The following is a 57,671-nucleotide window of genomic DNA, read 5'->3' as shown; positions in this document are numbered from 1 at the left end:
CGCGCTGGTGGCCGACGAGCGCCGACGTCTGCGCCTGGACGAGTACCGGCCGCGCGTCATGTCCTCGTTCGTGCGGGGCCGGCTCGTCGACGAGGTGTACCTGCCGCTGATCGGGGACAACCTCGCCAAGCAGATCGGTGCCGTGGGCGAGGGCAAGCGGGCCGACACCAACGGGCTGCTGCTGCTCCTCTCACCGCCCGGGTACGGCAAGACGACCCTCGTGGAGTACGTCGCCGACCGCCTCGGCCTGCTGCTCGTGAAGGTGGACGGCCCCGCCCTCGGCCACGACGTGACCTCCCTCGACCCGGCAGAGGCGCCGAACGCCGCCGCCCACCGTGAGCTCGAGAAGATCCACTTCGCACTGGCGGCCGGCAACAACGTCCTGCTGTACCTGGACGACATCCAGCACACCTCGCCCGAGCTGCTCCAGAAGTTCGTCCCGCTGTGCGACGCCACCCGCACCCTCGACGGCCACGTCCTGCGAGGCAAGCGCTTCGCCGTCTGCATGGCCGGCAACCCCTACACCGAGACCGGACAGCGCTTCCGCGTGCCCGACATGCTCGCCAACCGCGCCGACGTCTGGAACCTCGGCGATGTACTGACCGGCAAGGAGAACGCCTTCGCCCTGAGCTTCATCGAGAACGCGCTGACCTCCCACCCGCTCCTCGCCCCGCTCGCCGGCCGCGAGCGCGCCGACCTGGAACTGCTGCTGGACATGGCCGCCGGGGACCCCACCGCCCGCCGCGACCGGCTCACTTACCCGTACGCGCCCGCAGAGCTGGAGCCGATCCTGGCCGTGCTGCGCCACCTGCTCACGGCCCGGGAAACGGTCCTCGCGGTCAACGCCGCCTACATCGCCTCCGCGAGCCAGGACGACACCGGCCGTTCGGAACCGCCCTTCCAGCTCCAGGGCTCGTACCGCAACATGAACAAGATCGCCGCACGTGTCTCCCCGGCCCTGAACGACGCCGAGCTGGCCGCGGTGGTCGACGACCACTACGCGGCCGAGGCCCAGACCCTCACCACCGGCGCGGAAGCCAACCTGCTCAAGCTCACCGCCCTGCGCGGCACCCTCACCGAAGAGCAGCGGGCGAGATGGGAGGCCGTGACATCGGCCTACATCCGCTCCCAGGCTCTGAGCGGCAGCGGTGACGACGCCCTCGGCCGGGCGGTGGCCGCGCTCGGCCTGCTCGCCGACCGGATAGCGGCCGTCGAGACCGCCATCACCCGGACCACGGGCCCCCGCCACCGGTGAGCCGCCCGCCCGGCCGCAACGAGGGTGGGGGAGTGCAGTGACAGTCAGCCTCTGCTGAGGCGCGCCGCGGAGCCCGTAGTACATGCAGCAGCAGTGATTGCCACTGCAAGGGTGGGCCCGCCACCGCCGACCGCTGCCCGGTCACAGCGGGCCCAGCACTTCACCGGGTACGGCTGCCAGCTCAAGGGTTTCGAGCACGGTGAGCAGTTGCCGCTCCTCGTAGCGGAAGTGGTTCTCCATGATCGCGGCGATGCCTTCGAGGTGCTGATCGAGCTCCTCGGGCGGCGCGGCCCGGTCGACCGCGGCCCGGAGACTGCCGACCAGGTGGGCGATCATCGAGTGATCCTGCTCCAGCGAGCGCAGCACCGGGCGCAGCTCGGGGTGCGCAGCCGCGATGGCCGGGAACAGCGTACGGTCTTCGCCCTGGTGATGGCCGTCGAGAGCCGTGCAGAAGCCATGGCAGTACAGCAGGAGTTCCCGGGTGGCCGCCTCGCCCGGAGTGCCGTCGGCAAGAGAGGCGCGGGTTACGGACAATGCTTCCCGCAGGCGGTGGTGCACCCGGCGGAGTTCTTGGCTCCAGGCGACGAGCCTGGTCGTCTCGCGCTCAGTCACGCGAGAGCGAAGGGTGCGACGAGTGCATCGTCGACCTCCTTCGATTCGGCGCCTCCATGCCTGACACGGTCTGCCACCGGCACGCGACGCTGCACTCACAGTACCGCACCCCACCGGCCTTGCAACGCCGCGGGCGCAGAACGCAGTTGTGGCTCGGAGCCTGGCGAGGGGCCGGGTAGCGGGCGGCGTTGCGGGGTACTTCAGCGGGGTCGCCACGCAGGCGTCGACCGGAACCGGGGCGAGCACCGGAACGAGTGTCAGGGCGATCTCGGCGTCGGACAGCGCCGAGTGGGCGCGTCGGCGCGAGGGCGGCGGTCGCCGAGTCGGGTGATCAGCTGGGCGTGCTTGCGCCGGCCGTCAGGGACCGGGGGGACGGCCGGATCGGTGACGATGGGCGATGGGGCGGCCGCCGGTCCCGGCTGGCGGGCTTCCGCCTGGCGGGAGGACGACCACGGCCCCTACCCGGCGGGCCACTTGGTCCGAACCCCGTGCTCGCGTGGGCGGGTTGCCCTGCCGGTGGTGGTCCGGCAGGGCAACCACCGGCAGGGGTGGCTCGGTCAGCAGTGGAAGAAGACGCTCCGCCAGCCGAAGGGGTCCCTGCTCTCCTGGCTGCCGTGGAAGGTGAAGTGCGACTGCCCCTGGCAGTTGTCCTGGTTGTACATGGTGGCGTCCTGGCCGGTGTGCTTGAAGCGGTACGCCGCACGGAAGTTGGGGTCGATGTTGTTGCAGCCGCAGGCGAAGACCTCCTTGGCCCTGCCGGTGTTCTGCGGGCCCTCCCAGCTGAGGAAGCTGCTGGCGGAGGCGACTCCGGTGCCGAGGACGAAGACCCCGGTCATCACGGTGGAGGTGATGGCGGTACGAAGCGTGCGTCGGATGCGCATGGTGACTCCAGGCGATAGGGATGGTTGGCTGTACGAGCGGTCGTGCGGACCACTCGAGGGCGGGCGTGGCTCCGTGAACGGAGGACCTCTCGCCCGTCCGGGTCGCGCGCCGGCGCGGCACACCGAGTGGGGGGCGTTCAAGAGACGACGCTGTCAGGAACCGTGGCAGCCGATTCGCCCACCGGTGGGGCCGGTAGGGCCGGTGCAGCGAGTGCGGTGTGGGGTGGGTCGGCGGCGAGGTTGCCTTCCATGTCGACCCAGGTGTCGTTCCAGGCGTGGCCGTGTTGGGGGCCTCGTTGCCAGGTGTGGGTCATCCGGCCGTCGGGGTCCCGGCCGAAGACGGACAGGTCGCCGCTAGGGTTGAGGACCACGGCCGGGTCCGCGCTGAGCCGCCCGCCCAGAGGTGACCATCCGGACCAGGGTCCGCCCGTCCCGGTCTGCCAGCGGTGGTGCAGGCCGCCGTCCGTACCACGGGCGAAGAGGACCATCCCGCCGTCGCGGCCCACCAGCACCATCGGCCGGCCCAGCACGGCGCCCCCCATGTCCGCCCACGACTCGTGCCAGGCGTACCCGTGTTCCGCACCGCGTTGCCAGGTGTGCGTCACCCGGCCTTCCGGGTCGCGGGCGAACACCGACAGGGCGTTGTTCGGGCTCAGCACCACCGAGGGGTCGCCCGCGAGCCGCCCACCCAGAGGTGTCCATCCGGACCACGGCCCACCTGTCCCCGTCTGCCAACGGTGGTGCAGGCCACCGTCCGCGCCACGGGCGAACAGCACCATGCCCCCGTCGCGGCCGACCAGCACCGACAAACGGCCCGCGGTCGAACCCTCCATGTCCGCCCACGACTCGTGCCAGGCGTACCCGTGTTCCGCACCGCGTTGCCAGGTGTGCGTCACCCGGCCTTCCGGGTCGCGGGCGAACACCGACAGGGCGTTGTTCGGGCTCAGCACCACCGAGGGGTCGCCCGCGAGCCGGCCGCCCAGCGACACCCACTCAGGCGCCCAAGCGCCCGCCTCCGACTGCCACGTGTGCCACAACGCCCCGTCCGCTCCACGGACGAACACCGCGAGTTTCCCGTACCGCCCCACCAACGCCCACGGTCGTCCGACCGCACCACCCGGCGGCCCTCCCAGGCCGGTCCACGCCGACCAGGCGCCACCCGCCACGTTCTGCCACCGATGCACCACTCCGCCCGAGGCGTCCACCCCGAACACCACCATCCCCGCACCGTGATCCACCACCGACGGCACACCCACACCGACCCTGGCCCGCGTTGGTCCTGCCGGTGTCTGCCACCAGGAGGTCTGCTTGCGGGCGCCGGCCCAGCTGAAACTGAAGTGGACGTGATCGGTGTGCGGGCTGACTCCCGTGTACGGGGTCCAGCCGGCGTTCGGGCGGTAGGACTCCCAGATGCGCCGGTTCCAGATGATGTACATGATGCCGAAGCGACGTACGAGGGCATGGGGATTGCCGTGCCGATCCGTGGCAAGAAGCCAGTCGATCAGATCGGAGGCGATGTGTCCCTGGGTGTGGAGGTCGACACCCCAGTCCCAGGCGCGCCCTTCCTTGTGCTCGCTGTCGACGGTTTTCCCGCATTCGCGACTGATTCCCATGCTGCGGGTGCCGGGGTAGGAAGCGAGCACCAGGTCGCGAAAGGCCAGCAGTCCGGGCTTCGCCTGCGGATCGCAGACGCGTGCGGGCTGGGACGGCGCGTAGTCGTCGATCTGGGGACCGAAGTCCGGTGTGGTGGGGGCCATGGGGGTGGTTCTCCTCATCTGCTGCGCGCCCGGGACGCGACCACGTCCCGGACACCGCCCACCCTGCCGAAGCGCACTATCGCCTCAGTCACTCATCGGTCACTCCAAGTGATGACGCCTCGTCGATGAGAGTGAGGGCCAGGGCGACGCCCTGCTCCGTCGCGGCGCCGCGGTTCCACTCCTCCGCGTACACCTCGGCGCCCAGTCGCTCGCGGGCCCGGCGCTCCGTACGCGTGTGGACGGCGTGGAAGGGCTGGAGTCCGGTCAGGGCGACGCCCGTGATGCCGCGCAGCCGGTCGGCGGCCCCGAGCAGTCGCGCCGCCCGACGGTGGTCTCCCAGCGCACCGATTGCCCAGGCGATGGTCTCCACGGTCCACACCGGGCCCCAGCTGTCGTCGATGGCGTGTTGCCGCCCCAGTGCGTCCCGAAGCGGTTCGAGGGCGGCGGCCGGGTCACCGTGCAGGACCTCCGTCAGGCCGGTGCACCAGATGGCCCAGGAGTGGGCCCACTCCGCGCCGTTGGCCTCGGCTTCGGTGACGTACGCGCGGCAGGCGAGCCAGGCCGTTTCCCTGGTGGCGAGGAAGGCGGCGGCCATGGCCCACATCATGGTGGCCATGTGCGCGTCCCCGGGGTGCCCGGCGGCGCGGAATCCGTCACGGGCGCGGGCGAGCCGCTCGACGCAGCCCGGGCTGTCATGGACGAGGAAGTCGTACGCGCCCTCGATGTAGAGGGCCGCCACGGTGGGGGAGTTCGCCGCGGCCGTGCGGCAGTCCTCGGCGAAGCGCCGGGCCGCCGGGCGGTCCCCCTGACAGAGCGCGATCCACGCCTTCATCGCGGTGGCCAGGACGTTGAGCTCGTCGGGCAGGTCGTCCCGTGCGCCGACGAGGCTCTCCAGCCAGTGGCGTCCTTCGCCGGGGGTGCAGCCGAAGAACCAGAAGCGGGTACGGGTGAGGTGGACGGCGATTTCCACGCCGATGGCGGCCCGGCCCGGGTGGTCGCGGCAGAACTCCAGGGCGGCCCGGATGTTGGGCACTTCCGCCCGAAGTCGCAGCAGCCAGGTGACCTCCGCGGGCCCGCACCACTCCGTGGCGGCGCGGACGGTCATGCGGTGGTAGTGATCGCTGTGGCGCAGGCGCAGGCCCGTCGCCGCACCCGCGTCTTCCTCCAGGCGGCTCATGCCGTACTGGCGGATGGTCTCCAGCAGGCGGTAGCGGGCGGTGCCGCGGGTGTTCTCGACGACCACGATCGATTTGTGGACCAGGCCGGTGAGGAGGTCCACCACGTCCTCGCGGGCGATGCCGTCGGCGTCCGTGCCGTCACCCGCGCACACGGCTTCGGCCGCGTCCAGGTCACAGCTTCCGGTGAACACTGAGAGCCGTTTCCACAGCAGGCGTTCGCCGGGAGTGCACAGGCTGTAGCTCCAGTCGATGACGCCTCGCAAGGTGTGCTGGTAGCGGTGGGGCGCGCCGGTACGGGGTGCGGTCAGGAGCCGGAAGCGGTCTTCCAGGCGCTCAAGGACCTGCTCGATGGTCAGGGAGGCCAGACGGACCGCGGCCAGTTCGATGGCGAGGGGGATGCCGTCGAGTCGCCGGCAGAGTTCGGCGGCCGGTTCGCTGTCCGCGTAGGTGCTGTCAGCGTGGTCGTGGGACGAGGCGGCGGCGCGGTCGGCGAGCAGGCGCAGCGCTTCGGAGGGGACCGTCCCGCCGGTGCCGGCACCGGTGCTGGTGCCGGTGCTGGTGCCGGGTCCGGGGCCGATCCGGTCCGGGAGGGTGAGGCCGGGGACGAGCAGCACGTGTTCCCCCGGTACGCCGAAGCGTTCGCGGCTCGTGGCCAGGATGCGGAGCCCCGGGGCGGCCCGCAGGAGCCGGAGGGAGAGCGCGGCGGCCTCCTGGACCAGGTGTTCGCAGTTGTCCAGGACGAGGAGGAGCTCGCGGTCGCGCAGGTGGCCGGCGACCGCGTCGGCGGCCGGCCGGGCGGACTGGTCACGCAGCCCGAGGGCGTCGGCGACCGCGCGGTCCAGGAGGGCCGGTTCGGAGAGGGTGGCGAGGTCAGCGACCCACACCCCGTCGACGAAGCGGGGTGAGGCCTGCCGCGCGGCGCGCAGCGCGAGGCGGGTCTTGCCGACGCCGCCGACGCCGGTGAGGGTGACGAGCCGGGAGAGCTCAAGCAATTGACGGGTCCGGGTGAGCTGCCTCTCCCGGCCGATGAAGGTCGTGGTCTCCGCGGGCAGGTTGCCGGCGGGGCGCGCCCGGCGGGGTGCGGCGGCCAGGTCCGGTGCGGCGGTCAGGATGCGCTGGTGCACGTCCCGGAGCTCGTCACCGGGATCCACCCCGAGTTCGTCGGCGAGCCGTTCGGTGACCTCGCGGTAGCAGGCCAGCGCCTCGCCCTGGCGGCCACACTGGTAGAGCGCCAGCATCCGTTGGGCCCAGAACCGTTCGCGCAGGGGGTGCGTCGCGGTCAGCACACGCAGCTCGGGCAGGACTTCGGCGGGACGGCCGCGGCGCAGGTCCGCGTCGATGCGCAGCTCGTACGCGTGGACGCGCTGTTCGACGAGGGCGGGGACGACGTCCGGGAACAGCTCGCCGGGCAGATCGGACAGTGGATCGCCCCGCCACAGGGCGAGCGCCTCACGCAGAACGGCGGCGGCCCGCTCGGGGTCGTCCCGCTCCAGGGCTTTGCCGCCCTGCCGTACGAGTGCGGTGAAACGGTGCGCGTCGAGGGCGGAGGGCTCGATGTCGATCACGTAGCCGCGGCGATGGGTGCGGATGACGTCCGGGCCGAGGGAACGCCGCAACCGAAGGACGTAGTTCTGCAGGGTGTTCCGCGCGCCTCCCGGCGGGCTCGCCCCCCACACCCGGTCCACCAGGGTGTCGACCGGGATGACCGCACCGGCGTCGTTGAGAAGTACGACCAGGAGGACCCGCAGGCGGGTCGCACCGATGTTCACGAGGTGGCCGTCCCGCGAAATCTCCAACGGCCCAAGGATCTTGTATTCGTGCCGCGCGCCCATTGAAGCCAGCGTAGAACCAGGTGTGATCCGCTCGCTACTTTGCGTAAAGGCGCGGTGGCTGGTAGGTGATTCGCGCTTCGGTGACCACGTGCCCGGTGCAGAACCGTCTCCTCGCCGACCCGCGCCGGGCCGGCTCGTGTTGCCCGGACGCAGTCGGCCGCCCGCCGCGGCAACTGGCCCGTCAGCCACGGGCCGCGTCCATGGCGAGGCCGAGGTCTTCCCCCGGGGCAGCGCCGCAGAGCGGACCTCTCCGCTGCCGGCCTGTCGGCCTGTCGGCCTGCCGGCTGCCGACCGGGCCGACCCCCGGGCCGGCCGGCAGCGCAAGGGCGCTGCGACAGGTGACCGTACTGCCTGACGAGGAGGCTTGAGCGGGTGGGCCGGGCGTCCTGGCGACCGGGGTGCGCGGCTGACCGGAGTTCACGAGCGGGCCGGCCCGCGCAGCTCGACGAGGTCGAGCGCACCAGGGACGGCAGTTGAGCGCGGCGGTCGAGCAGGTGAGGATCAGGATCGCCGGAGCGAACATGGTCTCCTCGGGCGCCTGGCACGGCCTCGGGCGGCCTCGCCGCCGTGCGGCAGGGGACGGACCGGTCACCGCCCGGCAGTTCGGCGAGACGCCGGCGGTGGACGTCAGCACGCGGGCCACACCGGAGCCGCCGCTGCGCGCAGGGGTTTTGCACGTGCCGTAGCGGCATGTGGTCCAGTGGGCGGCGAGCACGACATCGAGAGGTTCCCCCACATGCCCCTTCCCGCGATTCCCCGCCGGGTCAAGATCGGCGATGCCGCCGCGCTCGCCGGGACCACACCCCGCGCCATCCGCCACTACCACGCCATCGGGCTCCTCGCCGAACCGGAACGCGGCAGCGACGACCGCCGCCGCTACGGGTACGACGACATGATCCGCCTGCTGTGGATCCGCAGGATGGCCGATGCGGGCATCTCCCTGGACGACATCCGCGCCGCCTTCAGGAGCACCACCGGCATCGAGCAGTCCCTGGCCCGCCTGGAGGAGTCCCTCACCTCCAAGGCTGCCGCCATCGAGGCCCAGCGGGCCGCCGTGCACCGTCTCCGCGAGGCGGGCAGCCCCCTGGGCCTGCTCTCCCCGCTGGTCACCGGCCGTCTGCGCGATCTGCCGCCCGGAGCCCTGCGCTCCGCCGATCTCGACACCCTCCTGGTCACGGAGCGCATACTCGGCCCCCTGGGCGCCGCAGCCCAGGCCGACCGGTTCATCGTCCTGGCCACTCACCCCGATTTGCGGGCCGAGGAGGACCGGCTCGCCGAGGCCGAGGCGGCCCTGGACGACACCGTGTCCCCCGACGACCCCCGCATCGAGGACCTGGCGTCCCAGCGATGTGATCACGAAACCGCCCTGGCAGCCGCCATCGAGGGATCCGGTCTGGAAGAGGCGCTCGACGCCCTCCTGGACCGGGAGGACGAGCACAATGGCGAGGAGGAGGACGGGGCGAGGATGAGCGTGATGGAGGCCGTCGGCAAGATGCCGTACGACTTCTCCCCGGCTCGCGTCCGGTATGAGGAACGTGTCGTCGAACTGCTTCACTCGGCCGACCAGGACGGCGACGGCGACCCAGGGGCCCGTTGACGGGCGTCGGCGCCGAGGCCGCGGGCGATGCCGGGTGCGGGACGCAGTGGCACCCCCTGCGAACCCGTGCTGCCGTAGTGCGCCGGAGCTGCCCTCCGGAAGCACCGGTGGATCGTGCGCCCCCGTGCTCGCTACGAGGCGTCGGCCGCGAGAGGCCACCGGCGAGGGCGGGGATGCGGACCGCGGCGGTGAAGGCGCCGCGTTCCGGGCCGGAACCGAACGACGGAGAAGCAGACCTCGTCGTCGTACGTCAGGTGGCCCTGCCCTCGGTCGGCGTGGAGGAGTGCCAGGGTGGACGGCGAGACGGTGTTGCCCAGTTGGCGCACGTTGCCGGGGGCGCGCTCGGGCGCGGGCCGGTGTACCGGAGGTACTCCTCCACCAGCCGGGTTGGCCTGGTGCGTGTACAGACGGTGGACCTCGTCGTCGAGTTGTCTGGGGCGGCGGCGCGCGCCGGCCCCGCGCAGCCGGCGCCCAGTTGCAGGGGCGGTACGTGGTCCTCGATGCCCAGGAGTGGCATCAGCCGGAAGGCGTCCTGGTCGAGGAGGGTCTTCTGGTACGGATTTTCCGGGGTGCTGGCCGTGGAGTACCTCGGCCTTGGGGTACCTCGATCGCTGATCGGTGCGGAGCGCCTGCTCAGGCGGGAAGGGTCATCAGGAGCAGAGGGTCAGTGGTGGGCCTGGGGGAGCCTCCGGCGGGTTCGACGGTGAGGCCGACGGCGCCCGCGTCGGCGGGATTGCCGGTCAGGACCACGGTGCCGTCGCCGTGGATGAGCCCGGCAGGGCGCATGGTGCCGTCGTGGTCGAGCCACAGCTGGTAGGTCTTGCCTGTTCCCGGAGCGGGCAGGTTGGCGGCGGTGAAGACGGCCGCATTCTGCCGGTCGGAGGCGACGACGGTGGTCAGGGCTCCGTTGGCAGCCCGCCCGTGGACGGTGCCGGCGTCCGGAGCTGCCAGTACGGCGCTGACCGCGTCGAGCTGCCGCTGCGCCTGACGGGCCTGCTGTTCGAGGTCCTGTCCGTTCTGCGCCTGCCACACCGCGACTCCGCCCAGTACGGCCGCGGCCACACCGGCGGCCAAAGCCAGGGGCACGGCCCGTCGGCGCAGGATGCCGCCGAGTACGGGCGCCGCGCTGGGGGCGGGGATACGCGGGGGCAGCTGGCGTACGCCGTCGATGGCGGCCATGACCTCTGCCTTGGCTGCGGTGGGCGGCGGCTGGGCGGCCGCTGCTGCCAGGCGTGCCGTGGTCGCCCGGAACTCGGCGGCTTCCTGCCGGCATGCCTCGCACGCCAGGAGATGGGCGTCGAAGTCCTCGCGTTCGTCATCGTCGAGTGCGCCCAGTGCGTAGGCGGCGACCAGGGTATGGGCGTCGGTCCCGTGGTGTTTCACGTGGTCACCCCCATGCAGTCGCGGAGCCGGATGAGCCCGTCGCGCATGCGTGTCTTGATCGTGGGAAGCGGTGCGCGCAGGGCTTCGGCGACTTCACGGTAGGTCAGCCCTCGGTAGTAGGCCAGGGTCACCGCCTGCCGCTGCAGTTCGGTCAGTCCGCTGAGGCAGCGGCGCACTTGCTCGGACTCCAGGCGGGTCTCGACCTGTTCGCTGACCTCGTCGAAGGCGGTGGTGTGCTCGCGGGCGGCCTGGGCCTGTTCCCGGTCGGCAGCGGCCTGGGCGGAGCGGACCCGGTCCACGGCACGCCGGTGGGCGATCGTCGCCGCCCACGCCGTCACCGCGCCGGCCTCGGGCCGGTAGCGCGCCGCCTGCCGCCACAAGTCGATCATGACCTCCTGGGCGACCTCCTCGGACTGCGCCCGGTCGCGCACGACTTTGACCACGATGCCGAACACCAGCGGCGCGAGGGCGTCGTACAGGGCGGAGAAAGCCTGCTTGTCGCCGTGCGCCACCTTGTCCATGATCTCAGTGAGATCGATGGGGGCGGAGCGGCCGCTGTCGCCGACGCCGAAAGGAAGCGGCTGGTTCACCTGCGCCGCTCCGGCCGTGGTGAGAAGGCGCAGGGGCGGCCGGGGGCAGCCGTCGGGGGGCGGGGCATCCATCGCATGCCGGTCCTTGTCGTCACTCGATCGGGCCGCCCGGCGGCGGCCGGACACCGAAACCTGTAGGTGCGTCGTCCGTTCTTCGTAGCGGACGGGCGCGTGGATGGGTGGCGCTTCGCCATTCCGCGGGCCATCCCCTGACCAACCCGTCGAGGGAAACCGGGCGCGGCGGCCAAGCCGGGGGCGTACGGCGGCGAAGCCAGCGCGTGAGGAGAGCGAAGCGACGTTCTCCCGCTCCCCTTGTGGGCCGCGCGGGCTGCATGACCGAGGCACCCTCGTGGAGGTGCCGCAGCACCACATTGCCGCGCCGTATCACGCCGTGCCGCGGCCGGACGGGCCTGGCGGGCCTGGCGGGCCGTCTGTTCGCCCGAGGAGCGGGGCGGGCAGCGTAGCCGGACATCCGCTGGACGCGAAGGCGGTGTCCCTTCCCCGGCCACCGCACCCGGGGCCTGCGCGCTTGCCCAGTGGCGTCTCCCGCGCCGGTACCGGCCCGGGGTTCGCCCGGGACGCCGGTGCTCCGAACCGCACCGCGGCCTGCGCGTCCGCGAGGCGGTAATGGCAACACGGGAAAAGTATTCACCCTTTTGGAGGTGGGGCCAATCCGCCGGGCGCGGGCCGCCGAATGCCGGGTGTGAGCAGCTTCCGCAGCACCCTCTCCCGCGCCGCGCCGGGCGCGCCGACCGGACTCCTGGCTGCCTTCACGGCCCTGGCCGTGGCCGAGCTGGTCGCCGGGCTGGTGCGGCCCGCGGCCGGACCGGTGACGGTCGTCGGTGGCGCGGTGATCGACCGGACACCGGCCGCGGTGAAGGACTTCGCGATCCGCACGTTCGGAGAGAACGACAAGGCGGTCCTGCGACTGGGGATCCTCGCGATCCTCGCTCTCATCGCCGTCGCCCTGGGCGTCCTTGCCCTGTCGCACCGGCGGGTCGGCGCCGCGGGAGTGCTGCTGTTCGGGGGCGTCGGGTCCGCATCTGCCCTTGGCCGCCCCGATTCCACCGGCCTCGGTGACGCACTGCCCTCCCTCGTCGGAGCCGCTGCGGGCGCCGTCGCGCTGTACCTCCTGGCGTCCAAAGCCGTACCCTCCCCGGTCCCAGCCGGTGTGGACGGCGAGACCGGCGCCTACGGATGGAACAGGCGGGGCTTCCTCACCGCGGCAGGGGTGACCGCCGCGGCGGCGACCTCGGCCGGCGCGCTGGGACGGTTCCTCACCAGCCGGCGAGACCAAGGTGCTGTCGCCTCCCGCGAGGCCCTGGTCCTGCCCAGTCCTGCCTCTCCCGCCCCCGCCGCCCCGGAGGGCACCCGGCTCAAGGTCCCTGGCATCACCGCCTTCAGCACCCCCAGCCGCGACTTCTACCGCGTCGACACCGCCCTGACCGTCCCCAGGATCGACGCCGGCACCTGGCGGCTGCGCATCCACGGCAAGGAGGTCACCCGCCCGCGGACGTACACCCTCGACCAGCTGCTGGCCCGCCCGCTCATCGAACGCGACATCACCCTGACCTGCGTGTCGAACGAGGTCGGCGGCCCCTACGTCGGCAACGCCCGCTGGCTGGGCGTCCCCCTCGCCGAACTCCTCCGGGAAGCCGGCGTCACGCCTCCGTCCGGGGGAGGCAAGGCGGATCAGCTGGTGGCACGCTCCGTGGACGGGATGACGCTCGGGTCCCCGGTCGAGGACGTCATGGACGGCCGCGACGCGATGCTCGCGGTCGGCATGAACGGCCAACCGCTGCCGTTCGATCACGGCTTCCCCGTCCGCATGCTCGTCCCGGGCCTGTACGGCTACGTGTCGGCCTGCAAGTGGATCACCGACATCGAACTGACCACCTTCGACGCCTACGACCCGTACTGGGTCAAGCGCACGTGGGCCCGCAAGGCGCCGATCAAGACGCAGTCCCGCATCGACACCCCCAAGCCCTTCGCCCGCCCGGCCGCAGGCACCGTCATCGTCGCCGGCGTCGCCTGGGCCCAGCGGCGCGGCATCACCCGCGTCGAGATCCGCATGGACGACGGCCCCTGGCAGGACGCCGACCTCGCCGCCCAGGCCGGCGTCGACACCTGGCGCCAGTGGTCCCACCGCTGGAACGCCACCCCCGGCGGCCACACGATCACCGTCCGCGCCACGGACGGCACCGGACAGGTGCAGACCGAGCAGCGCGCCCGGACCGTCCCCGACGGCGCGAGCGGCTGGCACAGCGTCTTCGTCACCGCCACCTAGACCACCCGGGCGGGCCGGCAGGCCGCGCCCGGGACAGCACACAACCGACCCCGACCAAGCCGACACACCGTAGAGACAGCCCCTCAAGGAGCGAACCAGCATGAACAGCCTGAAGATCCGCCGAACCGCGATCGCCGTCGTCGCCGCCGCCGCGCTGCCCCTCTCCCTGGCCGCGTGCTCCGACTCCGGCAACGACACCAAGGCCGCCCCCGCCGCCCCCGCCGCGTCCGCCGGGGACGAGGCGACGAAGGATGCGAGCACCCCCTCCGAGGGGGCGATGGACGGCGACCAGCCCTTCGGCCCCGCCTGTGCCGGCGTGCCGAAGGAAGGCGCGGGCTCCTTCGACGGCATGGCGAAGGACCCGGTCGCCACCGCAGCGTCCAACAACCCGGCTCTGTCGACCCTGGTCACCGCCGTCAAGAAGGCCGGCCTGGTCGACACCCTCAACAACGCCCAGGACATCACGGTCTTCGCACCGACCAACGACGCCTTCGCGAAGATCCCGAAGGCCGACCTCGACAAGGTCCTCGCCGACAAGGCCACCCTCACCAAGATCCTCACCTACCACGTGGTCGGCCAGAGGCTCACCCCCCAGCAGCTGGAGAACGGCTCCTTCGAGACCCTGCAGAAGGGCACGGTCACCACCAAGGGCTCGGGCGAGGACTACACCGTCAACGACACCTCCAAGGTCGTCTGCGGCAACGTCAAGACCGCCAATGCCAACGTCTACATCGTCGACACCGTCCTCATGCCCAAGTAGCGCCCCCGCCTGCCGCGGCGCAGACGGCTGATGGTCCCGCTCCCTGACCGGCAGAAGGCGGGGCCATCGCCACGTCCGCGGTTGGCTCCGCAGTCCCGCGGGCCCGGCCCGCGCGCACCCACCGGCAGCCGGGTGCGGGCGGGGCAGGGGAGCTGTCGTGCCCCTCTGGTCGATGAGCAGGGCCAGGCCCGCCCTCCTTGCCGATCACCACAGTGGACGCCCTCCTCCAGCCGACCACGCACCGTTGCGAGCGGAGTGGGCGTAACGGCCGCTCCGTGAGCAACCTGTGGCCACGCGTACCGGTGATCCGCGGCGCACATGCGCCGCCGGTGTGCACGGGAGGCGGACGTGGAGGCTTCGGTGGACCGGATCGCGCAGCCGTGGGGCAGCCGTACTCCGTACGGTCGGCACGAACCATGGCCGGCGCGGGTGGACACCCACCTGGCGGAGGGCGTCGCCCCGAGCCGCGTGCAGCGGTGGGCACAGCTCGCGTCGACCTGCATTGGGCCGGGGACGCGATGGACGTCGCTGTTGTGGACGATCGCATGGCCGGGGTACGCGGCCGGGCGCAGGACCGCGTCAACCATGGCCGCCCTGGGGCCGAAGGACCATTTCGCCTGCCGGGCCACCGCCTCACCCGACCGGCACACCAGGCCGCTCACCCGCCGGGAAGATCCGTAGCCGGGCACCTGGGCAGGCCGGCCGCGAGGGCGGCTTGCCCAGGGTCCCTTGGACGTGCGCTGGCTTCAGGCTCGGCCTCACCCCCGGCTGTTACCTCGGACCCACCACGGGAGATGGCGTCCTAGGGTTGCGGTTGCGGTTGCGGCTGGGGCTGGGCGTCGGCCGCGGCGCGCTGGGCCCAGAAGTTGTACCGGTAGTTCGTGTACACCGAGGCCGTGTGCGACACGTTCCCGAGGGCGGAGTCGTCCCACTTAAGCAGCGCTTCGTCGTTGGTGGTCAGCGCCGACTTGGTGTAAGGATGGCTGCCGGTGAAGACGATCTTCTGGTCGATCTTGCCGTTGTAGGTCCCCTCGATGAGCAGGTACTTGCTGTGCGTGGACTTGAGGGTGTCCGAACGCTCCTCACTGTGCAACTGGTGGAGGGTGACACCGCTGTTCACGAGCTTGGACCGGACGTCGTCGCTGAGTGTGCGGTACACGACGTCCACGTAGCATCCCGCGTTTGTCCAGCGCCACGAGTGCGTCCGCAACCTCGGGTCGGGTGATTCCGTGAATCGCGACGCGGACCACGGTGTGTCGGCCCTCGGTACCAACCCCTGCGGAGTTGCCTCGGCAAGGAAGAGACTCTCCGGGGACAGGGTTGTCCACGGTCTTGAGGATGTTGACGATGACGTCCTCGGCCCGGGGGAAGAAGTACGCCTTGGCCCGGCCGGCCTGGGTGTCGAGCCGCACGTCGGACTCCACTTTGGAGCGGTCCGCCTGCGCGGCTGCCTGGAGATCGAAGTACTGCTTGTACGCGTCGTACAGCGCCTGGTTCCCGACCACCCTGAGCGCGTCGTTCCAGGCGTACTCGCCGTCCCAGCTCGTCATGTTCGCCGAGGTCTGCACGACCACGTTCTTCACCGGCTCGGTGCCGGTGCCGGTGGTCTCGGAGAACAGATAGAACTTGTTGTGGTTCACCCCTCCCCAGTCGTCGTCCGCTTTCGGGTCCTTCGCCAGGCACGCCTGCGAATCCACGTCCTTGTCCGCGGGGTTGCTGACGTCCCGGGGGGTGAAGGGGCACATGCGCAACCACGAGACGTTGTTCTTGCCCGTGGCTTTTGTGAGCTGGGCGGCGAGGTGCGTGAACACGCTCGCGCTCTCCCAGTACCTGCTGCTCTCACTATCCAGGATGAGCTGGACGTTCACCCCGCGGTGGTGGGCGTTGACCAGGCTGTCCCGCAGCTTGTTGGTCCCGTCCGGTTCGTTCCGCCCTCCCAGCACGTACGCGGAGATCTTGATGTCGGACCCGACCGTCGCGCCGTCGATGAGCTTGACCAGGTGATCGCGTATCGCGTACTGCCTCGCGGCACCGGCGGTGGGGTCGTTCCACACCACGCCGGTCTTCATCGTCGCCTCGGCCGTAGCGGCCCGGGGCGGCGGGCTGTCGTCAGCGAGCGCGGGCATGGGTGTGGTGACGTCGAGGAGCGCGAGTACCGCTGCTGTCGTGGTCGCCGTAAGGCCCAAGTTGATCTTCTGCACAGTGTGAAGACACCGCAACGCAGCCGATGGTTGCACGGCTGACCGACAGTGTGCGGAACAGGTCCTTGGCTCGGCCGGCGGTCGGCGGCGCGGTCCGAGGGCCACGTCGGCATGTAGGTGAAGAAGCCCGTCGGCGCAGGCGCGCGGCTGGTGCAGGAAGGCGCGCCGGTGGCCGCCGGGGCGGTTGGCCGCCGGCCCGACGGCGCGGCCCCGTGCGTCGCCTGCCACCAGTCGGTGCACTTCACCGCCTGTCGCTGCCGCACGCGCGGGACCGCCAACCGGAGCCACGTACACGTCGAAGTCGGCGACGGCCGGGTGCTGCACGCCGCACGGCTCGCTGACACGGGCCCCGACCGACGCAGGCGTGGCCGATCGACCGGCAGCGCCCCTGCGGGTCCGAGTGCGTTCACGTTCGCGTCGCTGCCGCTGCGATCACGCACTCCCCTCCCGGCGGACGGAGAAGGCGCCGGCGGCAGCCGCCAGGACCGCGGCTTCCGCTGCGCGTTCCGGGAGCCGGGGGTCCGGGGTGGCGCGCATGAGCACGACCTGGTGGTAGAGCGGCGCGGTGGCGGCGATCAGCAGGCTCGCGCATCGGTGGGGCCGGCGGGGAGTTCGCCGCGCCCGACGGCACGCTCGACGAGGATCTCGCACTGGGCGTACCGGTCCGCCCACAGCCGCGCCTGGGCCCGCCCAGCCTGTTCGGAGTGGAACGAGGCGGCCATCAGGACCACCGGGATCGACGGCTGTACGACCAGGGAGTCCTGAATCTCACGGTTGAGTTGGTCAGATCACCGGACGACTCGACCGCGTTCGAGACGCGCAACGTGCTCTACCACTACGGTCCCGAGCAGCTCGTCATCGGCAAGTACTGCGTGCTGGGGACATGAACGGCGCCAACCACCGTACTGACGGACCGTTCACCTTCCGGTTCCCCACCATGGGGAGCTCGTGGACGGAGCACTTCGACCTGATCACCGGCCTGCCGGGCCGGGGCGACACGATCGTCGGCAACGACGTGTGGTTCGGCCACGGCGCCACCGTCATGCCCGGTGTACGCATCGGTCACGGCGCGATCATCGCCGCCGGTTCCGTGGTCACGGGTGACGTTCCCGACTACGGCATCGTCGGCGGCAACCCCGCCCGGGTCATCCGTACGCGGTACGACGCCGCGGACGTCGCCCGGATTCTCGCCGTGGCGTGGTGGGACTGGTCCGTGCAGCACATCACCAGGAACGTACGCACGATCATGTCAGGGACCGTCGCCGACCTCGAGGACGACGCCGCGCGGATCGAGCGCCCCTGACCCACCTTCTCGCCACACCGCCCACCCCCACCCCGCCCCCCGCCAGCGCCCGTGCCAGAGGGACGACGCCGCTCCGTTCCACCGCCAGTGCCTCCAGATCGGAACGTATGCACGCGTCGATCGCCGACGTCCCCCGTGCACCCAACGCCGCGCCACTCCCCCGTGCAGGCCTGCTCCGAACGAAAGACCCTAGGCGTCGGCGAGGAGGGGGTCGTACGGGGTGCTCGTGCGGCGGCCCGACATGAACGAGACGAAGTCGCCCACGAACGCGCTCCGGCCGTAGGTGCCGTCGGTGACGGTCAGGTCGCGGTGGAAGGCGGTGCGGAAGAGGGTGCGGTACTCGTCCGCGTCGATGGACCCGCTGCCGTCCCTGTCGGTGGCGTCGAAGAGCACCTCGGCGACGCGGATGAGCGCGGGTCCGGCGAGGGAGGGGACGGCGGCGGCGTACTCGTCGGCGCTGACGCGGCCGTCGCCGTCCGTGTCGAGAGCGGCCTGGAGCTCGCGCCACCAGGCCGCGAAGGCGTCGTAGAGCCGGGTCTCCGCGGGTTCGTCCAGATCGAGGCGGGTGGAGAGTTCGCGGGCCATGGCGGCGAGGTCCGGCCAGTCGAGGAGGCCGTCGCCGGTCTGGTCCAGCACCTGGCGGAAGAACTCCTCCGCCGACCGCCCGCCCTTCTGCCGGCCCGCCGAAGGTGCGGCGGCGTGGCCGGAGTCGGAGTCGGGGTCGGCGCCGAGTGGTGAGAGGAGGCGGAGCAGGGCCGACGCCCGCTTCATGCGGTCGCGCAGGGCGGCCACGCTACGGGCCCGGGGGTCGTCGCTGTCGGGCGAGAGCGAGAGCAGTTCGATGATGCCCTCGGCGTTGATCCAGCCCGCGGGGAGGAAGCGGGCCAGCCCGGCGGCGAGGTAGGCGCCCTGCATGACGGTCGTCGCGCCGGGCATCTCCGGCAGCCCGGCCCGGCGCCGGTACGGCTCGGGAAGCGAGGCGACGGTGATCGCGCCGAGGAGCGGCCCGGCGACGGCCCGGCCGGCCGCCCACAGCGTCGGCGCGCCGTCGAGCAGCGCCGGCGCGGGCAGGTGGTCGAAGAGCCGGTAGAGGATGACGCGGGCCGCCTCGGTGTTCTCCAACTCGTCCTCGACGATCCGGTCGAAGTACCGCCAGAAGTGGTGGAGGTCGACGGGGAGTTCCCCGGCGTCGCCGTCGAGCGCGGCGAGGAACAGCCGGTACTCCGCGTACATCCGCTCCATCGTGTCCTGGTCGAGCGGCTGGCCGCTCAGCCGGCACATGGTGACGGCGCTCTCGAAGAGGGTGGCGACCACCCAGGCGCGGGCCGCGCGGTCCATGGCGTCGTACGCGCGGCCACGCGAGTCGGAGCCGCTCATGCGGGCGTGCAGCCGGTTGAGCCGGGCGGCCTCCCGTTCGCGTACCGCCGGATCGGCGCCGAACATGCGCCGCATGCTGAGGAAAGTGTTGCGCAGCCGTCGCCAGGGATGGGCGACAAAGGTCGAGTTGTCGACGAGGGCGGCGCCGATCTGCGGGTGGGCGGCTTCCAGCACCGTGGCGCGGATCATGGCCAGAGCCCAGCGCGGGTCGTCGAAGAAGGCGTGGAACTGCGATTCCGGGCCGAACAGGGGTGCCTCGTCGGCCGTTCCCGTGGTTCCGGTCGTCATGATGGGTCTCCGTCCGTCCGGGGCGCCACGCCGCCGAAGCGTCGGTCGCGGCGCCGGTAGGTGTGCAGGCAGGCGAGGAAGTCGGGGGCCCGGAAGTCCGGCCAGAGCACCTCGGGGAAGATCCACTCCGCGTAGGCGACCTGCCAGAGCATGAAGTTGGAGATGCGCTGCTCGCCGGAGGTGCGGATGACGAGGTCCACGTCGGGGGTGTCCGGGAACGGCAGGTGGTCCGCGAAGAGCCGCTCGGTCACTTCGTCGGCCGGCGTTCCGCTGCGGATCAGCGACCTCGCGGCTTCGACGATGTCCCGGCGTCCGCCGTGGTCGAAGGCGACGGTCAGCGTCATTCCCCGGTTGTGGGCGGTGAGCGTCGTCAGGTCGTCGAAGTCGCGGGCCAGTTCGCGGGGGATGCGCGGGTCGGCGACCCCGAGGAAGCGGCAGCGGATGCCCCGGGCGAGCAGCAGCGGCGCGTGCTTCCGCACGACCCGGCGGACCAGGCGCAGCAGGTAGTCGACCTCGGTGCCGGGGCGGCCCCAGTTCTCGGTCGAGAAGGCGTACAGGCTGAGCCACCCGACGCCGGCGGCCCGGGCCGCCTCGATGACGTCGATGATGGCGGCCTCGGCAGCCTGGTGCCCCGCCGTGCGCGGCAGCGAACGCCGCTGCGCCCAGCGGCCGTTGCCGTCCATCACGCACGCCACGTGCACCGGCGCCGCGCGCGGCCGCCCCTCGTCCCGCCGCTGCTCGCCGGGGCCTGCGCCCGACCGTTTCCGGCCCGGTTCGTCGCCTCGCCGCTGCCCCCCGGGCGCATCGCCGCGCTGCCACCCGCCCGGTCGGCCCTCCGCCGTCGCACGTGCGCGCGGGACGCCATGGTCCGTGGCGCCCGGCCCCGTCTCGTCCGGAGCGGCACGACCTGTCGTACCGCGCTCGGTCACGCCCACCCCGTCTCGCCGCCCCCGTCTCGCTCACGCCCTGCCGGCGCGTTGCCTTTCGGGAGTCTGACAGCGCCCAAGGGCCCTGACCGGCCGATACGGGGACCGTCACCCTTGGTTCGTACGTCCGAGTCGCTCAGGCCGACGTCGGGTGGCGTCATTCCGGTACCGGCGATCGACGGCCTCTTCCGACCGGGCTGAGTGCCTGTGGGTACCGCGCTGGTCACCGGTCACACCGCGTGCCGGGTACAACGGCGGCCCTGGACGCGGTTCAGGAAGGGGTGGTCTCGGGAGCACTTCGCGCAGTAGGTCGAGGCGCACCCGGACCACAGAACACCTGAAGCGCGCGGGCGTAGGCTCCCGAGGATGCGGATAGGCGAGTTGTCCAAGCGCACGGGCGTGAGTCCGCGCTCACTGCGGTACTACGAAGAGCAGGGCCTGCTGACCAGCTCACGCACCCACGCGGGGCAGCGTCACTATTCCGATGCTGCGGTCCAGCGCGTGTCCCTCATCCGGCAACTGTTCGACGCGGGAATGTCCAGCCGGGTGATCGTGACGGTGCTGCCGTGTGTGGACGTCCCGGGTGACCTGGGCGTCGCCGAGGAGACGTTCACGGCGCTGATGCGCGAGCGCGACCGGATCGACGCCGACATCGCGCACCTGATCGCGACCCGGGATGCACTCGACGTGCTGATCAAGGCCAACAGCCGGCACCGGGCGGAGCTGTCCACGCCCCCGGAGCCGGTGGCACGGTCGGCCTGATGCTGTGACCTGCGCCATAGTCGCTTGCCTCTTACATCGATGTCAGAGGTGAGGATGGCGACAACACTCGGAATCACCGGGTCGGTCACACAAGAGGCGGCGGAAAGATGGGGAAAGTATGGGGTTTCGGCAGGCATGGCGGGCCCGAGGTGCAGGAGTTCTTCGATCGCCCCGATCCTGACCCCGATCGCGGCGAGGTGCTGATACGGGTGGACGCCGCCGGCGTGAATCCCCTCGACCACCTTCTGCGCTCGGGCCTGGTCGACGGGCTCGACGGCGGGCGCCCGTTTCCCCGGGTGCTGGGCATGGAGGCGGCCGGAACGGTTCTCGCGCGGGGCGAGGACGTCGAGGGGCTCGAGGTGGGTGACGCGGTCTTCGGCTTCGCACTCACTGGTGGCGGCACCTACGCCGAGACGACGGTGCTGTCCGCGCCGAATACCGCGCGCATTCCGGAGGGTCTGTCCGCGACCGTGGCGGCGACGCTGCCGATGGCCGGGACGACCGCGGTGGACGTGCTCGACCAGCTCGGCCTCCCGGCCGGTGCCGCGGTTCTGGTCAACGGCGTGGGGGGCGGGGTCGGCCTCGCCGTCGCCCGGCTGGCCATCGGGCGCGAGCTGCGTGTGATCGGCACCGGGAGTACCGCCAAACGCGAGCACGCGGAGGCCATCGGGGTGCGGTTCATCGATTACCGGGCCGGGGACGTCGTCTCCGCGGCACGCGAGCTGGTTCCGGACGGCTTCGACGGGATCGTCGACCTGGTCGGAGGCGCCTCGCTGCGGACGGTCGCTCCGCTGGCCCAGGATCCTCGCAACGTCATCGCTGTGGGTGATATGTCCGTGCCCGATCTCGGTGGGCGGTTCGTCGAGCGTCGCGTCGACCGCGAGAACCTGGAGCGGTCGGCCCGGCTGGCCCTCGACGGACTCCTCGCACCCGTGATCACCGCGGTCCACCCGCTCTCCGACGCCCCGGGCGCCCTCGCCACCGTCGAGAACGGTCACACCTCGGGCAAGGTTGTCATCACGGTGGCGTGACGAGAACCCGTGGTCAGCGCATCATCAACTGCGTACGCTCACGGCTCTGGCGAGATTTTCCCGACGAGCAAGCCCGGGAGGAGAGTGGCGTCGCGGTTGTCGAGCATGCCGGCGAACCGGCGAACCGGGTCAACCTCCGCGCCGGTGTGCTGCGGGAGAACCCCTGCGGAAGGGTGGCCGGTCGGGGCGCCTTTCCGCAGGGGTGTCCGGGGCTAGAGGGTTCCGGTGACAGCAGTGGCGGCGAGGGTGCCGGCAACGCCCTGGGGGGTGATCTGGGTGGTCGGGTTCCAGGTGCGGTCGGCACGGCGGACGGTGTGCAGGAGCTTGCCGGTGGAGGTGGTCGCGGTGAGCTGGAGCTGTCCGTCGACGCCGGCCGCTCCGACGGACTTGACGATGACGGTGCCCAGGATGGACTTCAGCTCGGCGAAGGGCTCCCAGTGGCCGGTAGCGGTGCGCAGGGCGTGGTATTGGCGGGTGCCGCCGTCGGTCGCGACCACGATGTGGGCCTCGGCCCCGATGCCGGCCATGGCGATGGAGCTGATGGCACCGGTCGCTCCGGCCACCTGCGAGATGTCGCCCCAGCCGTTCCAGTGGCCGGAGGCCGTGCGAATGGTGTGGAATGCCTTGCCGTTGGAGACGGCGGAAACCTGGAGCTGACCGCCGACACTGGCTGTGGCCAGGGAGGTCACGGCGCCGATCGGCCCGGTGACCGTGGAGATGTCGCCGAAGGGGCTCCAGTGCCCGGAGGCGTTGCGCAGGGTGTGGAAGACCTTGCCGTTTGCCAGCGCCAAGACGTGCAGGTCGTTGCCCACGGAAACAGCGGATACCTGGGTGAGGCTGCCGAGGACTCCGGCTACCTCGCCGATGTCGCCGAACTGCGTCCAGGTGCCGTCGATCCGGCGGATGGTGTGGTGTAGGCGGCCGTCGGTGCCCACAGCCACGACGTGGGTGCTGGAGCCGATGCCGGCGGCCGTGGCGGTGCGGATGCCTCCGATGTCACCGGCAGCGGACTGGACGTCGGTGAAGCCGGTCCAGGAACCGTCGGCCAAACGGAGGCCCTGGTAGAGGTTCGCACCGCTTTGCAGGAGGGTGGAGGTCTTCCCGCTGCGGGTTTGCAGCATCCACGTGGACAGGTCGTCGACGCGGACGGCGGAGGCACCGGTCCGGGTCTCGGTGCCGCCCTGGCAGTTGCCGTTGAAGGCCCGGCTGACGATGCCGACGAGCTCGAACTCGCGTACAGCAACCTGGCGGACGGCGGGAGCACCGGCGTCACCCTGGCACACGCTCGCCGCCGCCGGGTCCTGCGGGGCCAGGTCGAAGCCGGTGGACGCCACAGTGCCGGTGGTGAACGCGCCGTCATGGCGCTCGGCGGGCACCCACTCGGTTTCGGTGCGACCGAAGGCCGCGACGGTGAGCTTCTGACCGGCGGCGGGCCCGGCGGCGGATGCCACCGCGGGCGGGATCGTCGACGGTGCGGCCAGACGCCCCATCACCAGGTCGCGGTCCGGGTGCGGTACGAGTTCGACGATCTCACTGGTGTGACCGCCCATCAGGCCGAGGTGCCGCCGGCCCAGGACCACGGTGGTCTTCTCCTTCGGCGCACCCGCGGCCACCGTGTTGCTCTCGGCGGGCTTGTCCGCGAAACAGCTCTTGGCGGAGAGCACCCACTGGGGGTCGACCAGGGTGGCCGTGCAGTGCTTGACGTCACCGATGTCCAGGCGGCCGGTGAAGGAGAGTCCGGTGATGTCCCCCGAGGCACCGGGAGTGGTCGGGGTGGCCCCGGTGACCCGCATTTCCAGCAGGACCGCCTGCTTCGGGTCGCTGAGGTCGGCCTCTCCAAAGCCCTTGGAAGTGTTCCGGGCGATGGTGAGGTCCTCGGTGGTATTGGCGATGGATACGCCTGCCCTGACATCACGGCCGACGGTCTCGATGCGGTAGGCCCGCGGAATGTTGACCTTCAGGTAGCCGGTCTTGTCGGCCGCGAAGCAGATCCTGGACTCGTTGGTCTTCAGCTTCACCGCCCACACTTTGATTTGGTAGGGGCCGGCGCAAGAGGTGAAAGTGATGTTCCCGTCGCCGGCGATCAGGTCGGCGCCGGTCAGTCCGAGTACGTCGGCGCGGTTGGGGTAGGTCCCGTCCTCGACGGCGTACGGCGCTTCCGGCGGGGTTTCACCGGCCGCGGTGGCCGTAGTGGTGGGCATTCCCAGGGTGACGGCGAGCGCCGCCATCGTCATGGGCAACCATCTGCGTATGCGCACTGTTGTGTTCACTTTCCAAGACGAACCCGCCCGCCTGCGCGGAGGGTTCAACGATGTGGTGGAGGCCGCGCTGTGGAGGCGGGCCGGTCATGATCGCCTGGGGGCCGCCGCACAATATAGCCACAGGTTCACCCTTCCGCCCGTGTGGGGCGAGACACGTGAACCGTGTTCTACGGGGTGAAGTCGTCGTTGATGTCGGTAGGGGCCGCGGTACTTGGAGTTGGATTGTTCCGGACCGGATGTAGAAGATCACGGAGCCGCTGATCAAGCCGCCGAAGGTGCGGCCGCGGGGCGGCGGGATGCGAGACATGCCTGATGACGAACGCCAACCCCAGCGACCACCTGACCTTTCTGCGTCTCGTCGCCGCCATCTGCTGCTAGTTGCGACCTTGCATGACGGTCCGTCGGTTTCTCCGGCGGGCCGTTTCGGTTGTTCGGGTCGGTGGCGGTCGGGTTGATGGCCCGGCTGTCGCATCGGGTGGACGCCGGGTTCCACTGCTCAGGTTGTGGTGGTGTCGCTCGCAGGGGCAGGCATGTGCTGGTCAGCCGGGTGAGGACTTCGAGTCGTGCCGGGACGTCGGTGTGATCAGGTGGGGCCAGTGGCGTGCGAACCGCGGGTGCGCTGGCGGTGCCGCCGTTCGAGTTCGGCGATCAGGATGCCGGTGGTGTTGGTGGCGAACGCTGTGAGCCGCGGGCCGCGGGTGCCGATGTGGGTGTCGGTAAAGCGCAACCGGGGGCCGAGTTGGGAGCGTTCCTTGCAAATGATCAGTCGCATTCCCCTCGGCCAGTCCTTGAGGCAGTCGCGAACACGGCCGGCGCGGCCCTCAGCTCCCGACATCCGCGAGGCAGTCACGGCCCGGGGCGGCCGCGAGGGCCAAATCCAGCAGGATCTTTCCCGAATCGCGTACCGCCCGCGGACGTCGCCACGGCATCAGCGCCGTTGCTGCCGCCCGGTCGAGTGCGGCCTTGCGGGCGGACTCGACCAGCAGCGCGGCCCCGGGCTGAGACACCACCCCGTGACCACTGCCCTTGATGCGGACACGCGGGTAGGACCCGATACGCTTCTTCGCCTGGGAAGTGCCTCCGGAAGTGGCGGGAACAAGGACCTCGACAACCCTTGTTCTTGCTGGCCATAGGCACCTTTGCATTACCTGATTACTCGTCAGGCGGCCGCTGCGCGAGGGCGCGACGTTGGAAGCGACTCGTCCGCTTCACCACATAGGACACGGTCTGATCTCTCAGCTATATTCGTGGCCGTGGCTGGCGCCGGCTTGGAAGGCAACGCCCTGCCGGCCGCCTCGCGCAACGATCGCGCACCACCATCCGCACCACCACATTCACCGCAGAGCCGACGCACGTCTCCGTACGCGATGGGCTCCTGACCGCCTTCGGCCTGGGGAAGCCGAACACAGAAGGCGGCAGGGCCCGTGCGGTCCGCACCGTCGGGAAGCGGTTCGGCTCGCGCACCGCCCTTGCGGGGCGTAACCGGTCTCCGGCGACCAGCAGAAGGAACAGATTTCAGTGTGTCAGATTGCAGGCACTGGGCCCCGGGGGAGGGGATTCCAGTTGGCCGGCAGGTCCGCCCGAGGACTCCTGCCTCTGGCTCTCGTGGCCACTCTCGTCTCCGCGGCACCGGTCGGCGCCGCCGATCCGCCGGCATCACCCCTGTCCGACCGGGCCAAGGTCCTCCAGTCCTGGAAGACCGAGGGCCCGGCCGTCCGGGCGGCCGCCCAGACCGCGCTTATCGGAACGGACGCGCAGGTCCGCGCCTTCCTCACCGATGGCGAGAAGACCGCCCAGGAACTCGACCTGCGCGAAGCGGCCCTCACTCTCGTCACCGATGCCGGACCGGAGGTCAGCGCGGCCGCAGCCGAGGCACTCGAGGGCACCTCGGACCAGTTGGCCGCGTTCATGAAGGACGGCTGGAAGCAGCCGCTGGAGGATGACCAGCGGGTCGCCGCCGCCCGCGCCACCGAAGCCGGAGGGGTCGTCGTCCGCGAGGCCGGCGACGCGGCCATGAACGGCGGTATTGAGGACATTCGTGCCTTCCTCAACGAGGGCCAGTACAAGAGGCGCGACGAGGACGCCCGGCTGCGTGTCGCCCAGATCGAGATGACGGGCGGACCGGCCACCAAGCGCGCCGCGGCAGCCGCACTCAACGCCGGCATCACCGAAGTCCGGGACTTCCTGGCCTACGGGCAGTACATCACCCGCGCCCAGGACCAGGAACATGCCAGCATCAGCGACCTGGCCAAGCAGACCGCCGACGCCGCGGCCGCCGCCGACAAGGCCCGCGCCAGTGCCGAGGAGCAGGCCAAGAAGGCCGAAACCGCAGCGGTACTGGCGAAGAAGGAAGCCGCCAAGGCGGCCGCCGAGACCCTCGCCGCGAAGAACGACGCGGACCTGGCCGAGGACGCCGCCCGCCGGGCCGCCGAGTCCGCCCGCCGGGCCGCCGCCGCGGCGAAGGCCGCGATCTCCGCCGCCCAAGCGGCCAACGCCGCCGCCCAGACTGCGATCGCCGCCGCCTCCAACGCGGCCACCGCTGCCCAGCGGGCCTCCAAGGCTGCGAGCGACGCATGGTCGGCCGCGGCCTCCGGCAAGGTCAACGAGAAGGCGGCCGCCGACGCCCTGAAGGCGGCGACGGAAGCCGAGAAGATCGCCAACAGCCTCACCGCGATGATCAAGACGGCCAGCGCCGCGCGGAAGTCCCTGACCGCCGCCCTAGACGCCATCGAGGACATGAAGGCGGCCGCCGGAAGCGCGAACGAAGCGGCTCGCTACCGGAATCAGGCCGGCGCCGACGCCTCAGGGGCCAAGTCGGCCGCAGCCGCCGCCGAACGGCATGCCGCGGAAGCCGGGCGCGCCTCCCAGGAGGCCCAGCGTCACGCCGACAACGCCATCACCGCGGCCACCCAGGCCCGCGACGCGGCCCTCTCCTCCGCCGCCCACGCGCGCAAGGCGGCCGACGCGGCCCGCAAGGCCAATCAGCACGCCGGTGACGCCCAGGCCGCGGCCGAGGCCGCGAAGGTCAACGCGGGTGAGGCGCTGAAGGCCGCCCAGGCGGCCAGCGCCGCCGTCACCAAGGCCCAGGAGATCCAGACCACCACCCGCAAGGGCGAAGCCGAAGAGATCGCCACCCGCACGGCCCTGATGGTCAACGAGGCGCGCGACGCCCAGGAGATCACCAACACCGCCAAGAAAAGGATCACCAAGTTCGGGCAGGACGCCCTCAAGCTCCAGGCCGACTTCGACACCCTCGCAGCCCAGGCCGCCAAGCCGGACGCGACCCCCGCGAAGATCGCCGCCAACGGTCGCGCCATGGCCATGACGGCTCTCCAGATTCGCGGCCCCTGGAGCCGGGCCGCCGCCGAAGTCGCCCTCACTGGCGACGACGCGGCAGTTGTCGCCTACGCCCGTACCGGCTGGAAGCAGGCCGGTGAGGAGGACGAACGCGAAGCCGTCAACCTCCTGGCCACTCAATCACCCCACGAGGACGTCCGCACCGCCGCGACCACCGCCCTGACCGGCACCCCCGCCCAGGTCCACGCCTTCCTCACCGCGGGTCAGTACCAGGCGGCTGCCGAAGCCAACCGCGTCGAGGTCGCCCGGATCGCCGAAGCCGGCGCCGCCGTCGTCAAGGAAGAGGCAAAGGCCGCACTTGACTCCCCCGACCCCAAGGCCCTTGACACCTTCCTCACCAAGGGCCAGCACCAGGCCCGCATCGAGGACTATCGCATCCAGGCCTCCGGTTTCGCAGAAGACGGCACCCCCGAGGTCAAGGCTGCCGCCGAAGCCGCCCTCGCCAGCCCCGACAGCACCCTGACCACCTTCATCACCTCCGGCCGCCACAAGGCCATGCGCCGCGACCAGCTCAACGCTGCGCACATCGAACAGATCCAGTCCATCCTCGCCACCGCGGCCCAGACCGCCGCCCTCGCCCACAAGTCCGCCTACGACGCCGCGGCCGCAGCCGAACGGGCCCAAGGCCACTCCGACGCCGCCACCGGCCACGCCGACACCGCCACCGAATACGCCAACCAGGCCGCCGGCCACGCCACCCGCGCCCAGCAGGCCGCTGACCGCGCCAGTGCCTCCGCCAAGTCCGCCGCCGCCTCGGCCGCCACCGCTCGCAAGGCCGCGTCCCAGGCCACCGTCAGCGCCCGCCGGGCCCGCGACGCGGCCATCTCCGCCGAGGCCAGTTACGGCGCCGCCCAGGGCTACGCCGCCAGCGCCTTCCAGGCAGCCGAAGAAGCCCGCCAGTCCTCCGTCAACGCCGGCCAGAGCGCCACGGAGGCCTACGGCAAGTACCGCGCGACCGTCGTCCGCTATCAGACCGAGCGCTACACCGCCGAACAGCAGGCCCTCCTTGAGGGCCGGGCGGCCGACTACGACGCGCAGATGCGGCAAGAGGCGGAACAGGACGCGAACTCCGGCCTCAATCCCGTGATCCTCGCGCTGATCACCGGCCGCATACCTCCAGGCATGAGCGTCAAGGACGCCATCCACCTCAGCCTCGACCTCATCGGACTCTTCCCCGTGGTCGGAGAACCGGCCGACGCCGTCAACTGCATCGCCTATGCAGTCGAAGCCAACCTGGCCAAATACGGTATCGGCAGCAAGGACGCCGCGAAGGACGCTGCCCTCTCCTGCGCGGCGATGCTCCCGTTCGCCGGCTGGGCCGCTGCCGCCGCCAAGGGTGTGGGCTGGGCCAAGAAATTCGGGGTGGACACGGAGAAGGTCTTCGAGGCGATCGGGAACTTCTTCAAGAAGAAGAATCCCTGCAACCCCAAGAACAGCTTTCCCGCCGGGACGATGGTCCTCATGGGCGACGGATCGACCCAGCCGATCGAACGGATCGCGATCGGTGACTCCGTTCTCGCCTCGGACCCGGTCACGGGGGAGTCCGGTGCCCGCAGAGTCGACGCCACCATCTTCACCCCTGACGACCTCGCTTTCACCGAGATCAGCCTGCCTTCGGCAAGCGGCGGCGGCTCCCTGACCAGCACGTCCAACCACCCCTTCTGGTCGGTAAACGCCAGGGCCTGGACATCAGCCGGCGATTTGAAGGAGGGAGACACTCTCCGAGGCTCCGACGGCCGCTCGGTGAAGATCGGGAAGGTCCGGCACTGGGAGGAGCTGCGCTCCGCCTACAATCTGACCGTGCGGGGCCTGCACACCTATTACGTGCTGGCAGGGGCCCAGCCGCTCCTGGTCCACAACTCCGGTGGTGAGTCGGGGCCTGCGTTCGAAACCAGCCCCGGGAAGCTGCGCAAGCTGGGCGACGGTGAGCTTTCGAAGATGGTTGGGGATGCGCACGAATTCAAGGAGGAAGTGCTTCGTGAGGCCAAGGTCCGGGACAAGGTCATCGCCCACTACGACATCTACCTCGACAAGAAGACCGGATACTTGTTCCTGATGCCCAAGGACCAGAAGAGTTACATTCCCACGCTCTTGCACAAGAGCGGCGAATACTGGAAGTGCTGACAATGGAGCGCAAGCGTTCGGCGATCCTCCGCATCGAGTCCACCGAGATCTCGATCGAGGAGATGTCGGAGATCACCGGTCGGCAGCCGGACACGTCCCGGCGCAAGGGCAGTTCCACCCGCAACCCCCAGCGCCCCCTCAGAACCAACGTCTGGGAACTGAGGGAGGACGTCGGCCAAGACGAGTATCTCGGACTCGCCCTTGAGCGGCTCTGGCCGAGGATCCTCCCGGCGGAAGCAGGCATGGCACAGCTGGCCCGGAGGGGGTGCATCCTGAGGCTCGCTCTCGTCCAGTGGATCTCCGATGCGGACCCGCACGAACCCGGCTTCGGGATCGGTCCGAGAGAACTGGGATTCCTCGCCTCGATCGGTGCCCTGCTCGACGTCGACCAGTACGCCGCGTCGGGATCCACCCGCGACCTCTGACCGGCCATCACTCCCCTCCGCGGGCGAGGCCCCATAAGGCCTCGCCCGCATCACGACGTGCGAGAGCGAAGGCGCACGGTGCTCTCCGAGCGGCAGCCGTGCACGGCAGCGCGGTAGGGCTCCTGGCGGACCTCGCGTGCATCAGGTTCCGGCCGAAGCCCCGCGCGGGGAAGCGCTCGCCGTGCCCGTCGGTGCCCGCGCCGTGCACTGGCCCGACCTTGTCGTGGTGCTGCCCGGCGGCCGCCTCGCCGCATTCGAGGTCGAGTTCCCGGCCGAGCCCGCGGTCGCTCTCCGCACGATCCTGCAGCCACTGCAGCCACTGCAGCCACCCGGCTCCGAGGTGGACGCGCAGCTCAACCGGTAAATCCTGAGCCGCCCCCACGCCACAGCTGCCAGCAGCCCCGGCTGCCGGCAGCCCGGGGCGGCTCCCTCTTGTGCAACCTGGCTCAGATCCTCCGAATCACTCCGGATCAGTGCTTTGATCCCTTCGCCTGGAGGCTCAGGCCACGCGAATTCCACCCCATGAGCGGGGCGAGGCCAGGAACCGTACCGCTCGGTGCCTGGCGGCGCGTCAACAGGAGCGCGCTAAGCTGCAACCGCCCCGCGGGGGAAGTCCGGTCGAAGTCCGGCGCTGACCCGCAACGGTAGGCGGCGTGACGCACCTGTACGCAGGTCCGTCACCCGTGAGCCCGATTACCCGCGGCGGTGAAGGCTCCTGACAACTCGCCGTGGACTGCGAGAGGGCGCTGCGCCGGTCGCACCGTGTCGCGGACTGCTCCCTGGCGCTCGCACGGCCCGAGGCGAAGGCGAACCGCCCGTGGCCACATCCGTCGAGCACGGCAGCACTGCCGCGCCGCCGCACACTACCCGAACGAGCCGCGGCCCGGCGCCGCCCACACGCGTGCCGCTGCCACCTCTCCTCGCCGCCCTGTGCGCCGTGCTGGTGCTCTCCCTCGTCTGCGGGGCGGGCATCGGAGCCTCCGGACTCTCCTGGGGCGAGGTGCTGCGCTACCTCTGGTCCGGGCTGACCGGCGGAGCGATATCCCCCACCGAGGTGCCCGCCTACACCATCGTCTGGGAACTGCGCTTCCCGCGCGCCCTGCTGGCCGCGGTCGTCGGCGCGGGGCTCTCGGCCATCGGCGTCGCCGTGCAGGCCATGGTCCGCAACGCGCTCGCCGACCCGTTCGTTCTCGGCATCTCCTCGGGCGCTGGCGTCGGAGCCAACGCCGTCCTCCTCTTCGGCGCGCTGGGCGGGCTCGGTATGTGGGCGCTGTCCACCGCGGCGTTCCTGTCCGCGCTGCTCGCCATGATGCTGGTGTACGCGATCGCCCGCACCGCTCGCGGGCTGTCCCCGATGCGGCTGGTCCTCACGGGCAGTGCGATGTACTACGGCTTCTCGGCCGTCACCACGTTCATGGTGTTCGCGGCCGAGCACGGTGAGGCGGCCCGCTCCGCGATGATGTGGCTGCTCGGCAGCCTCGGCGGAGCCAACTGGGCCTCTCTGCCCATCGCCGCGGGTGCCGTTCTCGCCGGCCTCGTCCACCTCACGCTGTCGGCGCGCCGGCTGAACGCGCTCGCCATGGGCGACGAGACGGCTGCCGCGCTCGGCGTGGACGCGGGGCGGCTGCGCAAGGAACTCTTCGTGGTCTCGGCGGCCGTCACCGGCGCCGTGGTCGCCGTCAGCGGCGCGATCGGCTTCGTGGGGCTGATCGTTCCGCACGGCGTCCGCATGCTGGTCGGCGCCGACCACCGCCGCGTGCTGGCCGTCGCACCGCTCGTCGGCGCGATCCTGATGATCTGGGTGGACGTCCTCTCGCGTGTCGTGATGGCACCGACCGAACTTCCCGTGGGCGTACTGACCGCGGTGATCGGCGTGCCGTGCTTCGTCCTGCTGATGCGACGCCGCTCGTACACCTTCGGAGGCGCGTGATGCGCATCGACATCGATGACCTGAACGTCGAGATCGCGGGCGCGCGTCTGGTGGAGGACGTCACCCTGCGCGTGGCTGACGGACAGCTCGTCGGACTGGTCGGCCCCAACGGCAGCGGCAAGTCCAGCCTGCTGCGCTGCGTCTACCGGGCCCTGCGCCCCGCCGCCGGGACGGTCCGGGTCGACGGGGACGACCTGCACGCGATGAGCGCGCGCGAAGGCGCACGTCGCCTGGCCGCGCTTCCCCAGGAATCCGTCGCCGAGTTCGACTTCACGGTCACCGAAGTCGTCGCGATGGGAAGGCTGCCACACCAGGGCGCGGCAGCCCGAACCACCGTCGAGGACCGGCAGACCTGCGCGTCCGCACTGGCGCGGGTGGGCGCCGGTCACCTCGCGGACCGCGGATTCCTCACGCTTTCGGGCGGGGAGAAGCAGCGGGTCCTGATCGCTCGCGCGCTGGCCCAGCAGCCGCGCGTCCTCGTACTCGACGAGCCCACCAACCACCTCGACATCGCACAGCAGCTGGACGTGCTCTCCCTGGTGCGGGGCAGCCGGCTCACCGTGCTCACCGCACTCCACGACCTCAACCTCGCCGCCGTGCATTGTGACCTGCTGTACGTCATCGAGCACGGCCGGATCGTCGCCTCAGGCACTCCGTACGACGTTCTGACGCCCGAGTTGCTCGCCGAGGTCTTCGGCGTACGGGCGCACCGCGTGCCGCACCCCGAGACCGGGGCCCTGCAACTGCTCTTCGACCGACTCGCACCCGCTCAGCCCGCCTCATAAGGAGCCACCCGGCATGCCCCCTCTCGTACGCCCCGCCGCTCTCGTTCTTGCCGCGGCTCTGGCCGTCACCGGCTGCGGCGCCGAAGTCACCTCTCCCGATGGCGGAGACGGACGGCCCAAGGCGGGCGGTCACTATCCCGTGACCATCGAGAACTGCGGTGAGAAGAAGACCTACGACGCCGCCCCCGAGCGTGTGGTCACCAATGACGTCGGCATCACCGAGATCATGTTCGCGCTCGGTCTGGAGGACCACATGGCGGGCTATGTGATGCCCGACGACAAGGGTGATCTCGCCGCCGTCCCGTGGAAGGACGCCTATCAGAAGACCACGTGGCTGTCGAAGAAGCAGATCAACAAGGAGCTGGCTCTGGACGCCCGCGCGGATCTGGTCTTCGCGGGATGGAACTACGGTTTCAACGAGGGGGAAGGCTTCACCCCGGCAGAACTCGAGAAGGTCGGAATCGGCTCGTACCTGCTCACCGAGTCCTGCCGCAACGGCCGTGCCAAGGCCCGTGGCGTGATGCCGCCACTCGAGGCGCTGTACGTCGACCTGCGTAACCTGGGCACGCTCTTCGACGTCGAGGACCGAGCCGAAGCCCTGATCGCGACGTTCCAGAAGCAAGTCGCTGAAGCGCAGGCGAAGGCCCTCAAGGGCGCGGACCGCCCCAGGGTCTTCCTCTACGACGCCGGCCGCGACAGGCCTCTCACGTCGGGCGCCTACGCGGGCCCGCACGACATCATCACCAAGGCTGGCGGCGACCACGTCATGAAGGACCTCAAGGACAGCTGGACGACCGTCGGATGGGAAACCGTCGTCGAGCGAGACCCCGAGGTCATCGTGATCAACGACTACGGGGACGTCAGCGCCGAGCAGAAGAGGCAGTTCCTGAAGTCCTACCCACCGCTCGCGAACGTCTCGGCGATCAAGCACGACCGCATCGTCGTCCTCGACTACGCGGACCTGGTGGAGAGCCCACGGAACCCTGCGGCGATCGCCTCGCTGGCGGCGGATCTGCGGAAGCTGAAGGGATGACGTAGAGCCGGAGCACCTGTCGAGCTCAGAGCAGGTGCCCGAGGCGGGTTACCGCCGTACGGCAACGCCTTCGACGAGGTCGTCACTGCCGTCGAACCGTCGAGCCCTCCGTCGAGCGCGCCCTCGACCGTCAGGCGTCCTTGCCGAACGCCGCGCCCTGCACGACCGGATCACCGGCATGGGGGTACGACTACCATCGCGTCATCGTCATGGAGGTCAAGGGGTTGGTAGTGGGTGCGGACGCGGAGTTGACGGGCGTTCGGCGGCTGCTGACCGGGGCAGTGCTCCGATCGGTCGGTCGTGCCGTGGACATGGGTGCAGTAGAACTCACCGGCGAACAGGGGGAGGACCTCGCCCTGCACATCCAGTGCGCCTTCCGGGTACTCCACGAGGACCAGGTACTGCTCGGGTCACGGGACATGACGTACGTACGAGGCGACGCGGAGGCTGACGCCTTCGACAACTTCGCCACCGCGTGCGACGGCCGGGCGGCGCTCCTCAGCCGCGTTCTCGGCGGAGCCCGCCCCAAGATCGAGAGTGTTCTCCAGAACCCGGCGGGCGCACTGACCCTGAAGGCGACGCGGGGGTTCAGTGTCGAGGTCTTCCCGGACCGCTCCGCCACGGAGGAATCCTGGCGCGCCTTCAGACGAGGTGGAGAACACTTCGGGTTTCCGCCGAGCTTGGTCCAGGAGTTCGCGGCGGATGCTCGTCCCTGACCGCCCACGGGTCCGCCGGGTCCGCGCCGCAGCGAACCGAGGTCAAGGATCAGGTCCAGCGACCGGACCCCATCCGCCCCGACGGAGGAGCCGGCGGACATTCGTGTGCAGGCGGCGTTGCCAGCCCCGATGCTGACTTTTTTCCTGTGCATGGAGTCAGCCATGGTCCGGCAACCCGGTGACGGCGGCCGGTCACGTTCTGGGCGTCGCCCCCGGGCCCCATGGGGCACGGCGGGGCCGCGCAAGCCCCTGCCGTGCACCTGTCGGCGGCGGGATCAGAAGGCGAAGACGGGGTTCCCGTTGAAGGTCACGGACATGGTGCACGCGTTGGAGAACGTGTGCTTCCAGGAGACGCGGCTGCCCTGCCAGACGCCTTCCGCGGTGACGGTCACGGGGGCGTAGTGCATCGGACAGGCACGGTTCGAGTCCGGCGACGCCAGGAGGGTGTCGAAGGTGCCTGCGGTCGTGGCGAGAGCCGCGCAGGCGGCCTGCGGGTCGGGGTGGGTCCCCTGGGCGGTCGGCGCACAGCTGAGGGTGGATGCCCGTACGACCGTGGCGGCGTCTTCGCCCTGAGCGACGGTCAGGACCAGCGCGGACGGGGCGTAGAGGCTTGAGGGCTGGGCTTCCGCGACGCCGGTGGCGCAGGCCAGGCTCAGGAGGGCGGTGGCGGAGACAGCGGCGATGTGGCGACGCACGACGGGACTCTCTTTCGATTCAAAGGTTGAATGTCGTAGCTGTCTGCGCTTCGTTGTGCAGACGCCGCTGATTCTGGTGAATGCGAAGGTGGGTCGCACATCGATGACCGATTTACAGACAACCTGTTCGATTGCTCGCGACCGAATGGTCGTTCTGGCAGTTCAGAAGGGGTGGGTGCATGGCGCGACCACCCTTTGACGGAGCGTGACACGGCGAAGTGGTCGGCGTGCACGGCCTCCTGACCTGCTGTCGGCCGCGTCCGGTTCATCGAACGTCCATCCAAGGTGACCGGATCACGTCGGTTCGGCACCGGTAGTCGAGGCGGACGGTGCCGAAGGTGTTCGTCCCGGCCGCCACCGCGCCAGAAGCGTCCGCACGACATGTCTCGTCCAGCGCTGTCAGGTCTCCGTCCCGATGTGATCACCCGGGCCTCGCCGTGTTTACCTGAGGGGCGACACCGACCGGGGGATCACACATGAGCGAAGGTCAACCGCGAGGAGGGTGCCTTCTCGTCCGTGGACCAGAACATCGTCTGGACCGAGCGCGTTCTGCGAAGGAGAAGTAGGCCGATGTCCCGAGCGCGTCTCACGGTGACCGCCGTCGTGCTGGCTCTGCTGTCCTGCCTGCCGGCCTGTTCGTCCGCGTCCACCGCTGTGGAGGGCTGCATGGGGAAGCAGGCGGTCGGTGCGACGTCCGGGGAGCTCGCCGGCACCTACCGGGGCGAGGGCGACGCTGAGGGCGTGACGCTCACCCTGGAGGCGTCGGAGAGCGAGCCGGGCAGCGGCACGGTCACCGTGCACGACTGGCCGGCCGGTGACTGGTACCGGAGCGAACTCGGCGCGGCCTTCGACGGGTCCGGCACCTGGTCCGTGGTGCAGGGCGGCACCTCGGCCACCGAGTACGCGCACCTGTCCCTCTCCTTCAGCGCACCGGAGCGTTTCCTGGACGGGGACACCCTCGACTCCTTGTCGATCGCCGAAGGTGACGGACGCACCTATCTGTACGCGGAGGACGACCCGGACGTCTGCCCCGCTTTCCGGCTGCGGCTCCAGGGCGGCTGAGCCCGCCGCGACGCCCCCGCGGGGCCCTCGCCGGACGGTGGTGCCGGAGGCGTTACGTCAGGCGCGTACCAGCTCCCGGTCGTCGTCCTGGCCTCGGGGTAGTGCCTGTCGGCCGGGGTAGGTAGGTCTCACGCGACACCGACACCGACACCGACACCGACACCGACACCGACACCGAGGGTGAGGCGTACCGGCTCTGATCGACGCCCGTCGAACGCCACGGCTTGGAGTGGCGGCTGGTGCCACGGGGGGAGTCAGGGAATGACCCGTCCGGACCCGATGTCGCGGGCGCTCGCGGCACGCAGACATGCTGCCGGGACGGATTACTCGGTTCTGCTGTCCGCGCGGGAGCGACCGCTGGCACTGGTCGAGCGCTGGCCGCGCGACATTTGGGGCACCTATCTGTTCGACGACCGGTCCTGGCGCATGCAGATGATCGACCTGACACCGCACCACACGGGGGCGTTGCTGGTTCGCTGGGACACGCGATGGCAGTTCTCGAACGAGCAGGGATACGCGTCCGGGAAGTGGCACGTCCAGGAGACGACGACCGTTTCGGCCGACGGCCAGGTCGAGGTGACGACCGAGTTCGCCGGGCCGAGGGAAGCGTCGACAGAGGAGCGACCGCACGATCGAACGTCCGGTCCGTCGAGCGACCCCGTGCGGCGGTTCGCGGCGCCCGTCGAGGACTTCCTCTGCCCCGTACCGGAGATCTGGGGCTGCTCGGCGAGGGCCAGTTCTACGGGGTTGGCGTGGATACCGGCACAGCGGCATTCGTGGACGTGACTCGGCGGACGGTGATCGAAGACCAGCTGGACGAGGACCTGTTCACACCCCTCGACGGCCGTTTCACCGTCGAACTGCCCAGCACGGAGCACGAGCCGAACCTCATCGCCTTCCGTGCCGGCCAGGGCGACGGGACCTACCCCGTCTGGATCGGCCGCACGGATGACGGACAGGTTGGCTGTGTCGTCGTCGACTTCCAGCTCCATCCGGCCGGCAGGGGAGAGTGAGGAGCCGTTTCGGTCAGCGGCACGAGGTCGCACTGCGGAGGCGCGCGGCGAACGGTGGAATCGACGTCAGCGGCCATCACCCGGCCGGCGGGAGACTGCGTTCCGGCCCGAGCGGGGTCGCCGGACGCGCCGATCGGACCTGAATCCGATCGGCGCGTCGGCCGCTGCGGGCGGCAGCTGTCAGGCGAGGTGCCGGGAGAAGAACGTCACCGAGCTGTCCAGCTCGAATCCCGGCATGTCCCCGTGTTTGCCGGGGTTCGCGTGAAGCGTCTTGTCGGCCGAGGCGAAGGCGTCGAACAGTGCCAGGCTCTGGTCTCGCGGCACGCGCTCGTCGTCCCACTGCACCAGGAACTCCACCGGGACCGTGATCCGCGCGGCGTCCGCGCCCGAGGCCAGGCTGCCGCCCAGGCCCAACACGGCCGCTCGGACCCGGGGTTCGGCGGCGACGAAGGGAACCCCGAGTCCGCATCCCAGCGAGACTCCCCAGTAGCCCACCGGGCCGGCACCGACGTGATCGAGTTGCTGGACCGCATCCAGAACCGTCCGCCATTCCGGAACGGTCTGTTGGGCCACCAGGGCCTGGAAAGCGGCGATGAGGGGTGCCGGCTCTTCACCGGCCTCGATGCGGGCCTGGTTCTCGACCGCGATGCGGTTGTACTTCTCGTCCACGGGCCGGTCACCATGGTTCGGCACATCGACCGCCACCACGGCAAAGGCGCACTCGGTCACGAAGCGGCGGGCAAGGCCCAAGATGTCGGGCGCCTTCTTGTGCTGACCACCGCCGTGTCCCAGGAGGATGAGGGGACGAGTTCCGGCAGCGCCTTCCGGTGTCCACAGAACGCCGGGAATCTCGTTGAGGACAAAGAGCTGTTCGCAGACGCCGTCGGAGGACGTCTCGGAGATGAAGTGCATAGCGTTTCAAGCCTTTCGGGGTGCCTTACGGGCACTCCCCAGGCCATGCGGGGAGGGAGGCCCGATCTGTCACGGTGTTGATCGGTCTCACCTCCCTGAGTCGTCAGCGATGCACGGCGGCGCCGAAGGTATCACGGGAGACGTCGGCCAGAGCAACGAGTTGTTCGCCACACGCGGCCCGCAGGAGACGTCAGGGTCGACCAACAATGTATGGGCCGGGTCCCGGTGGGGCCGATGGCTGACGGGCATGACCGACGGCATCGCGTGTGTCCATGACCCGGCCTCCTGGTGGGATCCCCGTGCCGGGCAGCGGGTCGCAGAAGGAGGGCCGGGGCGGCGGTCCCGCCCTGCGGCGCCCGTGGCTATGCTCGCCTCGTGGGCGAGATCGTGGTGGTACGCGATGGTCGAGGGCCTGAAGTCCTGCTGGTACATGGCGGGGCCGGACCGCGGACGACGTGGGGCGCTCTGGCTCCGCTGGCCGATCGGTGGACGCTCGCGTATGTCCACCGGCGTGGCTATCCGCCGAGCTCGCCACCGCGCCACGGGCAGGACTTCGAGGTGGACGCCCTGGACCTGGCACCGCTGCTCGTCGGTCGTCCGCACGTCGTAGCCCACTCGTACGGCGTCCTCGGGGCGTTGATCGCGGCCGCTGCCGCTCCGAGTGGCAGCGTGCGCTCGCTCACCCTGATTGAGCCGCCGCTCACCCACCTTGTCCCCGACGACCCCGAAGTGGCGTGGCTCGAGCGCACCGGCGACGCGGTCCTCACCCACGGTATGGACACGGACCCGGTCGAGCTGCGGAAGTTCCTCCGTCTCGCCGGTGCGCCGGTCGGGGGCGGGCCACTCCCCGAGGACGTGGCAGCCGGTGTCCGGCGTGCGCACGGCGGTCGGCTGCCCAGCGAGGCGCGACCACGGCTCGACTCGATCCGTGCCGCCGGCGTCCCCGTACTGGTCGCATCCGGAGGCCACGCGGCCGCGATGGAGCGGATCTGCGACGCTCTCGCCACTGCCCTCCGGGGCGAGCGCAGCGTGCACCCCGGTGCGGGCCACTTCGTCGCCGCAGCGCCGGGTTTCGCCGCACGGCTGGAGACCTTCATGCGCAACCCCGGCAGGGCGCGGGCCACGTCAGACAGCTGAGCATGGCCGCGAGTGCTTGTTGCCAGGCTCGGTGCCACCCAGTGTCGCCGGTCGGCCGGTCCGGTGGCCGGCTGCTCGGTACTCACCGCCCTCTGAGTACCCGAGCGGTGCCACCCGGCGCGAGCAGCCTGTTGGGACGGGTTCATGACGCCGACGACGCCCCCTCCGCCAGCCCCTGCCCGCACGCCCCGGAGTCGGCGCCGCGTCGTCGCGCTGGTAGCGGTGAATGAGTCCTCCTCCTCGGGTCCTCCTGCATCGGGTGCTCCCTCATCCGCAGGGCGGATACGGTCCGCCGTAGCGGACGAAGCGTGGCCGCCATGTCCAGGGCCAGCATGTACGTCATGACGACAGCGACCGCCCCTCGCCCTACCTCCGCACCTGCGCCTGTCTGGGCTCGCCGCGCCGCCCACGCCATCGCGCTGTGCGCCGTCCCGTCCGGCCTGTGGCGCGTCGCCATGGCATCCGGTGTCTATGTGGGCTACAGCGACCAAGTGCTGCGCGATGTTTTCGACATCCCGGGCTGGGGCGTCGCATATGTGGTCGGCCTCTCCGTCCTCACTGAGCGGCCGCTCTGTTTCCGCTGCTTCTCGTCAGCGACCGGTGGAGGCCGCTGCGTCCCAGGGCCCTCGGCGCGCTGGCCTGGACCGCCTCGGGCGTCCTGGTTCTGGTGGCACTGTGGCAACTCGTGGTCGCTTTCACCGTCGAGAGCCAGACGTACATGTCGAGCGGTACGGCACAGACCGTCTGGGGGTTCGCTTTCGCCCCGCTGTTCGCCATCCCTGCCCTGATGACCGCGGTGACCTGGTCGTACGCGAAGCGGCACCGGGCACGTGGACAGGTATAGCCCCTACCACGTCCTTGACATCGGCCAACCCTGTCCCACCGCTTCCCGGCCCGCCACGCGCGGCCGATGGCTGAGCTGCCCAGTGATCGTTTCCGGGCCACCGGGATGGCGGGCGATGGCGTTGCGCCGGCGTAGGTAGCGGTGCAGGGACCGGGTCTGCGCGGGGTGGCGAGCCTGTGCGGTCACAGCACTAGGATCACCGGAAGACCGCACGATCATCTGCTTTCGGGGGAAACGCCCATGACTCGTCACTTTCTCAGCCGCCGGAGAATGCTGGGCGGTGCCGCCGGCGCCGGTGCCGCTCTGGTGGCCGGTTCGGCGGCGGGGGCCGCGTCGGCGGCCGGTGCTCCGGCGCCGGACCCGTACCAGCTGAAACTGCCGCACCAGATCGAAGCGGAGACCCTGATCGACTACCTGCGGATGCGGCCCTGGAGCGAGGGTGCCAACCGCTACAAGACGGCGGGGCAGTTCCCGGACGAGAACAGCGCCGTCACCTGGGGCGCGCCCGGTCACCCGGAGCAGTTCTCCGCGCTCGCCCAGTGCTCCTCGTTCCTGACCCTGGTCCTTCAGCGCGCCTACGGCACCGGCACGGCGTACGGATGGGCCACGAGGGACTACTTCAGCGAGCACTTCAAGACCGAGCCCGGCAAGTTCTACCCGACGGCGGAGAAGTTCCGCGAAGGCTTCGCCAACGCGCCGCTCATCCCGCACTTCACCGGTGTCACCAAGCCGGTCAATCTCCGGCCCGGAGACCTGGTCGCCTTCGACTACGACGCCGACGCGACGACCAAGCCCTACACCGGACACATCGTCATGATCCGTCAGCGGAAGGGGACGTGGGCGTCAGCGGTGGATGGCCAGGTCGGTGAGGGGGTCGTACCGTACGTCTTCGAGATCATCGACTGTACGAGCGACCCGCACGGCAGCCCGGCCGCCTCCGCGAGCGCCGAGGCGACCTACCGGGCCTTCCCCGACACCCGTATCGAGGAGGCCTCCGACGGCGCCTCGGGCTGGACGGAACACAACGGCGCCGGCTACGGCCACATCGTGTTCTACGGGGATCCCGTCACCAAGCTCTTCGCCGGCTACCGCTGGAGCGTGAACTCCTCCACTCCCCGCAAGGTCGCCGACCGCCCGATCGCCGCGGCCCGCGTGCACCTCACGGGCTGAAACGGCGGGGCGGGCCGCGACCGCCGGGGCGTAAGGGGCACAGCTCTCGGCCGTATCGTCCCAGGCGCCTGTGTCGCGAGGGGCGGTAGCGGTAGCGGTGGCGGTGGCGATTCGGTGGGTCGCGCTCCGGGGTATGCCCGCGGCCCCTGCCTTGTCGTGGGCGGATGCATACGCGAGGACAGGGCGGGCAAGCGGCACATACCCCGACCGTGAGGAGCGCGTAATGATCATCGCCGCCGTCATTGGAGTGTGTGTCGTTCTGGCCGTCCTGGCTTTCCTCGTTCCCCGGCTTTCCCACCATCCGCAGCACGGTGCCCAGCGTTCGCTCGGCGCCGGAGCGCGCGCCGGTGGCAAGGCCCCGGGCCCGCTCGGCCGGCTGTTCAGCAAGCCGTTCCACTCCAGCTCCCGCGCCGTGGGCCGCAGTGGTTCCGCCGGCCGACGCGCGCGTCGCCGCATGCCGTTCTGACGCCGCCGCGTAGTGCGGGACAGGCTCGATCGGCGTACGCACGCCACGTACGTACGCATCCAGGGGCACCGACAAGGTCGTCGGTGCCCCTACGCGCGTGCGCGGGGTAGATCGGGCCGGTAGAGGTGGGCGTGGGTCTGCTTCTGGGTGATGGCGGTGACGTAGCCGTTGGGGTCGGTGAAGCAGAGGAGCTTCTGGCTCCGGTGCTTCATGACGTCCGCCCCTACGCGCGTGATGCGAACGGGCTACTCCGCCGGGTACGGCCACCGGGGCGCTTCGATACTGGCCGTGCGGCGCTGAGGAAACGGGGCGCCATGACGAAGGGGTGCTGCGGTGAACGAACCGGCTGCCAGCGAGTCCGGGTGCCAGATGATGAAGCGCATCGCGCAGGAACTCAAGGCGAGCATCCGCGCCTTCGAGGCGCACGCGGAGGAGCTCTCGCGCAGGATCGCCGAGCTGGAGGCGCAGCCCGATCCTGAGGTCGAGCTGGAGATCCTCGCGCTCGTGCAGGCGCGGGACGCGCTGGAGAAGAAGATCGAGGAGGAGCGTGCGTCTCTTTCCACGCTGGAGGACGTGATCAGGGAGAACTGCTAGGGCGTGTTTCGAAAGTAGCGTCGTCCGCCCGGAGGGCGGGGCCGGGGGCGTCTGGTGCGTGCGATCGCAAGGCGGAGGTCGGAGAGCGCAGCGGGCTGCGCCGACGGCCGACAACGCCGCGAGGGTGCGTGCCAGGCGTTCCCGGCCAGACGGGACTTTCGAAACACGCCCTAGCCGCGTTCCGGCTCTTCCGGCCCATTTCGGCAGCCACCGACGCCCCGTGCCAGGTCCTCGCACGGGGCGTCGACGCTGGGTCGGGGCGCGTCGAGGGGCGTCCTGGCGCCGCGGTGCACCCCCGTAAGAGGGCCTTCGGCTCAGGGCGGCACGGCAGGCCCTCAGTGCGCCGGCGCGCGCCCGGTGAGGCCACGATGCGGAGGCCAGGCTGCGTAGGGCTATTGACGTGACCCTGCCCCTAGTGGTCCAGTGGCTCAGCCACTCACCCACTCTTCACGTCATCTTCCTCCGGAGGGCCCGTGCAGACAATGCCCCGTGAGACCCCCGTCGACATCCTCGAAAGAACTCCGGCCCTGCGGGCGACCCCGGCCGCGGCGGCCGTCGGCGCCCGCCTCGGCCGTACCGCACCGCACATGCCGGAGGTCCTCGCATGAAGCGACGCGGCACCGTCTTCGCCGAGACGCTGCTCGGCGCCGTCCGTCTGGAGGGGGAGAGTCGTGACCGGCGGGTGCGGCTGGATCTGGCCGTGACCGCCGACAGCCTCATACGACCGACCGGGACCACCACGGCCGCCCTGACCGGGCGCGTGAGGATCCACGGGTGGGCGGACGACCGGGTCGCCCGGGGTGAGCTGGAGATCTCACCGATTGCCCGCCGCCGCATCCGCTACCGGCTCGGGTTCACCATGGGGGGTCGCCAACTCGCCCTGGACGGCTGGAAGTCAGTCACCGTGCTGCGACCGCTGCGCTCCATGACCGTCATGCCCTTCACGCTCTACGAGGACGACGGCTCACGGGCCGGTACCGGAACCCTCCGCTTCCCGGTCGCCACCGGCCTGGTCCCGTTCCTCCGGAGCTTCCGCTTCCCGAGCACCGCCGGGACCGCCGGGACCACCGGGACTGCCGGGGCCGCCGGAACCACTGGTACGGCAGAAACCACCGGTACGGTCGAAACCACCGGTACGGCCGAAACCACCGGTACGGCCGAAACCGCCGCAAGCCACCACGCTCCCCGCTGGGCGGGGGAGCCGGGTCGTACCGAGGTCTGGTACACGACCGTCGGCGACCCGGTGACCGGCACCGGGCTGTGGCTCCACCACGAGCTGGTCTCACCCGCCGACGGCTCCCCGGCCTACGCCCACGGCTGGATCGCGGCCTTCCCGCCCGAAGGTCCCGTTGTACACGCCCGGTTCGGCCCGGAGCCGTGGCAGGGCGCATCGGACGGTTTCACCACCCGTCACGTCTTCGCCCGTCCCGGCCGTCTGACCGGCAGCGCCGGGGACTTCACTTGGGACCTCGCCGAACACGCCGCGGACCGGCCGCTGTACACCTTCCCGCGCTGGTCGTGGCGGCGACAACTGCTTCCCGCGGCACAGATGCTGCCCGCCGCGCGCTCCACGTACCACGGCACCGTCACCCATCCCGGCGGCACCATCGAACTCAGCGGCGCGCCCGGCGCGACCGCCCGGATCTACGGTCGTGGCAACGCCCGCCGCTGGGCCTGGCTGCACGCCGAAGTCGAAGACGGCGGGGTGCTGGAGATCGTGGCCGCCGTCTCCACCCGCCCCGTCCTCCGCTCGCTGCCGCCCCTGGTGTTCCTGCGCCTGCGCCAGGGCTCCAGCACCTGGCCCGGCCGTGCCGAGCGGGCGGCGTTCGGCTGGGCCGGTCCCGGCCGGTTCCGCGCCGACATCGGGACACCGGAGGAGTGGACGGTGAGCGGACGGGCCGGGATGCGACGCATCCGCGTACGGGTCGCGCAACCCCCCGACCGGACCCTGACCCTCGAGTACCGGGACCCGGACGGCACCACGAACGTCTGCCGCAACAGCGAGCGGGCCGACGCCGAGATCACCGTCGAGCGCTGGTGGGGCCACTGGCGTCCGGAGCGACGGTGGGTTCTGAACGGAACGGCGCACGCGGAGGTGGGTGGCCGGTGACCGCCTCCGGACTCGTGGCCGCGCTGCTGGCCACCGATGAGCGCGACACGGCCTGGGCGGAAAGGGTGCCGCACCGGCTGGACAGTGTGCTGGCGACGATGCCGGCACCCGCACGCGCAGGTGTACGAGCCGGCGTGGCCGCCGTCGAGGCGTACGCGCTCGCCCGTACCGGACGCCGGCTCGGCGCGCTCGGCCCCGACGACCGGGAAGAGGTGATGCGGGCACTGGCCGCCGGTCCGGCCGCCGCCGCACTGCTCGACCTCCTCAAGGTCCCCGTCCTGCTGGCCGCGGGCACCGAGCGGATGCCGGCGCCCTCGGCGCCGCCCGCACCGCCCGCACCGCTCGCCCTGGCCGACGATCCGCCCCTCGACTGCCCCCCGGCCACCGAGTGGCCCACCCGGACGACGGCCGACGCGGTCGTCATCGGATCCGGCGCCGGCGGTGCCGTCGCGGCACGCACGCTGGCCCGCGCCGGGCTGCGTACGATCGTCCTGGAGGAAGGCGAGCACCACACCACCGCCTCGTTCGCGGGACGAGCACCCCTGGAACGGTTCGGCGCCCTCTACCGTGACGGCGGAGCCACCGCCGCGCTCGGCCGACCGCCCCTACTCCTGCCCACCGGCCGTGCCGTCGGAGGCACCACGGTCGTCAACTCCGGCACCTGCTACCGCACGCCCGACCACGTCGTACAACGATGGCGGGAGCGGTACGAGTGCTCCCTCGCGGAGGGCTTCACCGAGCACCTCGACGAGGCGGAACGCACCCTCCGCGTCGCGACCCAGCCCCTGGGCGTACTGGGCAACAACGGGCTGCTCGCACTGGCCGGGGCACGGGAACTCGGCTGGAAGGCGGGCCCGCTGCGCCGCAACGCGCCGGGGTGCAGGGGCTCCTGCCAGTGTGTCGTGGGCTGCCCGACCGGTGCCAAGCAGAGCGTGCAGCTCTCGGTGCTTCCCGACGCGTGTGCGGCGGGCGCCCGGATCGTCAGCGGCGCTCGCGTACGGCGGATCCTGGTGGACCGTGACCGTCCCGGCGGTCCCGCCGCAGCCGGTGTGGTAGTGCGCCGGTCCGACGGCAGCGAACTGGAGATCCTCAGCCCTCTCGTGGTGGTGGCGGCCGGAACCCTCCAGTCCCCGCCGCTGCTGCGGCGTTCCGGGCTGGGCTCCCACCCGGGGGTCGGCGGCAACCTCAGCGTCCACCCGGCGACCAGCGTCGCCGGAAGGTTTCCGCACCAGGTGACCGCATGGGAAGGCGTCCTGCAGAGCGTCGGGGTCGAGGAACTCCACCACGACGGTGTCCTGATCGAGGCCACCGCCACCCCGCCCGGCATGAGCAGCTTCGTCCTCCCGGGCCTGGGGAGGGAACTGAGGGGCGAACTGGAGGACGCGGGACGCCTCGCCACGCTCGGCGCGATGATCGCCGACCGGCCCTCCGGGCGGATCCTGGGCCGTGACCGCACCCTGATCCGCTACGACGTGCACCCCCGGGACGCGGGACGGCTGATGACCGCCGTCCGGGCCATGGGCCGACTGCTGTTCGCCGCAGGCGCCGAGGAGGTCCTGACAGGGATCGCGGCCACACCGCGGGTGCGTGACCTCGCAGCCCTCGACAAGGCCCTGGCGGGGGAGAGCGTACGAGGGCTCCACCTGTCGGCCTTCCACCCCACCGGCACCGTCGCGGCGGGCGCGGACCCGACCCGCTTCCCCGCCGACGGAGCGGGTCGTCTTCGCGGGGTACGCGGGGTCCTGATCGCCGACGGATCCGTCCTCCCCAGCTGCCCGCAGAACCCCCAGCTCAGCATCATGGCGGCCGCCCACGCCGTGACCGGGCGGTGGCTGGGCCCGTAAGGGGGGGTGGCGGGGGCAGCGGGGGTAGCAGGGGCACCAGGGGTTTACTTGTGCGGTCACCCGACCACTGCGAAAATCGCGGCCGCGGTGGTGCGGACACGAGTAACACAAGTAACGCGAGAAACACCAGGAACACGAGAAACACCAGGAACGCGAGAAACACCAGGAACGCGAGAAAGAGGACAGCGGTGTCAGTGGAACCGATCTCCCGGGATACCGCGGTCGATCAGCTGGAGCGTCGTCTGCGGGACGACATCCTGGAGGGCCGCTACGCCGTGGGCACCCTGCTGCCCGCGGAACGGGAACTCGCCGCCCGCTACGGCGTGAACAGGAACACGCTCAAGCACGCGTTCGTCAGGCTCGTCCAGGCGGGTCTCGTCGAGACCCGCCACGGCGTGGGTACCCGGGTACGCGACTTCCTCCGTCTGGGCAGTGCGGACCTGCTCCCCGCCATGGTCGCCGCGTACCCGGGGTGGATGGACGAGGTCTTCGAGGCCCGGCAGAGCGTGGGCGCGCTGATCGCGGAGCGGGCCGCCACGGTGTCCTCCGCGAAGGACCACGAGGCCCTGCGCCGGCAGGTGGAGATCGTCGGAGCCGCGCGCTCCGTGGACGAGGCCCAGCTCGCGGACGCCGAGTTCCACCGTGTCCTGGCCGTGGCCTCCCACAACCGCGTCTACACCCTGCTGACGAACTCACTGCTCAACGCCTACCTGCCGGTACGCGCCCTTCTCGCCGACCCCTTCCGGGACGCCGCGTCGGCCGCCGCGCGGCTGAGCCCCCTCGCGGAGGCCGTGTGCGTCCACGACGCGTCCGCCGCCCGCGCCGCGTCGGAGTCCTACATGACGGAGACCGCACGCATGATGAGCGCCGCCCTGGGTTCCCGGCGTCCCTGACGCATCGTCACGCCGTTCCCGCCGTTACGCCGCCGATGATGAGTACTGCTTGCTCTGCTGCGACGTCCGCGCGCGTGTGAGTCTCCTTCCCGTCGGAAGCAATCACACCAGTGGCAGAACCCTTGGGGGAACGGATGAGGAATCGCAACGCGTTCGCGGGAGTGGCGGCGATGGCCGCGCTGACCGTGCTGGCGACGCAGGGAGCCGCCTCTGCGAGCGCCAGGCCCGGTGACGAAACGGCCGGCACCGCCAGGACCGCCACCCAGCAGGCCACCCAGCACGCCACCCAACAGGCCGTCCAGCACGCCATGAACGGCACACTGCGGACCGCCGACCTCGACGTCATCAAGGGCGACCCGGTCCTGGCGCGCACCGTGCCCGTCTCGGTGAAGATCGGTGCGGCCGTCTACTCGAAGGCCAAGCCCCCTTCGCGTACCAAGGCCGCCGGCGCAGGGCCGGCGGTGGCGGGCCGGGCCGGGCAGGCCGCGTTCCAGCAGGTGTGCACCAACGTCAACCTGCCGCTCACCGCGACCAGTTACCTCGGTACGACGCTCTACACATGGCACCACACCTTCTCGTGGTGCACCGCCAACCAGGTCTCGGGCGTGGAGGCCACCCGCGTGATCACCGCATCCCCGTACAGCCGCAGTGACTACTTCTCCGCGAAGTCGTCCGTCGCTTACCCGCAGGGCCTGGTGACCGACACCACCTTCGCCCCGGTGGGCGGGTTCATCGGTCTCAACACCACGGGCGCGGGCTCGCCCTACTACTCCCATATGGCCCGGTCGGTGAACCTGTGCATCGCGCAGTACAGCTGCTATGCGAGCAACCTGCCGCAGAGCAAGCTGACGCTCGGCCGGGACACCGCGTCCGTGGCCCTCAGTAACCCGCTGTAGCCACGGACGCCTGGTCACGGCCGGACGGGGGCGGCGTGTGCGGGGAGGGTGAACCCCTCGTACAGGCCGTCCAGGGCGCGGAGAGCCAGTCGTGCCGGCACGGCCCGGACGGCGAGGTTCCGAGCGCCGGCCAGAACGGGGTTGCGGAGCCCCGCCATCCGGCCGGCCTTGCGCGACCTGATCCGTATCGCGTCGGTGCGTTCCAGGCGGGCGGCCGAGTACGCGGCCAGGGCCTGCGGTACGCTCTCGGGCTCCGCTGCCGCGAGGAGGTGGCTGAGCACGACCGCGTCCTCGATCGCCTGGCACCCGCCTTGCCCCAGGTTGGGCGTCATGGCGTGGGCGGCGTCGCCGATCCAGACGGTGCGGCCGTGGTGGAGCCGGGGGAGTGGCGCGGCCAGGTCGAACAGGTCGTGCTGGAGCAGCGCACCGGGGTCGATACGTGCCAGCAGGTCCGGGACGGGGTGATGCCATGGGCCGAACCTCCGTCGCAGCTCTCCCAACGGGTCCGCCGGCCTGATTCGCGGCGGCTGCGCGGCCGTCGCGAAGACGTACACCCGCCCGTCGGCGAGCGGAACGATGCCGAACCGCTCGCCGCGCCCCCAGGTCTCCGAAGTGACGAGACCGGGCAGCCTGTCGGCGGAGATCACCGTGCGCCATGCCGTCTCGCCGCTGTAGGCGAGTCCGGGATGGCCGGGGAAGCACTGGTCGCGCAGCCGGCTGTGGATGCCGTCCGCGGCGATCACGACATCGGCGTGGACGTCTCCCGCATCCGTCCGGACGCGCACGGTGGACCCGGCCTCGTGCACTCCCCGGACCGTGGTGCCGTACCGCACGGTGTCCGGGGGCAGCGCCGCGGTCAGCCCCTCGGTCAGCGCGGCACGGTGTACGGCGAGCGGCGGGGTCCCGTAGCGCTCGGTGAGCGCGGCGGTCCGGGCCCGGTTCAGCCACGCCCCACCGGGCAGTCGCACGCCCATCGCGGCGGGCACGGCGCTGCCCGTGGCCGACGCGACGTCGAAGGCGAGGGCGCGGAACGCCCGGAGCGCGTTCGGGGCGAGGACGATGCCGGCGCCCGGTGCGGACGGGCCGGCCGCCCGCTCGAGGACGGTGACGTCCCACCCGCCCCGCCGCAGCCCCAGGGCGGCGGTCAGTCCTCCGACACCCGCCCCCACCACGATGGCCCGTTGCCGCTCCATGGACGTCTCCTCTCCCATGATGCTCTACACCTGTAGAGTCCCTTCGGTCGTCGACTCTACAGGTGTAGAGTCGATGTGTGTCCACCCAAGACCGCAGAACCCTGATCGCAGACGCAGCCATCGCCACCGTCGCCGAGGCCGGGCTGCGCGGGCTGACGCACCGGGCGGTCGACGCCGCCGCCGGGCTGCCCGCCGGCAGCACGTCCTACTACTTCCGCACCAGGACGGCTCTGATCGAGGCCTGTTACCAACGGCTCGCCGAGCGCGACCTGGCGGACGTGGACCTGGACGCGTGGCCGCCGCCGGAGGACGCCGTGGACCGGGACACCGTGGACCGGGACGCCGTGGACCGGGAGGGTGTAGGCCGCGTCCGACGGGCCATGGACCGGGACCGTGCGGCAGCCGTCCTCGCGCAGGTCCTGCACCACTGGCTGACGGCCGGCCGTGACCGCACGCTGGCCCGGATCGAGCTCACCCTCGAGGCCGCCCGTCAACCGCAGCTGCGTCCCAGCCTGCACCAGGCCGGGGCGGGGCCCCGCGAGCGCGCCGCCGCCATCCTCACCGCCCTCGGCGCCACCCGCCCCGAGTACGCGGCGGGCCTCCTGGTCGCCTGGACCGAAGGGCTCCTCTACGAGTGGCTGGTCGGCGCCTCGGCCTCGGTGCGACCCGTACCCGAACTGCCCGAGCTCACGTCGGTCGTGCGTCGCATGCTGGACGCGGCCCTCGCGGAGGACCCGGGCGGCCACAGCGCCGACTGAACCCGGCAGCGGCTGAACCATCACCGACTGAACCCGGCCGCGGCCGGGCGCCGGGCGCCGCAGGTGAGTAGTGCCTACTCATCCGCCGGCGATCGGCCCGTAGCACCATGATCCTCACCACGGACACCCGAAACCTTGTGATCGCACCCCCGGAGGCACGGTGTTCTCCCCATACCGCCGCATCTTCGACGAGCCCGGAACGAAGAGGTTCTCCACGGCCGGGTTCGTCGCCCGCCTCCCGATGTCGATGATCGGCATCAGCGTCGTGATCATGCTGTCTGAGAGGCGGGGATCGTACGCCCTGGCCGGCGCCGTGGCCGCGACCTTCGCCCTCGCGACCGCGATGCTCGGCCCGCTCGTCGCCCGTGCCATCGACCGGAGGGGACAGCGCGCGGTCGGCCTGCCGGCCCTGCTCGTCTCCACACTCGCCCTGGCCGGGCTCCTCGTGTGCACCCGTTCCGGACACTCCGACGTGCTCCTGTTCGGGTGCGCGCTGCTCGCCGGCGTGCTGCCGAGCATGGGTTCGCTCGTACGCGCCCGATGGGCCGGCACCTGCACGGACGACAGGAGGGTCCACACCGCGCACTCCTTCGAATCCGTGGCCGACGAAGTGATCTACGTGGTCGGCCCCGTCCTGGCCGTCACCCTGGCCACCGAGCTCTTCCCGGAAGCCGGTCTGTTCGGTGCTCTCCTGCTCTCGGTCACCGGCACCCTTCTCTTCCTTGGCGTCGGTGCGGTGTTCGGTGCTACGGAGGTGGTGACGATCGCCTTCGCCGAGGCACACGGCGATACGTCCGCAGCCGGCTACCTTCTGGCGGTCAATGCCCTTGGCGGCTGTCTCGGCGGGCTGGCGTTCGGAGCGCTCGACCGGAAATCCGCGCCGAACCGGCAGTTCCTTTTCGGGTATCCCTGATGTCCCTTCTCCTTGTCCCGCTCCTCGCCGCCGGGTCTCCTCCGACGCTCGCGGTCGCGCTCTTCGTGGCGGGCGTGGCCATCGCCCCGGTGCTCATCAGCGGAATGGCGTTGGTCGAACGCCTCGTCCCCGCTGCTTCCCTCACCGAAGGCCTGACGTGGGCCACGTCCGGAATCGACGTGGGAGGAAAAGGCCGGGCGGTCCGGGGAAATCCGGGAAATGCCCTGACGGGGCCCTGCTGTTCGCGCGTCGGCCACGGTTGTTATCGCAACGCCGGACTGCGAGTCTTGAGCAGCTTGTCGTCGCACCGGCCGAATCGGTCTCCGTGTGTCCGGGCGACAGCACTGCGTGAGTTCGGAGGTGGGCGAGCCATCTCATGGGAGGCGAGTTATGCGCATCGCTCGCGATGGTCGCAATGTGTGGGCTAGTGACGAAGGTACGCCCACCGCACGCCATACCGTGTCGCATCCTCCCCTCGTCGGGCGTCAACGAGTGCTGGAATCACTCGCCTCCTTTCTGCGCGACTCCCAGTGGGGCGGTACGGTCCTGGCGGGAAAGCCCGGAGTGGGGAAGACCCGCCTGTTGAACGAGGTGGCGGAAACGGGCCGGGCCGACGGCATGCTGGTGTTGAACGTCCACGCAGATTCCGCCACCCGAAGGTCGCCGTTGTACGGCGTCACGTCGGCGATGACCGGAGCGGGCATGGCCGCGCCCGCGTCCCCGGCGGACGCCGCCCCCATCACGGCCGCGCAACGCCGTACACCGGTCCTGCTCTGTGTCGACGACTCCCACCTGCTGGACGAGGAGTCGTCGGCCCTCGTTCTGCGACTGGCTCGCGACCGCACAGGCAAGGCCGTCGTCGTCACCTGCGACGGAAACCCGGTCAACGAAGCCGTGCTCGCCCTGTGGAAGGAAGGCCGGCTCGCGCGGACCTCCGTCGACCCGCTGACCGAGGACGAAGCCTCGCAGGTGGCCGACGCCATGCTCGGCCGGCCCCTGGCGCCGGTGAGTGCCGCGAGATTCGCCATGCTCGCCGGCGGAAACCTGGTCGCGCTGCGCGAACTGATCACATGCGCGGTCGAAGAGGGCGTACTGACGGAACGCGCCGGTGTCTGGGCCGAGGGTGACGGAGACCTGCACTCGTCGCGGCTCACCGATCTGATCGACCCGCTCCTCCAGAGCCTCGCACCCGCGGAGCGTTGGGCGATGGAGGCGCTGAGCATCGGGCACTCGCTTCCCCTGAGCGTCGCGACGTCCGTCGCCCCCACCGCGACGTGGGAAGCACTGGAAAGCCGTGGTCTGGTCTCCGTGTCGGGGCGGACCGCCGAGTGCCGGATCACGGTGGCCGACACACTCATGGCCACGGTCCTCGTCGCGCAAATACCCGTACTCCGCCGGCGCCGGCTGCTCGACACCCTGCTGCGATCCCTCGGTGAGAGCGAAGCCGCTCGAGGCTCCGCCGACGTGGACACCGTCGTATGGCGTCTGGAGCTCGGTGAGGAACTTCCCGAGGCGGAGATCCTGCGCGCGTCCAGGAAGGCGTGGTGGGCGAACGACTGGCGTGCTTCCACGGCTCTCGCCGAGAGCGCCTGGGCACAACACCACACGCCCAGTTCGGGGTTGTTCCTGGCGAAAGTGATGATCCATCACGGCCGCCGGGCCGAGGCCGAATCCGTACTGGCGCAGGTGGCCGCGACGGGCGGGCCGGCCGAGGCCGCGGCAGCACGCCGGACACGGGAAAGGATGCGACTCGTACGTGGCGCTCCCGTACCGTCCGCCCGTACCGACTCCGCCACTGACTCCGCTGCCGACTCTGCGTCCGCCCCCGTTGCCGGCCCCGCGGTCGCCCCCTCGGCCGAATCCTCGGCCGAATCCCCGGCCGACCTCGACAGTGAGCGCCGGGCGATCACCGCGGGCGCGACCGTCGACGCGGCCATCGCCCGGATGATGGACGGGAAGCCCCGCGAATCGTGGAAGATCGCGGAAGGGCTCCTGCGGAGCGAGGAACCGGGCAGGGTGGCGATGGCCGGCTCGGCGGCACTCGTCGCCCTGCTCAGTATGGGCCGGCCGCATGACTGCCTGGCCCTGGTCCCGCAGCTGTCCCGGGCCGGCGAAGCCCTGCAGAGCGTCGACGTGATGGACTACGACGCGCTCAACCTGCGGGTGCTGCTCTCCTACGCCCGAGCCACGTCCGGAGAGACCCGGCGAGCGGAGTCGGAGCTGCGCGAAGCGATCCGCGAGGCCGCCGCGGCACGCAACCGGACCCTCGCGAACCGCGCGGGAGTGTTCCTGGCACGCCTCCTCTTCGATCAGGGCAAGGTGGCCGAAGCGAACCGCTTGTTCGCGGCGGCGTGCGACGACGACCTGCTGCTCGTCCGGCAGGTCGCCGCGGGCGGTGCCCTCTACACGGCGCTGCACCTGGGGAATGAAGGGCTCATCGACGCGGCGTACCAACGCCTGGCCGTGCCGTCGACGGAGGGCCCGCGCCGCGTGGAGATCGACGTGGCACACGCCATGTTCGAGGTGCACCACGGGCGAGTGGAGTCGGCCGCGACGATCCTCAAGGACGCCGCCCGCGTGGCTTCGTCAGCGGGAGCCTTCGGAGAACTGGCGGACGTCGTGCACACCCTCACGCGGATCGAGTACGCCCAGGACGCCGTGGAGTTCCTGCCGGCAGGTGGGGAGTCCGTGCAGGGCCGGGTCGACCGGCTCCGCATCGACTTCGCCCTCGCTGCCGCCAAGGGCGACCCCAGGTCGGTCGCCGAGGCCGCCGAGGGTTTCGAGGCGAGCAGCACACCGCTCTACGCGGCCGAGGCGTGGGCCATGGCCGCGCGGCTCTTCCGGAAGAAGAGCGAGTCGCGTCTTGCCTCGGCGGCGTCCAGGCGATGCACACAAGCGCGGAAGAAGTACCACGGGGTGCCGACGTATCTCCTCCGTGTCGTCGACGAAGTCGTTCCGCTGAGCCGCAGGGAAAGGGAAATCGCCATGCAGGCGGCAGCCGGGCGCTCGAACAAGGAGATCGCCGAGCAGCTCGTCATTTCCGTCCGTACCGTCGACAACCACCTCTACAGGATCTACCGCAAGCTGGGTGTCCTCAACCGGCGCGCACTGCGTTCCCTACTACAGGAGCGCGGCATGTGATGCTCGGAATCTGAGAGGCCGATGGTGAGTAGTCGCTACTCATGAAGCGAGGCATCCGCCTGACCAGGTTGTGGGATCAGGTTCCCACTGCTAATCAGCAGGCCGGTTGCTGATACGGACAACAAGCGACAGGGCGTGCGACGCGGTCATCGGATGGCCCGTCAAAGGGCCCGACCCCGAATGGGTGCTGGTGGACGTCAGCACCCCCCAGGGCTGGCCGACCAGCGGGGAGCAGGAGACCCAGGACATCGCGGGGTACCGTGCGAGGAACTACCTCACCGTCGCCGAACGGGAGGGATACGTCCTCCTCCGGCACCCCGCGGAATCCCGGCGTACCGGCCGCCGGCCGCCGACCGACGTACCGGGGCCGGGGCGGGGGCTGGGGTTGCACAAGTCCCAGGAGGTCAGGGACGAGGCAGGTGATGGGGCGATGAGCCCCCGGTGATGAGTAGGAAGTCCTCATGCCGGCCCGATCGATCGTGGCTAGTTTCTGATCAGAGCCGGCGCCTCGATGTCCGAGCAGTCCGACGTCGGCCCGGAGGGTGTGACCGGAACACGGCGGTACGCCGTGCCCGACCGGGCCACCACCGGTGCCCCGCGGCCCACTTCCCACGCCGGCGACCGTGGAAGGAACCGAATGAAACTTCGTACCATCGGCGCTGCCGCAGCAGCGTTGCTCTCGGCCGGCCTGATGGCCCCGGCGGCCGGCGCGACGCCGGCCCAGTCCGACGCGGACGCGGCCCAGTCCGGCGCGTCCGCGGCTCCGGCCGGCGCGTCCGCGACCTCGGCCGATTTCCTCTCGTTCAGGGTGGTGACCACCAACACCATGCTCCTGCCGTCCGTCATCTCCGACGGGCTGGCGCAGGACGTCCGCGGTGAACTCATAGGCAAGGCACCCTACCTGCAGGGCAAGGACGTCGTCGTCTTCCAGGAGCTGTTCGACGACACCGCCACCGAGAAGCTGATGGACGCGCTGAGCGGCTATCCCAACCGGACGCCCGTCATCGGGAGGTCGCGGGACGGCTGGGACGCCACGCGCGGCAACTACTCGTCCCTTCCCTACGAGGACGGCGGTGTGGCCATCGCCAGCAGGTGGCCCATCACCAGCAAGATGCAGTACATCTTCAGCAACTCCTGCGGCGCCGACACCTGGTCCGAGAAGGGGCTGGCCTACGCGAAGCTCACGTACCCCGGCTCACCCGTGCACGTCATCGGGACGCACCTCCAGGCGGACGACGACGGCTGCGACCCCGGCGAAGCCGCCAAGGTCCGCAAGGCGCAGCTCGCCGAGATGACCAATTTCGTCGACAGCCTGAAGATCCCCGCGAACGAACGCGTGGTCTACGCGGGAGACATGAACATCGACCGTCACCGGTCCGAGTACCCCGCTCTCGTCAGCGGGTTGCACGCCGTCGCGCCCGCCTACACCGGCCACCCCTACACCAGCGATCCCCAGACCAACTCGGTGGCGAAGCTGAGGTACCCCCAGGCACGTCGCGAGTGGCTCGACTACGTCTTCTACGACAGCCGCCACGCGCACCCGGCGTCGTACACCAACTCCGGAGAACCGGTCACCTCACCGCTGTGGGAACTCGACGACGTGTTCTACAACCGGTACTCGGACCACTACCCGGTGATCGCGTCCTAGTTCACCGCCGGCCACTGGACGAGGTAAGCAGCACAGAGAGCAGGAGCAAGGCATGACCGTAAGTCGCAGGGCAATGATCAAGGGGGCAGCCGCCGCCGGCGCCGCCGTCCCGCTGGCCTCCGCCATGGCCGGCTCGGCAACGGCGTCGGCCGCCTCGACCAACCCCCGGACGGGGGAGTGGGAGCACGTCACGTCGACGTCCCACCAGGAGGACTGGACCCAGCAGATCCAGGGGATGTGCACCGACGGCCAGTACTGGTACGTGGTGTCGAACAGCGAGCGACGCCGGTGCGTCTACAAGCTGTCACTGGACTTCAGGACGACCCACGCGAGCCTGGACGCGCCGGACGACTATTCGCACATCGGCTCCCCGACGTTCGATCCCGTACGCAAGCTGATCTACGTGCCGGTCGAGCGGGAGGGCTCCGAGCCGACGTACGTGTGGAGGATGACCACCGCGCTGAACTCGCTCAGCACCCTCAAGTTGTACGGCAGGAGCGCCGGTTCACGGTCTCCGCAGAAGTGGAAGGCCCCCTGGGTCGCCCACAACCCCGTCGACGGCCTCCTCTACAGCTCCGCCTACGGCGACCCCGACCTGACCGACCCGGCCCTCCAGGTCAACTGGCTCAACGGTTTCTCCCCCGTGACCGGCTGCCTGCGCAAGCAGGTCCACCTCCCGTCGAAGCTCCACAACGTCCAGGGCGGTGTCGTCTCCCCCCACGGGAACATCTACCTCGCCACCGACTACGCGTACAACGGGAGCAAGCGGATCTACTCCTACGACCTCTCGTCCGTGGTGGACGGCGGGATGGCGAGGTACTGGGGGAACATCCCCCTCCCCGGTTCGGGCACCGGAGACGAGCTGGAGGTGGAGAGCGTCACCCTGGCCCACCTCGGCTGGAGCGGGTCCCGCGACACCTACGTCACGGCCGTCGTACTCAACATCGAAGTGGAGGACGACGCCTATCTTCGGCACTTCTGGGTGCCGTCACCGGGCGCCCTCTAGTCCGCGTCCCGGCCCGCCCGCGTCCCGGCCCGCCCGCGGCAGCACCTTCGTGTGCCGCGGGTCGCTGTCCCTCCACGCGCGAGGGCCCCGGCCGGTTGATGTCCGGCCGGGGCCCTCGGTCACGTGGCGCCGCTGCGGCGCCGGTGCGTCAGTCGACGAGGTAGCGGACCGCGTCGACGACGTGCGGGCCGTGCCCGAACGCCGCGCTGACGCGCTCCAGCCGGCCGAACGTCTCCGGCGTCAGCCGCGACCAGAACCCGTTCGCGGCGTGCAGCAGGAAGCGGAACGCCAGCTCCGGGCAGACCGTCTCCGCACAGCGCACCAGCGCCCCCCGGACGGCGTCGACCGGCTCGTGGCCCTCCGCGCGCGGGTCGAGCAGCGCGATGAGCTCGACCACCTCCGGCATCAGCCGCCGATGCCCTGCCGTGCCCGCGTCCGCGTCTATGTCCGCGGACGTGGTCGTGCCGTCCCCGGCGCAGGGGACGTACGTCGTGCAGGACGCTTCGGACGCGCCACGTGCCCGGGCCGACGGCACGACCACGGCCAGCAGCCGGTCCAGCCACGTGCGCGCGGCACCGCGGATCACCGGGGCGCCGCCCAGCGGCGGGTCCGTGGCGTGCCACAACACGGCCAGCTCGTCGTCGTCGAGCCCGGAGTCCCGCAGCCGCAGCAGGTCCTCGATGAGCAGGACCAACCCGGCGGGGTCGCCCTCCGTGCCCAGATAC

The 57,671-nt window shown here is 70.9% G+C and carries 48 protein-coding genes and 4 pseudogenes (2 of these 52 cut by a window edge); 33 read left to right on the top strand and 19 right to left on the bottom strand.

What is annotated here, in order from left to right:
• A protein-coding gene (locus EIZ62_RS02970; RefSeq protein WP_156691156.1) for a DNA repair ATPase crosses the window boundary here: on the top strand, window positions 1–1,255 show its final stretch. It extends 3,521 nt beyond the left edge of the window; 1,255 of the gene's 4,776 nt are visible here — the last part of the coding sequence; its start codon lies off the left edge, out of view; its stop codon occupies window positions 1,253–1,255.
• Window positions 1,256–1,396: 141 nt separating this feature from the next.
• On the opposite strand, the gene EIZ62_RS02965 is transcribed toward EIZ62_RS02970, so the two are convergent.
• The 4 genes from EIZ62_RS02965 to EIZ62_RS02950 form a co-directional block, all read right to left on the bottom strand.
• Entirely contained in the window at window positions 1,397–1,867 is a 471-nt protein-coding gene (locus EIZ62_RS02965) for a hemerythrin domain-containing protein (RefSeq protein ID WP_156691155.1), read from the bottom strand.
• A 557-nt stretch (window positions 1,868–2,424) separates the two neighbouring features.
• A complete protein-coding gene (locus tag EIZ62_RS02960; protein ID WP_156691154.1) occupies window positions 2,425–2,748 on the bottom strand; it encodes a MiAMP1 family antimicrobial peptide in 324 nt (107 codons plus the stop codon).
• A gap of 137 nt (window positions 2,749–2,885) precedes the next feature.
• Complete coding sequence (locus EIZ62_RS02955) at window positions 2,886–4,505, bottom strand: PLL family lectin (protein WP_156691153.1); 1,620 nt, start codon at window positions 4,503–4,505, stop codon at window positions 2,886–2,888.
• An 88-nt stretch (window positions 4,506–4,593) separates the two neighbouring features.
• Window positions 4,594–7,479, bottom strand: a complete 2,886-nt coding sequence (locus tag EIZ62_RS02950) for an AfsR/SARP family transcriptional regulator (protein WP_244375401.1) — start codon at window positions 7,477–7,479, stop codon at window positions 4,594–4,596.
• A 772-nt stretch (window positions 7,480–8,251) separates the two neighbouring features.
• Here EIZ62_RS02950 and EIZ62_RS02945 point away from each other — a divergent pair.
• Window positions 8,252–9,112, top strand: a complete 861-nt coding sequence (locus EIZ62_RS02945; protein WP_156691151.1) for a MerR family transcriptional regulator — start codon at window positions 8,252–8,254, stop codon at window positions 9,110–9,112.
• Between the two features lie 633 nt (window positions 9,113–9,745).
• On the opposite strand, the gene EIZ62_RS02940 is transcribed toward EIZ62_RS02945, so the two are convergent.
• Together EIZ62_RS02940 and sigK are read right to left on the bottom strand one after the other, a co-directional pair.
• The gene (locus EIZ62_RS02940; RefSeq protein ID WP_156691150.1) at window positions 9,746–10,495 is read right to left on the bottom strand and encodes an anti-sigma factor; all 750 of its coding nucleotides are present in this window, start codon (window positions 10,493–10,495) and stop codon (window positions 9,746–9,748) included.
• The gene (gene sigK, locus EIZ62_RS02935; RefSeq protein ID WP_156696167.1) at window positions 10,492–11,085 is read right to left on the bottom strand and encodes an ECF RNA polymerase sigma factor SigK; all 594 of its coding nucleotides are present in this window, start codon (window positions 11,083–11,085) and stop codon (window positions 10,492–10,494) included. Before sigK ends, EIZ62_RS02940 begins: the two co-directional genes overlap by 4 nt.
• Window positions 11,086–11,779: 694 nt before the next feature.
• On the opposite strand from sigK, the gene EIZ62_RS02930 reads away from it, so the two are divergent.
• The 3 genes and pseudogenes from EIZ62_RS02930 to EIZ62_RS32300 all read left to right on the top strand — a co-directional run.
• Window positions 11,780–13,372, top strand: coding sequence for a molybdopterin-dependent oxidoreductase (locus tag EIZ62_RS02930; RefSeq protein ID WP_156691149.1), 1,593 nt, complete (start codon window positions 11,780–11,782; stop codon window positions 13,370–13,372).
• A gap of 100 nt (window positions 13,373–13,472) precedes the next feature.
• Window positions 13,473–14,132, top strand: a complete 660-nt coding sequence (locus EIZ62_RS02925; RefSeq protein WP_156691148.1) for a fasciclin domain-containing protein — start codon at window positions 13,473–13,475, stop codon at window positions 14,130–14,132.
• Between the two features lie 348 nt (window positions 14,133–14,480).
• Window positions 14,481–14,804, top strand: a pseudogene (locus tag EIZ62_RS32300) (nitrate reductase); the annotation flags it as partial.
• 130 nt (window positions 14,805–14,934) lie between these two features.
• Here the strand turns inward: EIZ62_RS32300 and EIZ62_RS02920 are convergent.
• The 3 genes and pseudogenes from EIZ62_RS02920 to EIZ62_RS02910 all read right to left on the bottom strand — a co-directional run.
• Window positions 14,935–15,225 carry a phospholipase D-like domain-containing protein gene (locus EIZ62_RS02920; RefSeq protein WP_156691147.1) on the bottom strand — a complete coding sequence of 97 codons (291 nt, stop codon included), beginning with the start codon at window positions 15,223–15,225 and terminating at the stop codon, window positions 14,935–14,937.
• Window positions 15,215–16,333 (bottom strand): phospholipase D-like domain-containing protein, encoded by a 1,119-nt coding sequence (locus EIZ62_RS02915; RefSeq protein WP_156691146.1) that lies wholly within the window; start codon window positions 16,331–16,333, stop codon window positions 15,215–15,217. The genes EIZ62_RS02920 and EIZ62_RS02915 overlap by 11 nt, the downstream gene beginning before the upstream one ends.
• 432 nt (window positions 16,334–16,765) lie before the next feature.
• A pseudogene (locus EIZ62_RS02910) lies at window positions 16,766–17,112 on the bottom strand (TetR-like C-terminal domain-containing protein); the annotation flags it as partial.
• Window positions 17,113–17,124: 12 nt separating this feature from the next.
• Between EIZ62_RS02910 and EIZ62_RS02905 the strand changes: the two are divergent.
• Window positions 17,125–17,636, top strand: a pseudogene (locus EIZ62_RS02905) (CatB-related O-acetyltransferase); the annotation flags it as partial.
• A gap of 189 nt (window positions 17,637–17,825) precedes the next feature.
• Here the strand turns inward: EIZ62_RS02905 and EIZ62_RS02900 are convergent.
• On the bottom strand, window positions 17,826–19,301 hold the full coding sequence (locus tag EIZ62_RS02900; RefSeq protein ID WP_156691145.1) for an oxygenase MpaB family protein: 1,476 nt from the start codon (window positions 19,299–19,301) through the stop codon (window positions 17,826–17,828).
• Window positions 19,298–20,002 (bottom strand): polyprenyl diphosphate synthase, encoded by a 705-nt coding sequence (uppS, locus tag EIZ62_RS02895; RefSeq protein ID WP_280117765.1) that lies wholly within the window; start codon window positions 20,000–20,002, stop codon window positions 19,298–19,300. The genes EIZ62_RS02900 and uppS overlap by 4 nt, the downstream gene beginning before the upstream one ends.
• A 591-nt stretch (window positions 20,003–20,593) precedes the next feature.
• Here uppS and EIZ62_RS02890 point away from each other — a divergent pair.
• Together EIZ62_RS02890 and EIZ62_RS02885 are read left to right on the top strand one after the other, a co-directional pair.
• Window positions 20,594–20,989, top strand: a complete 396-nt coding sequence (locus EIZ62_RS02890; protein ID WP_156691143.1) for a MerR family transcriptional regulator — start codon at window positions 20,594–20,596, stop codon at window positions 20,987–20,989.
• Window positions 20,990–21,096: 107 nt separating this feature from the next.
• Window positions 21,097–22,020: an NADP-dependent oxidoreductase gene (locus tag EIZ62_RS02885; protein WP_156691142.1), complete on the top strand. Its 924-nt coding sequence runs from the start codon at window positions 21,097–21,099 to the stop codon at window positions 22,018–22,020.
• 212 nt (window positions 22,021–22,232) lie between these two features.
• Here the strand turns inward: EIZ62_RS02885 and EIZ62_RS02880 are convergent, their stop codons facing one another.
• The 3 genes and pseudogenes from EIZ62_RS02880 to EIZ62_RS02870 all read right to left on the bottom strand — a co-directional run.
• Window positions 22,233–24,254 (bottom strand): trypsin-like serine protease, encoded by a 2,022-nt coding sequence (locus EIZ62_RS02880; protein WP_156691141.1) that lies wholly within the window; start codon window positions 24,252–24,254, stop codon window positions 22,233–22,235.
• Window positions 24,255–24,864: 610 nt separating this feature from the next.
• On the bottom strand, window positions 24,865–25,053 hold the full coding sequence (locus tag EIZ62_RS02875; RefSeq protein WP_156691140.1) for a hypothetical protein: 189 nt from the start codon (window positions 25,051–25,053) through the stop codon (window positions 24,865–24,867).
• A gap of 29 nt (window positions 25,054–25,082) precedes the next feature.
• Window positions 25,083–25,336, bottom strand: a pseudogene (locus EIZ62_RS02870) (transposase); the annotation flags it as partial.
• Between the two features lie 550 nt (window positions 25,337–25,886).
• Here EIZ62_RS02870 and EIZ62_RS32700 point away from each other — a divergent pair.
• From EIZ62_RS32700 to EIZ62_RS02835, 7 genes are all read left to right on the top strand, one after another.
• Entirely contained in the window at window positions 25,887–29,762 is a 3,876-nt protein-coding gene (locus EIZ62_RS32700) for a polymorphic toxin-type HINT domain-containing protein (protein WP_280117727.1), read from the top strand.
• Between the two features lie 2 nt (window positions 29,763–29,764).
• Window positions 29,765–30,187: a DUF4279 domain-containing protein gene (locus tag EIZ62_RS02860; RefSeq protein ID WP_156691138.1), complete on the top strand. Its 423-nt coding sequence runs from the start codon at window positions 29,765–29,767 to the stop codon at window positions 30,185–30,187.
• Between the two features lie 136 nt (window positions 30,188–30,323).
• The gene (locus EIZ62_RS02855; RefSeq protein ID WP_156691137.1) at window positions 30,324–30,551 is read left to right on the top strand and encodes a hypothetical protein; all 228 of its coding nucleotides are present in this window, start codon (window positions 30,324–30,326) and stop codon (window positions 30,549–30,551) included.
• A 537-nt stretch (window positions 30,552–31,088) separates the two neighbouring features.
• Window positions 31,089–32,117, top strand: coding sequence for a FecCD family ABC transporter permease (locus tag EIZ62_RS02850; RefSeq protein ID WP_208827742.1), 1,029 nt, complete (start codon window positions 31,089–31,091; stop codon window positions 32,115–32,117).
• Entirely contained in the window at window positions 32,117–32,902 is a 786-nt protein-coding gene (locus EIZ62_RS02845; protein WP_156691135.1) for an ABC transporter ATP-binding protein, read from the top strand. Before EIZ62_RS02850 ends, EIZ62_RS02845 begins: the two co-directional genes overlap by 1 nt.
• Window positions 32,903–32,915: 13 nt before the next feature.
• Window positions 32,916–33,935: an ABC transporter substrate-binding protein gene (locus EIZ62_RS02840; RefSeq protein ID WP_156691134.1), complete on the top strand. Its 1,020-nt coding sequence runs from the start codon at window positions 32,916–32,918 to the stop codon at window positions 33,933–33,935.
• A gap of 209 nt (window positions 33,936–34,144) precedes the next feature.
• Window positions 34,145–34,651, top strand: coding sequence for a hypothetical protein (locus EIZ62_RS02835; RefSeq protein ID WP_156691133.1), 507 nt, complete (start codon window positions 34,145–34,147; stop codon window positions 34,649–34,651).
• 275 nt (window positions 34,652–34,926) lie between these two features.
• Here the strand turns inward: EIZ62_RS02835 and EIZ62_RS02830 are convergent, their stop codons facing one another.
• Window positions 34,927–35,346 carry a subtilase-type protease inhibitor gene (locus EIZ62_RS02830; protein ID WP_156691132.1) on the bottom strand — a complete coding sequence of 140 codons (420 nt, stop codon included), beginning with the start codon at window positions 35,344–35,346 and terminating at the stop codon, window positions 34,927–34,929.
• A gap of 570 nt (window positions 35,347–35,916) precedes the next feature.
• Between EIZ62_RS02830 and EIZ62_RS02825 the strand changes: the two genes are divergently transcribed.
• The 3 genes from EIZ62_RS02825 to EIZ62_RS32280 all read left to right on the top strand — a co-directional run bounded on the left by EIZ62_RS02825 (window position 35,917) and on the right by EIZ62_RS32280 (window position 37,421).
• Window positions 35,917–36,408, top strand: a complete 492-nt coding sequence (locus EIZ62_RS02825; protein WP_156691131.1) for a hypothetical protein — start codon at window positions 35,917–35,919, stop codon at window positions 36,406–36,408.
• 261 nt (window positions 36,409–36,669) lie between these two features.
• Entirely contained in the window at window positions 36,670–37,194 is a 525-nt protein-coding gene (locus EIZ62_RS32285) for a hypothetical protein (RefSeq protein ID WP_244375397.1), read from the top strand.
• On the top strand, window positions 37,161–37,421 hold the full coding sequence (locus EIZ62_RS32280) for a DUF4241 domain-containing protein (RefSeq protein WP_244375395.1): 261 nt from the start codon (window positions 37,161–37,163) through the stop codon (window positions 37,419–37,421). The genes EIZ62_RS32285 and EIZ62_RS32280 overlap by 34 nt, the downstream gene beginning before the upstream one ends.
• Window positions 37,422–37,601: 180 nt before the next feature.
• Here EIZ62_RS32280 and EIZ62_RS02815 read toward each other — a convergent pair whose 3' ends face one another.
• A complete protein-coding gene (locus EIZ62_RS02815) occupies window positions 37,602–38,333 on the bottom strand; it encodes a dienelactone hydrolase family protein (RefSeq protein WP_156691129.1) in 732 nt (243 codons plus the stop codon).
• A 288-nt stretch (window positions 38,334–38,621) separates the two neighbouring features.
• Here EIZ62_RS02815 and EIZ62_RS02810 point away from each other — a divergent pair, with 288 nt between their 5' ends.
• The 4 genes from EIZ62_RS02810 to EIZ62_RS02795 all read left to right on the top strand — a co-directional run bounded on the left by EIZ62_RS02810 (window position 38,622) and on the right by EIZ62_RS02795 (window position 41,950).
• Window positions 38,622–39,470, top strand: a complete 849-nt coding sequence (locus tag EIZ62_RS02810) for an alpha/beta fold hydrolase (protein ID WP_341873923.1) — start codon at window positions 38,622–38,624, stop codon at window positions 39,468–39,470.
• A 685-nt stretch (window positions 39,471–40,155) separates the two neighbouring features.
• On the top strand, window positions 40,156–40,314 hold the full coding sequence (locus EIZ62_RS32275) for a hypothetical protein (RefSeq protein ID WP_244375393.1): 159 nt from the start codon (window positions 40,156–40,158) through the stop codon (window positions 40,312–40,314).
• A 240-nt stretch (window positions 40,315–40,554) separates the two neighbouring features.
• Window positions 40,555–41,484, top strand: coding sequence for a hypothetical protein (locus EIZ62_RS02800; protein WP_156691127.1), 930 nt, complete (start codon window positions 40,555–40,557; stop codon window positions 41,482–41,484).
• A 223-nt stretch (window positions 41,485–41,707) separates the two neighbouring features.
• Entirely contained in the window at window positions 41,708–41,950 is a 243-nt protein-coding gene (locus EIZ62_RS02795) for a DUF6411 family protein (RefSeq protein ID WP_156691126.1), read from the top strand.
• Window positions 41,951–42,039: 89 nt separating this feature from the next.
• Here EIZ62_RS02795 and EIZ62_RS32695 read toward each other — a convergent pair whose 3' ends face one another.
• Window positions 42,040–42,162: a hypothetical protein gene (locus EIZ62_RS32695; protein WP_280117726.1), complete on the bottom strand. Its 123-nt coding sequence runs from the start codon at window positions 42,160–42,162 to the stop codon at window positions 42,040–42,042.
• A gap of 121 nt (window positions 42,163–42,283) precedes the next feature.
• Here EIZ62_RS32695 and EIZ62_RS02790 point away from each other — a divergent pair, with 121 nt between their 5' ends.
• The 5 genes from EIZ62_RS02790 (at window position 42,284) to EIZ62_RS02770 (ending at window position 48,287) form a co-directional block, all read left to right on the top strand.
• Complete coding sequence (locus EIZ62_RS02790) at window positions 42,284–42,544, top strand: hypothetical protein (protein ID WP_156691125.1); 261 nt, start codon at window positions 42,284–42,286, stop codon at window positions 42,542–42,544.
• A gap of 604 nt (window positions 42,545–43,148) precedes the next feature.
• Entirely contained in the window at window positions 43,149–44,654 is a 1,506-nt protein-coding gene (locus tag EIZ62_RS02785) for a hypothetical protein (protein ID WP_156691124.1), read from the top strand.
• Window positions 44,651–46,498, top strand: a complete 1,848-nt coding sequence (locus tag EIZ62_RS02780) for a GMC family oxidoreductase (RefSeq protein ID WP_156691123.1) — start codon at window positions 44,651–44,653, stop codon at window positions 46,496–46,498. The genes EIZ62_RS02785 and EIZ62_RS02780 overlap by 4 nt, the downstream gene beginning before the upstream one ends.
• A gap of 188 nt (window positions 46,499–46,686) precedes the next feature.
• Complete coding sequence (locus EIZ62_RS02775; protein WP_244375391.1) at window positions 46,687–47,391, top strand: FadR/GntR family transcriptional regulator; 705 nt, start codon at window positions 46,687–46,689, stop codon at window positions 47,389–47,391.
• Window positions 47,392–47,525: 134 nt separating this feature from the next.
• Window positions 47,526–48,287, top strand: a complete 762-nt coding sequence (locus EIZ62_RS02770; protein ID WP_156691122.1) for a hypothetical protein — start codon at window positions 47,526–47,528, stop codon at window positions 48,285–48,287.
• A 14-nt stretch (window positions 48,288–48,301) separates the two neighbouring features.
• Here EIZ62_RS02770 and EIZ62_RS02765 read toward each other — a convergent pair whose 3' ends face one another.
• Window positions 48,302–49,480: an FAD-dependent monooxygenase gene (locus EIZ62_RS02765; RefSeq protein WP_156696165.1), complete on the bottom strand. Its 1,179-nt coding sequence runs from the start codon at window positions 49,478–49,480 to the stop codon at window positions 48,302–48,304.
• A 77-nt stretch (window positions 49,481–49,557) separates the two neighbouring features.
• Between EIZ62_RS02765 and EIZ62_RS02760 the strand changes: the two genes are divergently transcribed.
• The 6 genes from EIZ62_RS02760 to EIZ62_RS02735 all read left to right on the top strand — a co-directional run bounded on the left by EIZ62_RS02760 (window position 49,558) and on the right by EIZ62_RS02735 (window position 56,946).
• On the top strand, window positions 49,558–50,238 hold the full coding sequence (locus tag EIZ62_RS02760; protein ID WP_156691121.1) for a TetR/AcrR family transcriptional regulator: 681 nt from the start codon (window positions 49,558–49,560) through the stop codon (window positions 50,236–50,238).
• Between the two features lie 160 nt (window positions 50,239–50,398).
• A complete protein-coding gene (locus EIZ62_RS02755) occupies window positions 50,399–51,151 on the top strand; it encodes an MFS transporter (protein ID WP_280117725.1) in 753 nt (250 codons plus the stop codon).
• Window positions 51,152–51,541: 390 nt separating this feature from the next.
• Window positions 51,542–54,292 (top strand): LuxR family transcriptional regulator, encoded by a 2,751-nt coding sequence (locus tag EIZ62_RS02750; RefSeq protein ID WP_156691119.1) that lies wholly within the window; start codon window positions 51,542–51,544, stop codon window positions 54,290–54,292.
• Between the two features lie 190 nt (window positions 54,293–54,482).
• Window positions 54,483–54,737, top strand: a complete 255-nt coding sequence (locus EIZ62_RS02745) for a hypothetical protein (RefSeq protein WP_156691118.1) — start codon at window positions 54,483–54,485, stop codon at window positions 54,735–54,737.
• Between the two features lie 192 nt (window positions 54,738–54,929).
• Entirely contained in the window at window positions 54,930–55,940 is a 1,011-nt protein-coding gene (sph, locus tag EIZ62_RS02740; RefSeq protein WP_167536318.1) for a sphingomyelin phosphodiesterase, read from the top strand.
• A 52-nt stretch (window positions 55,941–55,992) separates the two neighbouring features.
• Window positions 55,993–56,946 carry a hypothetical protein gene (locus tag EIZ62_RS02735; RefSeq protein WP_156691116.1) on the top strand — a complete coding sequence of 318 codons (954 nt, stop codon included), beginning with the start codon at window positions 55,993–55,995 and terminating at the stop codon, window positions 56,944–56,946.
• 148 nt (window positions 56,947–57,094) lie between these two features.
• On the opposite strand, the gene EIZ62_RS02730 is transcribed toward EIZ62_RS02735, so the two are convergent.
• On the bottom strand, window positions 57,095–57,671 hold the 3' portion of the coding sequence (locus tag EIZ62_RS02730) for a hypothetical protein (protein ID WP_156691115.1). The gene runs 122 nt beyond the window's last position; only the last 577 of its 699 coding nucleotides appear in the window; its start codon lies off the right edge, out of view; the stop codon is at window positions 57,095–57,097.

The sequence above is a fragment of the Streptomyces ficellus genome (genome assembly GCF_009739905.1).
GTDB classification, from domain to species: domain Bacteria; phylum Actinomycetota; class Actinomycetes; order Streptomycetales; family Streptomycetaceae; genus Streptomyces; species Streptomyces ficellus_A.
This window is presented reverse-complemented; position numbering and strand designations above follow the sequence as displayed.

Excerpts from the sequence above, each read along its gene's own strand:
- EIZ62_RS02960 (WP_156691154.1), bottom strand. The coding sequence starts at position 2,748 with ATGCGCATCCGACGCACGCTTCGTACCGCCATCACCTCCACCGTGATG.
- EIZ62_RS02955 (WP_156691153.1), bottom strand. The coding sequence starts at position 4,505 with ATGGCCCCCACCACACCGGACTTCGGTCCCCAGATCGACGACTACGCG.
- EIZ62_RS02945 (WP_156691151.1), top strand. The coding sequence starts at position 8,252 with ATGCCCCTTCCCGCGATTCCCCGCCGGGTCAAGATCGGCGATGCCGCC.
- EIZ62_RS02930 (WP_156691149.1), top strand. The coding sequence starts at position 11,780 with ATGCCGGGTGTGAGCAGCTTCCGCAGCACCCTCTCCCGCGCCGCGCCG.
- EIZ62_RS02925 (WP_156691148.1), top strand. The coding sequence starts at position 13,473 with ATGAACAGCCTGAAGATCCGCCGAACCGCGATCGCCGTCGTCGCCGCC.
- EIZ62_RS02900 (WP_156691145.1), bottom strand. The coding sequence starts at position 19,301 with ATGACGACCGGAACCACGGGAACGGCCGACGAGGCACCCCTGTTCGGC.
- EIZ62_RS02890 (WP_156691143.1), top strand. The coding sequence starts at position 20,594 with ATGCGGATAGGCGAGTTGTCCAAGCGCACGGGCGTGAGTCCGCGCTCA.
- EIZ62_RS02885 (WP_156691142.1), top strand. The coding sequence starts at position 21,097 with ATGGGGAAAGTATGGGGTTTCGGCAGGCATGGCGGGCCCGAGGTGCAG.
- EIZ62_RS02880 (WP_156691141.1), bottom strand. The coding sequence starts at position 24,254 with ATGACGATGGCGGCGCTCGCCGTCACCCTGGGAATGCCCACCACTACG.
- EIZ62_RS02875 (WP_156691140.1), bottom strand. The coding sequence starts at position 25,053 with ATGCGACTGATCATTTGCAAGGAACGCTCCCAACTCGGCCCCCGGTTG.
- EIZ62_RS02860 (WP_156691138.1), top strand. The coding sequence starts at position 29,765 with ATGGAGCGCAAGCGTTCGGCGATCCTCCGCATCGAGTCCACCGAGATC.
- EIZ62_RS02845 (WP_156691135.1), top strand. The coding sequence starts at position 32,117 with ATGCGCATCGACATCGATGACCTGAACGTCGAGATCGCGGGCGCGCGT.
- EIZ62_RS02840 (WP_156691134.1), top strand. The coding sequence starts at position 32,916 with ATGCCCCCTCTCGTACGCCCCGCCGCTCTCGTTCTTGCCGCGGCTCTG.
- EIZ62_RS02835 (WP_156691133.1), top strand. The coding sequence starts at position 34,145 with ATGGAGGTCAAGGGGTTGGTAGTGGGTGCGGACGCGGAGTTGACGGGC.
- EIZ62_RS02825 (WP_156691131.1), top strand. The coding sequence starts at position 35,917 with ATGTCCCGAGCGCGTCTCACGGTGACCGCCGTCGTGCTGGCTCTGCTG.
- EIZ62_RS32285 (WP_244375397.1), top strand. The coding sequence starts at position 36,670 with ATGACCCGTCCGGACCCGATGTCGCGGGCGCTCGCGGCACGCAGACAT.
- EIZ62_RS02815 (WP_156691129.1), bottom strand. The coding sequence starts at position 38,333 with ATGCACTTCATCTCCGAGACGTCCTCCGACGGCGTCTGCGAACAGCTC.
- EIZ62_RS02800 (WP_156691127.1), top strand. The coding sequence starts at position 40,555 with ATGACTCGTCACTTTCTCAGCCGCCGGAGAATGCTGGGCGGTGCCGCC.
- EIZ62_RS02795 (WP_156691126.1), top strand. The coding sequence starts at position 41,708 with ATGATCATCGCCGCCGTCATTGGAGTGTGTGTCGTTCTGGCCGTCCTG.
- EIZ62_RS32695 (WP_280117726.1), bottom strand. The coding sequence starts at position 42,162 with ATGAAGCACCGGAGCCAGAAGCTCCTCTGCTTCACCGACCCCAACGGC.
- EIZ62_RS02785 (WP_156691124.1), top strand. The coding sequence starts at position 43,149 with ATGAAGCGACGCGGCACCGTCTTCGCCGAGACGCTGCTCGGCGCCGTC.
- EIZ62_RS02770 (WP_156691122.1), top strand. The coding sequence starts at position 47,526 with ATGAGGAATCGCAACGCGTTCGCGGGAGTGGCGGCGATGGCCGCGCTG.
- EIZ62_RS02765 (WP_156696165.1), bottom strand. The coding sequence starts at position 49,480 with ATGGAGCGGCAACGGGCCATCGTGGTGGGGGCGGGTGTCGGAGGACTG.
- EIZ62_RS02750 (WP_156691119.1), top strand. The coding sequence starts at position 51,542 with ATGCGCATCGCTCGCGATGGTCGCAATGTGTGGGCTAGTGACGAAGGT.
- sph (WP_167536318.1), top strand. The coding sequence starts at position 54,930 with ATGAAACTTCGTACCATCGGCGCTGCCGCAGCAGCGTTGCTCTCGGCC.
- EIZ62_RS02735 (WP_156691116.1), top strand. The coding sequence starts at position 55,993 with ATGACCGTAAGTCGCAGGGCAATGATCAAGGGGGCAGCCGCCGCCGGC.